This is a genomic window from Pantoea allii (assembly GCF_002307475.1).
Classification (GTDB): Bacteria; Pseudomonadota; Gammaproteobacteria; order Enterobacterales; family Enterobacteriaceae; genus Pantoea; species Pantoea allii.
Genome location: NZ_NTMH01000026.1, coordinates 1 through 44,231 on the forward strand (window position 1 = coordinate 1; position 44,231 = coordinate 44,231).

36 protein-coding genes and 2 pseudogenes are annotated in these 44,231 nt (G+C 55.6%); 26 read left to right on the top strand and 12 right to left on the bottom strand.

The window, feature by feature from the left end; genetic code table 11:
* The 5 genes from tnpA (CMR03_RS08750) to CMR03_RS08775 form a co-directional block, all read left to right on the top strand.
* The coding region (tnpA, locus tag CMR03_RS08750) for an IS66-like element accessory protein TnpA (RefSeq protein WP_141248558.1) at positions 1-463 on the top strand (463 nt) is incomplete at its 5' end.
* Entirely contained in the window at positions 460-807 is a 348-nt protein-coding gene (tnpB, locus tag CMR03_RS08755; protein ID WP_063881273.1) for an IS66 family insertion sequence element accessory protein TnpB, read from the top strand. The genes tnpA (CMR03_RS08750) and tnpB (CMR03_RS08755), both read left to right, overlap by 4 nt.
* Positions 808-826: 19 nt before the next feature.
* Complete coding sequence (gene tnpC, locus CMR03_RS08760; RefSeq protein ID WP_096011320.1) at positions 827-2,407, top strand: IS66 family transposase; 1,581 nt, start codon at positions 827-829, stop codon at positions 2,405-2,407.
* A 191-nt stretch (positions 2,408-2,598) separates the two neighbouring features.
* Positions 2,599-2,907, top strand: a complete 309-nt coding sequence (locus tag CMR03_RS08765; RefSeq protein ID WP_096011321.1) for an NIPSNAP family protein — start codon at positions 2,599-2,601, stop codon at positions 2,905-2,907.
* A 781-nt stretch (positions 2,908-3,688) separates the two neighbouring features.
* Positions 3,689-3,952, top strand: coding sequence for a hypothetical protein (locus CMR03_RS08775; protein ID WP_096011322.1), 264 nt, complete (start codon positions 3,689-3,691; stop codon positions 3,950-3,952).
* A 783-nt stretch (positions 3,953-4,735) separates the two neighbouring features.
* Here the strand turns inward: CMR03_RS08775 and CMR03_RS08785 are convergent.
* The gene (locus tag CMR03_RS08785) at positions 4,736-6,673 is read right to left on the bottom strand and encodes a methyl-accepting chemotaxis protein (RefSeq protein ID WP_096011323.1); all 1,938 of its coding nucleotides are present in this window, start codon (positions 6,671-6,673) and stop codon (positions 4,736-4,738) included.
* A gap of 777 nt (positions 6,674-7,450) precedes the next feature.
* Between CMR03_RS08785 and CMR03_RS08795 the strand changes: the two genes are divergently transcribed.
* The 4 genes from CMR03_RS08795 (at position 7,451) to CMR03_RS08810 (ending at position 13,341) form a co-directional block, all read left to right on the top strand.
* Positions 7,451-7,684: a hypothetical protein gene (locus tag CMR03_RS08795; protein ID WP_096011325.1), complete on the top strand. Its 234-nt coding sequence runs from the start codon at positions 7,451-7,453 to the stop codon at positions 7,682-7,684.
* 78 nt (positions 7,685-7,762) lie between these two features.
* Positions 7,763-8,803: a hypothetical protein gene (locus CMR03_RS08800; protein WP_022622972.1), complete on the top strand. Its 1,041-nt coding sequence runs from the start codon at positions 7,763-7,765 to the stop codon at positions 8,801-8,803.
* Positions 8,804-9,520: 717 nt separating this feature from the next.
* The gene (locus CMR03_RS08805; protein WP_096011326.1) at positions 9,521-10,597 is read left to right on the top strand and encodes an acyltransferase family protein; all 1,077 of its coding nucleotides are present in this window, start codon (positions 9,521-9,523) and stop codon (positions 10,595-10,597) included.
* A 116-nt stretch (positions 10,598-10,713) separates the two neighbouring features.
* Positions 10,714-13,341, top strand: a complete 2,628-nt coding sequence (locus tag CMR03_RS08810) for an autotransporter outer membrane beta-barrel domain-containing protein (protein WP_244181358.1) — start codon at positions 10,714-10,716, stop codon at positions 13,339-13,341.
* A 4-nt stretch (positions 13,342-13,345) separates the two neighbouring features.
* Here the strand turns inward: CMR03_RS08810 and tnpC (CMR03_RS08815) are convergent, their stop codons facing one another.
* From tnpC (CMR03_RS08815) to CMR03_RS08855, 8 genes and pseudogenes are all read right to left on the bottom strand, one after another.
* On the bottom strand, positions 13,346-14,923 hold the full coding sequence (gene tnpC, locus CMR03_RS08815) for an IS66 family transposase (protein WP_096011327.1): 1,578 nt from the start codon (positions 14,921-14,923) through the stop codon (positions 13,346-13,348).
* Between the two features lie 19 nt (positions 14,924-14,942).
* The gene (tnpB, locus tag CMR03_RS08820; protein ID WP_058702782.1) at positions 14,943-15,290 is read right to left on the bottom strand and encodes an IS66 family insertion sequence element accessory protein TnpB; all 348 of its coding nucleotides are present in this window, start codon (positions 15,288-15,290) and stop codon (positions 14,943-14,945) included.
* Positions 15,287-15,901, bottom strand: coding sequence for an IS66-like element accessory protein TnpA (gene tnpA, locus CMR03_RS08825; protein WP_244181359.1), 615 nt, complete (start codon positions 15,899-15,901; stop codon positions 15,287-15,289). Before tnpA (CMR03_RS08825) ends, tnpB (CMR03_RS08820) begins: the two co-directional genes overlap by 4 nt.
* Before the next feature lie 463 nt (positions 15,902-16,364).
* Positions 16,365-17,367, bottom strand: a pseudogene (locus CMR03_RS08830) (IS30 family transposase); the annotation flags it as partial.
* Positions 17,368-17,848: 481 nt separating this feature from the next.
* Complete coding sequence (locus CMR03_RS08840) at positions 17,849-18,373, bottom strand: hypothetical protein (RefSeq protein WP_096011329.1); 525 nt, start codon at positions 18,371-18,373, stop codon at positions 17,849-17,851.
* A 50-nt stretch (positions 18,374-18,423) separates the two neighbouring features.
* On the bottom strand, positions 18,424-18,870 hold the full coding sequence (afaD, locus tag CMR03_RS08845; protein WP_096011330.1) for an AfaD family invasin: 447 nt from the start codon (positions 18,868-18,870) through the stop codon (positions 18,424-18,426).
* Positions 18,863-21,337 (bottom strand): fimbria/pilus outer membrane usher protein, encoded by a 2,475-nt coding sequence (locus CMR03_RS08850; RefSeq protein WP_096011331.1) that lies wholly within the window; start codon positions 21,335-21,337, stop codon positions 18,863-18,865. Before CMR03_RS08850 ends, afaD begins: the two co-directional genes overlap by 8 nt.
* A 36-nt stretch (positions 21,338-21,373) precedes the next feature.
* Complete coding sequence (locus tag CMR03_RS08855) at positions 21,374-22,108, bottom strand: fimbria/pilus periplasmic chaperone (RefSeq protein WP_096011332.1); 735 nt, start codon at positions 22,106-22,108, stop codon at positions 21,374-21,376.
* A 440-nt stretch (positions 22,109-22,548) separates the two neighbouring features.
* Here CMR03_RS08855 and CMR03_RS08860 point away from each other — a divergent pair, with 440 nt between their 5' ends.
* Complete coding sequence (locus CMR03_RS08860) at positions 22,549-23,547, top strand: LysR family transcriptional regulator (RefSeq protein WP_208625014.1); 999 nt, start codon at positions 22,549-22,551, stop codon at positions 23,545-23,547.
* A gap of 270 nt (positions 23,548-23,817) precedes the next feature.
* Here CMR03_RS08860 and CMR03_RS08865 read toward each other — a convergent pair whose 3' ends face one another.
* The gene (locus CMR03_RS08865) at positions 23,818-26,355 is read right to left on the bottom strand and encodes an autotransporter outer membrane beta-barrel domain-containing protein (protein WP_096011334.1); all 2,538 of its coding nucleotides are present in this window, start codon (positions 26,353-26,355) and stop codon (positions 23,818-23,820) included.
* A gap of 103 nt (positions 26,356-26,458) precedes the next feature.
* Positions 26,459-26,857: a hypothetical protein gene (locus CMR03_RS08870; protein WP_128604198.1), complete on the bottom strand. Its 399-nt coding sequence runs from the start codon at positions 26,855-26,857 to the stop codon at positions 26,459-26,461.
* 614 nt (positions 26,858-27,471) lie between these two features.
* Here CMR03_RS08870 and CMR03_RS08880 point away from each other — a divergent pair.
* The 4 genes from CMR03_RS08880 (at position 27,472) to CMR03_RS08895 (ending at position 33,487) form a co-directional block, all read left to right on the top strand.
* Complete coding sequence (locus CMR03_RS08880) at positions 27,472-28,407, top strand: IS110 family RNA-guided transposase (protein WP_096011337.1); 936 nt, start codon at positions 27,472-27,474, stop codon at positions 28,405-28,407.
* A gap of 317 nt (positions 28,408-28,724) precedes the next feature.
* Positions 28,725-30,443, top strand: coding sequence for an ATP-dependent nuclease (locus tag CMR03_RS08885; protein ID WP_096011338.1), 1,719 nt, complete (start codon positions 28,725-28,727; stop codon positions 30,441-30,443).
* 2 nt (positions 30,444-30,445) lie between these two features.
* Entirely contained in the window at positions 30,446-32,074 is a 1,629-nt protein-coding gene (locus CMR03_RS08890) for a UvrD-helicase domain-containing protein (protein WP_096011339.1), read from the top strand.
* Positions 32,075-32,278: 204 nt separating this feature from the next.
* A complete protein-coding gene (locus tag CMR03_RS08895; RefSeq protein WP_096011340.1) occupies positions 32,279-33,487 on the top strand; it encodes a type II restriction endonuclease in 1,209 nt (402 codons plus the stop codon).
* Positions 33,488-33,538: 51 nt separating this feature from the next.
* On the opposite strand, the gene CMR03_RS08900 is transcribed toward CMR03_RS08895, so the two are convergent.
* A complete protein-coding gene (locus CMR03_RS08900; RefSeq protein WP_096011341.1) occupies positions 33,539-34,954 on the bottom strand; it encodes a DNA cytosine methyltransferase in 1,416 nt (471 codons plus the stop codon).
* Positions 34,955-35,305: 351 nt separating this feature from the next.
* Here CMR03_RS08900 and CMR03_RS25510 point away from each other — a divergent pair.
* The 12 genes and pseudogenes from CMR03_RS25510 (at position 35,306) to CMR03_RS08960 (ending at position 43,833) form a co-directional block, all read left to right on the top strand.
* Positions 35,306-35,752 (top strand): annotated as a pseudogene (locus tag CMR03_RS25510) (antirestriction protein).
* 42 nt (positions 35,753-35,794) lie between these two features.
* Positions 35,795-36,232 carry a DUF1380 family protein gene (locus CMR03_RS08910; RefSeq protein WP_096011342.1) on the top strand — a complete coding sequence of 146 codons (438 nt, stop codon included), beginning with the start codon at positions 35,795-35,797 and terminating at the stop codon, positions 36,230-36,232.
* 42 nt (positions 36,233-36,274) lie between these two features.
* Positions 36,275-36,670, top strand: a complete 396-nt coding sequence (locus CMR03_RS08915; RefSeq protein ID WP_096011343.1) for a DUF1380 family protein — start codon at positions 36,275-36,277, stop codon at positions 36,668-36,670.
* A gap of 781 nt (positions 36,671-37,451) precedes the next feature.
* Positions 37,452-37,685: a DUF905 domain-containing protein gene (locus CMR03_RS08920; RefSeq protein WP_164484299.1), complete on the top strand. Its 234-nt coding sequence runs from the start codon at positions 37,452-37,454 to the stop codon at positions 37,683-37,685.
* A 73-nt stretch (positions 37,686-37,758) separates the two neighbouring features.
* A complete protein-coding gene (locus CMR03_RS08925; protein WP_096011345.1) occupies positions 37,759-39,822 on the top strand; it encodes a ParB/RepB/Spo0J family partition protein in 2,064 nt (687 codons plus the stop codon).
* A gap of 38 nt (positions 39,823-39,860) precedes the next feature.
* Positions 39,861-40,298 carry a conjugation system SOS inhibitor PsiB gene (gene psiB / locus CMR03_RS08930; protein WP_158087009.1) on the top strand — a complete coding sequence of 146 codons (438 nt, stop codon included), beginning with the start codon at positions 39,861-39,863 and terminating at the stop codon, positions 40,296-40,298.
* Positions 40,295-40,966 (top strand): plasmid SOS inhibition protein A, encoded by a 672-nt coding sequence (locus CMR03_RS08935; RefSeq protein ID WP_096011347.1) that lies wholly within the window; start codon positions 40,295-40,297, stop codon positions 40,964-40,966. The genes psiB and CMR03_RS08935 overlap by 4 nt, the downstream gene beginning before the upstream one ends.
* Entirely contained in the window at positions 40,963-41,190 is a 228-nt protein-coding gene (locus CMR03_RS08940) for a hypothetical protein (protein WP_039343807.1), read from the top strand. Before CMR03_RS08935 ends, CMR03_RS08940 begins: the two co-directional genes overlap by 4 nt.
* Before the next feature lie 655 nt (positions 41,191-41,845).
* On the top strand, positions 41,846-42,241 hold the full coding sequence (locus tag CMR03_RS08945; RefSeq protein WP_096011348.1) for a hypothetical protein: 396 nt from the start codon (positions 41,846-41,848) through the stop codon (positions 42,239-42,241).
* A 133-nt stretch (positions 42,242-42,374) separates the two neighbouring features.
* Entirely contained in the window at positions 42,375-42,707 is a 333-nt protein-coding gene (locus CMR03_RS08950) for a hypothetical protein (protein ID WP_096011352.1), read from the top strand.
* Positions 42,704-42,949, top strand: a complete 246-nt coding sequence (locus CMR03_RS25855) for a hypothetical protein (protein WP_371872304.1) — start codon at positions 42,704-42,706, stop codon at positions 42,947-42,949. The genes CMR03_RS08950 and CMR03_RS25855 overlap by 4 nt, the downstream gene beginning before the upstream one ends.
* Before the next feature lie 47 nt (positions 42,950-42,996).
* The gene (locus tag CMR03_RS08960; protein ID WP_096011349.1) at positions 42,997-43,833 is read left to right on the top strand and encodes an N-6 DNA methylase; all 837 of its coding nucleotides are present in this window, start codon (positions 42,997-42,999) and stop codon (positions 43,831-43,833) included.
* The last annotated feature ends 398 nt before the right edge of the window (positions 43,834-44,231 follow it).

Below are 44,231 nucleotides of genomic sequence, written 5' to 3' on the forward strand. Positions count from 1 at the left end.
TTTTCGCCGTACGGGTATTAACTGGCCGCTGCCCGAAGACTACACGCCGGAACGGCTTGATGAGGAGCTTTACGCTTTCAATCTGGAAACGAATCTGCCCGTAAAAAAGCGGCGCCCGGACTGGCCGCTGGAGTTCAAAATCCGCATGGCGGAGCTGAGCCTGCAGCCGGACGCCTGTGTGGCACAGCTGGCCCGGGAGCACGGGGTCAACGATAACCTGGTGTTTAACTGGCGCAACCTGCACCGTCAGGGCCTACTGGACCCCGCCACGCGCGCCGGGATGATCCCCGTCATGGTTGAGCCTTTTCCCGTTCCGGTCAGGCAGAGCAGTGGGGTTCCGGATTCGCCCCCCGTTATCAGCTGTAAGCTGACGCTGCCCGGCGGCACCCTGAGCCTGACCGGCCCCGTGACACCGGACTTGCTGCGGGCGCTGGTCAGTGAGCTCCGTGAGAGTGAGGTATGATTAGCTTTCCGTCAGGCGCGCGCATCTGGCTGGTTGCCGGCGTGACAGACATGCGCTGCAGCTTCAACGGGCTGGCGGCGAAGGTGCAGAACACGCTGCGGGCAGACCCGTTTGGTGGCCATCTGTTTATCTTCAGGGGCAGGCGCGGCGATATGGTGAAAATCCTCTGGGCCGATGCGGACGGCCTGTGCCTGTTCACCAAGCGCCTGGAGCGGGGGCGCTTTGTCTGGCCGGTGAACCGGGACGGCAGGGTGCACCTCACGCAGGCCCAGCTGGCGATGCTGCTGGAAGGTATCAACTGGAAGCATCCGCAGCGGATAAATCCTCCTGGCCTGCGCATCTGAACCGGCGTAATGTGAATGCATGGAACGCTCACTCTCTGCAGAAAACGCCCGGCTCAGGGCGCTGCTGGACACGCAGCAGCGAAGCCTTGAGCAGATGGCCGAATACAACCACCTCCTGTCACAGCGGGTGGCGGCCTACGCCAGCGAAATCAGCCGCCTGAAGGCGCTGGTTGCGAAACTGCAGCGCATGCAGTTCGGCAAAAGCTCCGAAAAGCTGCGTGAGAAAACGGCACGTCAGGTGCGCGAGACTGAGGATCGCATCAGCGCCCTGCAGGAGGAAATGGCGGAGGTCCTGGGTGAGCAGCATGACCCGGCACTCCCGCAGCCGCTGCGCCAGACTTCCGCCCGCAAACCTTTACCGGCCTCGCTTCCCCGTGAAACCCGCACGCTGACTCCGGAAGAAACCACCTGTCCGGCGTGCGGCGGAGAGCTCAGCGCGCTGGGCTGCGACGTGTCGGAACAGCTGGAGCTCATCAGCAGTGCCTTCAGGGTTATCGAAACGCAGCGGCCGAAGCTGGCCTGCCGCAGGTGCGACCACATCGTTCAGGCCCCCATGCCGTCAAAACCCATAGAGCGCAGCTACGCCGGCCCCGGCCTGCTGGCGCGCATTGTCACGGCGAAGTTCGCCGAACACACGCCTCACTACCGACAGTCGGAGATATACAGCCGCCAGGGCGTGGAGCTGAGCCGTGCCACGCTGGGGCGCTGGTCCGGCTCGGTCAGCGAACTGCTGGAGCCGCTGTATGACCTGCTGCGCCAGTACGTACTGATGCCGGGTAAGGTGCACACCGACGATATCCCGGTCCCGGTACAGGAGCCTGGCAGCGGCAAAACGCGCACTGCCCGTCTGTGGGTGTACGTGCGGGATGACCGCAACGCCGGGTCGCATCTGCCGCCGGCGACATGGTTTGCATACTCACCGGACCGGAAAAGTATCCATCCACAACAGCATCTTGCCGGGTACAGCGGCATCCTGCAGGCGGATGCGTACAGTGGCTATAATGCGCTGTACGAAGACGGCCGTATCACCGAAGCGGCCTGTATGGCGCATGCCCGGCGAAAAATCCACGACGTCCATGCCCGCACGCCGACCGGCATCACCACCGAAGCGCTCCGGCGCATCGGTGAGCTGTATGCCATCGAGGCGGAAATAAGGGGCAGCCCGGCAGAGGAACGGCAGGCAGCCAGAGAAGCCAGAAGCATTCCGCTGATGCAGTCGCTGTACGACTGGGTGCAACAACAGATGACAATACTGTCGCGCCACTCCGACACGGCAAAGGCATTCACGTACCTGCTGAAGCAGTGGGACGCGCTGAACCTTTACTGCCGTAACGGATGGGCGGAAATGGACAATAATATCGCGGAAAACGCATTGCGGGGCGTTGCCCTGGGCCGGAAGAACTGGCTGTTTGCCGGTTCAGACAGGGGCGGAGAACGTGCTGCTGTTCTGTACTCACTGATCGGAACCTGCCGGCTGAACGACGTGGATTCCGAAGCGTGGCTGCGCTACGTGCTCAGCCACATTCAGGACTGGCCAGTGAACCGGCTGCGCGATCTGCTGCCGTGGAAGGCCGATTTTACCTCCGCTGTTTTGACCTGACCCGGTTATGGCACAGAGCTGAATTTAATCTGACAGGCTGCTCTGTGCCAGAAGCGGACATAACTAACATAGCGGTGTGTTAATCAACAGAGTACAGGCCAATGTTGTGATAAAACATAGTGATCTTTGCCAGTTTTATAGTGGTCAGTAATCTTATCCCTAATCACCTTTTACCTTAAGGTATCACTCATATGGTCACCTGTTTTCTAAAGTACGTCATAGATCCCTACAAGCTGAATGAGTTTGAGTCTTATGCGAGGGCATGGATTCCTATTGTGAATCGCATGGGGGGAAGTCATCACGGTTATTACCTGCCTCATGAGGGAGCTAATAATCTGGCCTATGCTCTTTTTAGTTTTCCCAGCCTTGCGGCATATGAAGCATATCGTGAAGAAATGGACAGAGACCCTGAATGCCTTTCTGTCTTTGAAACTGAACAGGTCAATCGAAGCATCATAAGTTATGAACGAAGTTTCATGCGGCCAGTAACTCAGGGGTAGCAAACTGTGATATGGAGCGGCATGAATGCACTTTAAGGTTCAAAAAGAGTGTCTGTAGGATCAAGCGAGGATAAGCAAAATGCTTGTGGGAAAGCTCAGGTTGCCTGAATGCAGCCATTACGGCGACAGGCGCAACGATCGCGAGTGGCCTGAGCGGCTTATCCACCTAAAGTTTCGCGAAATTACCTGGTCAGATGTGATGGTTGATCTTTTAGAGACCATCACGTTGCTGTTAAGCGAGAAAACTGTATCACCTATTGTCAGTAGCGATTTCCGGCTCACCGAAATAGCGCGAGACTAAGCCATGCTTCTCAACAGGACTTCTTAAGCTGACGGCAGCCGTCCCGCATTACGTTCCTCATGCTGGCTGTGTTCTGATGAAGGACAGTGGACTCTGTTTTTTCATCAGAAAACGTCAGCAGCATGTGGTGCCTAAGTTCATGACCGGGTTGTTATGTTTAATGTGGCAGAACATCCCTATCGCTATCATTTTAACGTCCGCTTTTCGCTCATAGCGGACCTCCAGCTCAGTCAGCATGTCCGCTCTGTGCCAGAAGCGGGAGTATCTAACAGCACTTAGTGTTGATAACGGGGAGCAGGTCAGGAGCCAGCAGAACTGTAAATCTCATTCCTTAAACATTTCAGGATAATTCTGTTTTTATATATTCAACCGGACCTCTCGCTATAATCAAAAAACAGACAAAACAGGCTACAGCCATGAAGCACCAGCATCATTTTCCGCAATGCGGATCTTTTACAGCCAGGTAGTAAGGAGAATAATATGTTGAGAGATATCGAGAAGGTTACGAATACTGTCACTGGCGAAGCCCTGCTGTCACTTATCAGGGAGGATGCACCAGTCAGCAACGAATCACTGGCAACACGCCTGCAACATTTTCTACAGGCTGAAGAAGACGCCCACAGGCGTCAGGCAATACTTGCTGCAGTGAGTATGTTAAATACCTTTACAGGTAATCATGATTCACCCGATAACATTACTCAGAGTAAAAAGAAGGTTTTCTTCCTGTCAGCCACGAAACACTGATCACATAACAGCGTAAACCGCCTTAAGGCGGTTTACGAATACGCAGTTAAATGCCCCCTACATTTATAATCAGCTATCGTCTTTAGATTCAGCAAAACTATTGCATAATAACGTTTCAACGCTTTCCTTATGCAACATAAAAGTGGTCTGCTATCTGTAAATTATTACGCGGCTTCATTAGCAGATTCTTCATGTACTGTTGAATAGCTTCGAACGTCCGTTCCTCGCTCAGAGCAGACCTCCAGCACCAGGAGGATGTCCGCTCCGTGCCAAAAGCGGACGTTGCTTGCATCATGGAATGTTAGTTTACCGAGAGCAGGCCAGCGCCTCTATGCAGCTAACCCCGCCTCTAATGATTTGCTGCATATCGCCATTTTTAAATTTGAAGTCTGATTGATGAAACTGCGTAGTAAGAGATTTGACTGAATGGCCGGATGGCGCGAGTGCAGAACAGCGCCCCAGGGGGAAGGTGTAACGCGCCGTCCGGCACGAGAGGAATTATGAAGGCCATCCGCAATAGAAACAACTATAAATAGGAACGCGTTGCAGGTTGCATTACGGATGTTATGAGCGTAGCTCATATGGGCAATTGGGGGGTAATGCCAAATATTTCAACAGGCGTTTAATTAGTCCACCGAGCCTTTAATTGCAGCAGTATAACTTTATCATGGTTTTAAATGAGATAAGCCATCCCTCAAGATGGCTTATCAAATGCAAATACAGACGCAGTTTTGTAAAAATGTTGCCGCATTAAATGGCACACAACTAAAGTATATGAACCAATTATACAGCGTTTGTGCGGAATACGCTGACAGCATCCCTCAGGCTTGAGGCCCGGCTTGCAAGTTCATCAGCAGATGATGCAGACTCTTCAACCAGTACGGCATTCTGCTGCGTAACCTGATCCATCTGTGTCACCGCAATATTTATCTGAGATATGCCCGCACTTTGTTCTTCAGAAGAAGATGAAATCTCTCTGACTAATTGAGATGTTTGCTCAATAGCTTCCACGCTTTGCTTAACTTTTTCACCGGCATCCAGGGCCATCGAAATTCCCTGTTCGGCATGCTCAACTGACTGCTCAATCAGTCCTTTGATCTCCTTCGCCGCTCCAGCCGATCGCTGTGCGAGTGCCCTGACTTCAGATGCAACAACAGCAAAGCCCTTGCCGTGCTCACCTGCCCGGGCAGCTTCAACGGCTGCGTTTAAAGCAAGAATATTAGTCTGAAACGCTATCCCGTCAATAACGGAGATGATTTCTTTAATCTGCCCCGCACTGTTGCTTATTTTTTCCATTGAAGCCAGCACTGACTCCATCGCCTCACCGCCTCTTAAGGCCGCACTGGTAGCGGAGTTGGCCATTTCAGCAGCATGGCGCGTGTTATCTGCATTATTGCCGATAATTGACGATAACTGCTCCATACTGGCCGCAGTCTCAGCTAAAGAGGCTGCCTGTTGTTCAGTTCGCGCAGAAAGATCACCATTTCCGCGGGCAATTTCTTCAGATGAGGTAGCGATAGTGACAGCGTTGCTTTTGATGTTTTCAACCGTAAGTGTAAGTCGCTGACTCATTTGCAGTAATGCCTTGAGCAGTCCGGCAGTTTCATTACGTCCTGTCACCGTAAATGTTGACGTAAGGTCACCACCTGCGACTTCAAGCGCCAGCTTTGATGCTGCACTGACAGGTCTGGTAACGGAGCGAATGATAACCAGAGCGAAAATTACTGCCAACAGGACGATAAAAACAAGAACGGTCAGTAGTGCATATTGTGCATACCGGTGTTCCTTAATCTGCGCATTCAGTATTTCACTCAGCTCATTACCTCCACCAATGGCGTAGTCGCTGAATTTGTTAATAGCGTGCGTAAAGAGCGCTGCATAGTCCTTCGGGTTTTGATTCGTCATGCTCCGGTTAATAAAAATCGCCTCAGCGGTTTTGAGAGCACTGTTTGCCTCCTGAACGGCTGCATCTGCATCTGCACTGAACTTTTGCTTAAGTGTGTTATCAGATAAAAATAGTTTTTCAGAGTCCTGAACAAATAAATTCAGGTTATACGAACCATTACTGATTAAAGACTCCATACGGACAGAGTCTGCTTCACTTATGCTTTCATTTCGGGCAAGAAGGGAAGTGCCGAATGCACGTATTTTCCCAAGGCTTTCGGTCAGTTCAGGCAATGATGAAAAATTACTCGTAATTAAACGGTACGTGTTGATATCTGAATCGAGAGAAAGGCCGTAAAAATCCAGCACATCACGGTTCGCGTTCAAAAGGTTGCGGATGAGGAGGGCATGCGCATCAAGACTGGCTGTCAGAGTCAGTTGTGAAGAATCGATTCTCTGCTGTAGCTGGCTCCACTGTGTGCGCACATCATTAATTTTGCTGATTATGGCAGCGCTGCCTTCTGTCTTGGCCATATCTTTAGTAACAACGTCAGTAATGTTTTCAATTTCATCTCTGACCTGAACGCGGGACGGTGTTGCTGGATTTTTAGTTGCAATGGCAAGGGCGGTTTCTGCACGATGGCGCTGTATCAAATTGAGTAGGGCTAAAATCTTATTTTCTAAGGGTACACCTGTTACCTCCCTTTGCTTGTCCTGAATGTATTTATTACCTTCGGAAACAAAAAGCATGGTAGGAACTGAGAACAGAACAAGGGAAAACAGGCCCAGAATGGCAAATTTGGCGGTAAGACTTATATTGTTAAGAATCTTATTCATTTATAATTCCTGTTGAATTAATTCGTTATAGTGACAATTACAAAGGATACATTTGCAAAGCACCTTAACTTTTTTATCGGTTATTCCTTCATTAACTTTATACCACATTGTTGATTTACTGCTTTACGGAATAAACTTTTAGTAACGCTAAACAAAGCACTTAAGCTAAATAATCATTTTTTCTCGGGATGAAGTTCTGTTCGCAGCGGCATTAGTCATTGCTGGATTTTAATTTGAGAATTTTTACTGAGATTTGAATGAGTCGGCTGAACTAAATGCTGATCGCGCACATGTATTATGAACATGTCGCCGAAGGACGTTGTCTCGGGGAGGTAAGGTGAAGCAAAACTATCTGACCTGGCAGGCGCTTTGATCGCTGCGAGTGACCTGCTCCCCGTTGATTCACTCATAACGCTGTTAGCAATGTCCGCTTCTCGCTCAAAGCAGCCCCTCTCTAATTGATTGTGCTAAATCAACAAAACCTATCAGCTAAAGTCTGAGCTGATGCACCTTCATGCGAGTGTCAACACGGTCAATATGCGACGCTTACGGATATGCACGCCGGTTGTGGACAATTAGGAATGCGGATGTTGCTGCGCGCCGCTTTATTCCGCCTTGCGGCGGGGGTGGGGAGAAAACCCGGTCCGTGCGGTCTGCGGCCGATGCCGTGCCTTCACTATAGCCCGATCGCCTTGTGGTAAAGCGCGCCTCTTCGTCGGGCTGTCATTCAGGCACGGCACAGGCCGTATCTGTCATCCACTTAAGCAAGGAGTCTGTATGCAGGAAATGAATCAAGCCCGTTTCGCCGAAGGGGACGCACGTATGAACTTTTTACCCATGCTGTTTTCCAGCGATTTTCTGCGCTCGGAAGTCAATGTTTATCACTATGCCGAACGCTTTCTGGAAGGCTATAAAGGTAAGCGTCTCACCTGCACCGTCTTGCGCTTTATCGGTTCGGCCCACTTCACTCTGACAGCACAGGTGATGCTTGTTTCGTCTAATCGGCTTTGAGTGCCTCATATTTTTACTAAGATTAATCTGGGCGTGGATTAATCCCGTCTTTTTAATAGCTTTTAAATGGAGATTACAATGGAACTTGTAAAAGAAGCGGAACTGAACAGAAGCGTCTCGTGGGGCAGCATCATTGCGGGCGTGGTAACGGTAATGGCAGTGTCCCTGCTGCTGACCACGCTTGGGTCAAGCCTTGGTTTTTCAATGCTTTCACCTCAGTCTGACGATGTCATTAACGGTGCTGACAAGGCTGTTATTATCTGGTCAGTTATCTCGATAGTGCTGAGTCTGGCCTGCGGCGGTTTTGTGGCCGGCAGGCTGGCGGGCGCGGATGGAACCATCCATGGATTTCTCTCATGGGCCACATCCCTGCTTGTTGCTTCCGTGCTGGGCTTCGCCGCCGCTGGCGGCATTCTGCACATGGCGGGAAGCGCCGTTGGCGCAGCAGCATCTGCTACGGGTTCTGCTGTGAGTGGACTGGGCAGTGCCGCAGGAAAAGCATCGGGCGCAACAGCCGATATCGCTCAGAATGTTGCTGACAGGCTCGGACTGAACACGCAGCTCACAGCCCCGCAGGCGGACAAACAGGTACTTGATGCGCTGCGCAGGAGCAACATTAAAGAACTTCAGCCGGAATTTCTGCAGTCCCAGCTTCAGGCAGCGGGGAGTGATATTGCAGATTCGGTCAAAGATTTGGCTGTTAACCCGGGCAACAGTGACGCCATTATTGATACGCTGAGCGGTAAACTGAAGTCACGGGCAGATGCGGTCAGCAAAGGTGTCGACAGGAATGAGGTGAAAAAAGCGCTGGCAGAAAATACCCGTCTGTCACCGGAAGAGGCGGACAGGGCCGTCGATAACTTCATTCAGGCGCGTGACAAAACCGTTCAGGAGGTAAGCGACCGCATGGCCCGGCTCCAGAGTAATCTGAACGATGCGAAGGCGCAGTACGCGGAATTCAAAAAGCAGGCAAAAGAGAAAGCTGACGAAGCCGCCAGCGCGGCTGCAAAAATCGCTCTGTGGTCATTCATCGCTCTTCTGGCGGGGGCTGTTGTCAGTGCGCTGGCCGGTTTGTGGGGGGTGAATACTCACCCTGCCTACCGGAAAATCAGGGCCTGAAAGACACCGGATGGGCGTAATAACCCCAACCATCCGGAATGGAGGTTGTCTTTCTGATGTGTAGCTCATCTCTGGATTCAGCATAAATAAAAAGGGCTGCGGCTAAAGCCGCAGCCCTTTTGTCTGCTGAAAACTGCAACTGTCCCGGACGTGTCGGGTGCCTCCCGATAGGTCAGAAAAGCCAGAACCTGACCTGCCGTTTCTGCTCATTGCCAGGATGATTATGTTTGTATCTGACTTGGCCCCGCCGCTGAGGGGGATTCACGTCCGTTTGTTTACATCCATCAGATTTCCTGTAGAAAACTGAGCGGTGCCGGGTGCCTCCCGGTGAGTCAGGAAAAGCCACAACCTGACCCGCTTATTGGCCAAGGCTTTCAGCCTTTTTGTGGCTCAGCCCCGCCGCTTAGGGGGATTCACCGCCTGGTTAAAATAACACACCTCCCGCAAAATTCTGGCATTATCCTGTTTAACGCCGGCACTGAAAACCGGTGTCCAAAACAGTCTTTTCATAACGGTGGTAACCGTGACAGTCCGGGCTAAGTGCCGGTGAGGTGCCAGTACTGAACGTCAGTGTGAGTTTGTCAGGGGAGAGTCTGCCGTATGACCCGCTATGCCCTGCGCTCATTTTAGTTCCGGTCGGTATCTGGTCTGGTAAGGGGAATGATGATAAATTAAGTATTTCTTAATAATTTCCGTCCAGAGAGTGGGCTTTAAACCGTGAGAATTCTGACTATTCAGTACGTACGCGGACTGGCGGCCTTGCTTGTGGTCATTGCCCATAATTCTGCCTTTCTGGGGGAATACTGGGTAAACCACATTCCCGGCGCCCTGGGTGTCGATGTTTTTTTCATCGTCAGTGGTTTTATTATGACGTTCATCACCCGCCAGGTACCGGAGCGGGCCGATACATTTTTAATTAAGCGTTTTTTCCGCATATGGCCTCCCCTCTTTCTGATCTGGCTCGCCTCGCTTGTCTTTGTTTACCCTGAACGGACCATCGGCCAGATGTCATGTGTCCTTTATTTCTGTCTTCAGGATTACAGCAGTCAGGGGCCGACGTTTGGTTTCAGCCCGCTGGGGCCACCCTGGACGCTGTCCTATGAAGTCATGTTCTACGCCGTTTTTGCCCTTTCCATGCGTCTCAGTTATCGCTACCGCAGCTGTCTCTGCGCACTGATTTTTATGGCTGCCATTGTAGGATTTCAACTCTTTTATAACGGCAGTTTCAGCTTCTCCTCTCAGGTATCACCTGAAATGGTTGTCTCGGACTGGTGGCAGGGCTGGATTAAAATTGGCAGTAACACGATTGTTTTTGAATTCATTGCGGGTATGTTTCTGGCAGAACTGATGGTGAATAACAAAATCAGTGACTCCCGCGTTATTCGGGCAGTGGCGTGGGGTGCTCTCGCTTTAGCCATTACTTTTGTCACCATCACCGGGCCGCAGGTTTTCGGCATGAGCGGCGGCTTCTGGCCGGCGCTGGTAATTATGGCTTCGGTCATTGCGCTGAGCTGCCATATAAAAACCGTAAACATTCGCGCGCTGTCATTTCTGGGTGATATTTCTTACTCACTGTACCTGGTTCATTACCCGGTGATGCTTTTTATCAAAAACGCTTTACCTTCATCGGCGATGCAAAACGGTAACCCGGCAGTATTTATACTGTCAGTCGTCATAAGCACGGGAATAGCGTCAGTGATGTTCAGGCTGGTTGAAATACCCTCGGTACAGTTAGGGAAAAAAATCACCAGGAGCCTCTTGCTAAAAAGAGCCTCCGAAAGCAGCCAGTCTTAAAGGGAAAAGTCATTTGAGCCGGAATCTTTAAAGCATCAGATATATGTATTGATGAAACCAGACTTCGCTTATTTCACGCCAGTATTTATGAAGTTTTTTCCTGAACGGGGTTCAAAATGATTCATGAAAAAAAGCACGTATTGTGGACCGTCAGCCTGATGAGTTTAAATTTACTTTCATTTTCATCAGTGGCAGCCAGTGTCTGTGACTCGGTTGCCGATGACGATTCACAGACCGTCACCAGTCAGGAAACCGAAGAATGTACGGTTTCGCCGTCACTGGGTTTTTTCTCGGTGGCTCAGGGAGCTTCTGTTGATGTTACCCGTGAGGGCGTGGGTGGCGTCGCGGTCTATATTCCGGACAACAATCTGGAAGTGTTTGGTAATGGTGGCACCATCACTTCTGCTTACACGGGTATACGCATAGCCAGTAACGGGCCTGGGGTGTCAAACGAAACTCACATTGATGACTTTATTAATGACGGACTTATATCCGTGACCGGAGGGACAGGTATTGCCGCCGTTTATAACGTTTCAGGGTTTATTGGGGATTTTACAAACAGCGGCACACTGCAGAATGATTCCCTGATCACCAATATGGCCCTCAACAGCGATCTGACCGGAAACGACAATTACACCACCGCCCTTTATAACCTTTCATCAATTGACGCGGTTTTTAATAACGGGAAAATCAAAGCTGCGACAGGTATTACTAACCTTACAACGAGTGGAATAACCAACCGGATAGGTAAAATTGACAATACGGGCACCATTACGGGCTCCGTCGGCAATGGTATTCTCAACGAAGGAACGATTGGCAGTATCCTCAATGAGTCTGGTGGAATCATTCAGGGGGCAGACACGGGTATAAGCAATGCCGGTAACATCTCTCAGATTGTAAACAGCGGCACAATCAGAGGGGGAAACTGGTCTGTATACAATTCAGGCAACATTAGCGGCGGTATTCACAACTCAGGATTGCTTGATGGCTCTGTTTACCTTGGCAACTCAGCTATTTATATCAGTGGGACCAGAGCGGTTATTAACGGCGCATTAACCGGTCAGGCGGGCTCTGCAGTGTTCGTGGGGGATGGAAACTCGTCCGCAGCGTTCACCGCCACGAATAACGCAAGCGTGGACAAGATTACCGTCACGTCCGGCAGTTCACTGACGCTCTCACCATCTGCCCGCTGGTCCGCCGCTAACGGCACGGTAAATAACGGCACCCTGACCCTGGAAAGCGGCAGTATCGTTGACGGTGCCCTGTCACAGAACGGCACACTGCTCTTCAGTACGGAAAAAAACGCCTCCTCAGTCATTAATGCCAGCCTGACCAACCGCGGAAGCCTCGTGCTGAATCCCACCCCGGCCAGCGCGGGCAACACCCTGACGGTTAACGGTGATTATACCGGACTGCCCGGCAGCTCGGTATCGCTCGGCAGCGTGCTGGGCGGCGATGACTCCCTGACTGACCGCCTCGTGGTGACCGGCAACACAAGCGGTGCCAGCACGCTTTTCGTGACCAACGAGAACGGCGGCGGCGCGCAGACGCTGGACGGCATCCAGCTCATCAGCGTGGGCGGGCGCTCTGACGCCGTGTTCTCGCTGGGTAACCGCGTGGTGGCCGGTGCCTACGACTACAGGCTGCGCAAAGGAAACGTTTCGGGTACCGACACGGCGGGCTGGTACCTGACCAGCACTGCCTTCGCATCAGTCCCTGACCCCACACCTTCTCCCGGGCCTTCACCTGAGCCAGTCCGCATGTATCGCCCCGAGGCGTCGGCCTACACGGCTAACCTTCAGGCGGCGAATACCCTGTTTGACCTGTCAATGCGGGACCGCAGCGGGGAAACGCGCTACAGCGACCCGGTAACGGGGGAGGCCCGTACGACCAGCCTGTGGATGCGTAATCTGGGCAGCCACGGGCGCGCGTCCATGGCGGACGGCCAGAACCGCACGCAGACTGACCGTTATGTACTGCAACTGGGCGGGGATATTATTCAGGGCTCCACAAACGGCACGGACGCGCTTCACGCCGGCCTTATGGGCGGCTACGGCCGGGCGGACAGCGGCTCACACAACGGCCTGACCGGCCGGGACGCAAAGGGCAGCGTGAGCGGATACAGTGCAGGGGTGTACGGCACGTGGTACCAGAACGCAGAGGCCAAAACCGGCGCATGGGCCGAGACGTGGGCGCAGTACAACTGGTTCCGCAACGAGGTCTCAGGGGATATGCTGCCTGTGGAGCGCTACAACAGTCAGGGAATAAAGGCGTCGCTGGAGGGCGGCTATGCCTGGCTGGCGGGACGCTGGCAGAGCCGCAGCGGAACGGAGAACCGCCTGTTCCTTGAACCGCACGCGCAGGCCGTCTGGTCCGGCATCCGGGCGGATGACCACACCGAGGCGGGCGGCACCCGCGTGCAGGGGACGGGAAACGACGGCGTCACCACCCGTCTCGGATTGAGAACTTACCTGAACGGGAAAAGCCGGGCGGACCGGCGGACCGTGCGCGAGTTCCAGCCGTTCGTGGAGGTGAACTGGCTGCACAACACACAGGTGTACGGTGTGCGCATGAATGAAGAAACGGATGATGTGCGGGGTAGCCGGAACGTGGCCGAGCTGAAAACGGGTGTGGAGGGGCGTCTGTCGAGGAGCCTGTCGGGCGCCCTGGTGTTCACGCAGCAGGCCGGAGGCGGTGGCTACCGCGACAGTCAGGGCTCGCTGCAGGTAAGCTACCGGTTCTGAGATATCATCCCGTCGCGGGCGGCAGGTCAGCTTTCCAGGGCAGCAGATCGCGCAGCCGGTTCACCGGCCAGTCCTGGATGTGGCCGATGACGTAACGCAGCCACGCCTCCGGCTCCACGCCGTTCAGCCGGCAGGTGCCGATCAGCGAGTACAGAACCGCTGCCCGCTCCCCACCTGCGTCTGAACCGGCGAACAGCCAGTTCTTCCGGCCCAGGGCGACGCACCGCAGCGCGTTTTCCGCGATGTTGTTGTCGATTTCCGCCCAGCCATTGCTGCAGTACAGGTTCAGCGCCTCCCACTGTTTCAGCATGTAGGCGAACGCCTTTGCCGTATCCGAGTGGCGCGAGAGCACCGTCATCTGCGCCTGTATCCAGTCGTACAGCGACTGCATCAGCGGCACGGTCTGCGCTTTCCGGACCGCCAGCCGTTCCTCTGCCGGGCTTCCGCGTATCTCCGCCTCGATGGCATACAGTTCGCCGATGCGCCTGAGCGCTTCGGTGGTGATACCGGTCGGCGTGCGGGCATGAACGTCGTGGATTTTCCGCCGGGCGTGGGCCATGCAGGCCGCTTCCGTGATGCGGTCGTCTTTGTACAGGGCGTTGTAGCCCCCGTAGGCATCCGCCTGCAGGATGCCGCTGTACCTGGCGAGATGCTGCTGTGGATGAACGCCCTTACGGTCCGGCGAGTAAGCGAACCAGACCGCCGCCGGCAGCTGCGAACCGGCGTTGCGGTCATCCCGTACGTACACCCACAGCCGGGCAGTCCGGGTTTTGCCGCTGCCCGGCTCCTGAACCGGCACCGGGATATCGTCGGTGTGCACCTTACCCGGCATCAGCACGTACTGACGCAGCAGCTTATACAGTGGCTCCAGCAGTTCGCTCACCGCGCCGGACCAGCGCCCCAGCGTGGCACGACTCAGCTCCACGCCCTGACGGCGGTATATCTCCGACTGACGATAGTGAGGCGTGTGCTCCGCGAACTTCGCCGTGACGATGCGCGCCAGCAGCCCGGGGCCCGCGTAGCTGCGCTCTATGGGTTTTGACGGCATGGGGGCCTGAACGATGTGGTCGCACCTGCGGCAGGCCAGCTTCGGCCGCTGCGTCTCGATGACCTTAAAGGCGCTGCTGATGAGCTCCAGCTGTTCCGACACGTCGCAGCCCAGCGCGCTGAGCTCGCCGCCGCAGGCCGGACAGGCGGTTTCTGTCGGTGGCAGCATGCGGATTTCACGGTGAAGCGAGGCAGGCAACGGTTTGCGGGCGGAAGACTGGCGCAGCGGCGGCGGAAGTACCGGGTCATGCTGTTCACCCAGGACCTCTGCCATCTCCTCCTGCAGGGCGCTGATGCGCTCCTCTGCCTGACGCACCTGACGCTGCGTTTTCTCCCGCAGCTTTTCGGAGCTTTTGCCGAACTGCATCCGCTGCAGCTTCGCGACCAGCGCTTTCAGCCGACTGATTTCGCTGGCGTACGCCGCCACCCGTTGTGACAGGAGGCGGTTGTTTTCGGCCATCTGCTCAAGGCTTCGCTTCTGTGTGTCCAGCAGCGCCCTGAGGCGGGCATTTTCTGCAGAAAGTGAGCGTTCCATGCGCTCACATTACGCCGGTTCAGATGCGCAGGCCAGGAGGATTTATCCGCTGCGGATGCTTCCAGTTAATGCCTTCCAGCAGCATGGCCAGCTGGGCCTGCGTCAGGTGCACCCTGCCGTCCCGATTCACCGGCCAGACGAAACGCCCCCGCTCAAGGCGCTTCGTAAAAAGACAAAGACCATCGGGGTCTGCCCAGAGGACCTTAACCATATCGCCGCGCCGGCCCCGGAAGATGAACAGGTGGCCGCTGAAAGGGTCGGCACGTAGCGTGTTCTGCACCTTTGCGGCCAGACCGTTGAAGCTGCAGCGCATGTCCGTCACGCCGGCAACCAGCCAGATGCGTGCGCCTGCCGGAAAGCTAATCATACCTCACTCCCACGGATTGCACTGACCAGCGCCCGCAGCAGCTCCGGTGTCACGGGGCCGGTCAGGCTCAGGGTGCCGCCAGGCAGCGTCAGCTTACAGCTGATAACGGGGGGCGAATCCGGTGTGCCGCCGTTCTGCCTGGCCGGAACAGGAAAAGGCTCAACCGTGACGGGTATCATCCCGGCGCGCGTGGCAGGATCCAGCAGGCCCTGACGGTGCAGGTTGCGCCAGTTAAATACCAGATTGTCATTGACCCCATGCTCCCGGGTCAGCTTTGCCACGCAGGCGTCCGGCTGCAGGCTCAACTCTGCCATACGGATTTTGAACTCCAGCGGCCAGTCCGGACGCCGCTTTTTTACGGGCAGGTTCGTTTCCAGATTGAAGGCGTAGAGCTCCTCCTCAAGCCGTTCAGGCGTGTAGTCCTCGGGCAGCGGCCAGTTAATACCCGTACGGCGAAAACGCTTGAACATTTTATGCGTAGCGGAAGTGCTGACTTTCAGTTGCTCAGCGATTTCACGGTAGGTCAGGGCGTCGTTAAACCGCAGGCTGAGTGCAGTAATGATCCAGGGTCGACTGGTGTAAGGCGTGTTTCTGTCCACGGTAGTGTCCATGTTCGCGAAAGTGTCCATGGTAGGAAACACGGGAAGAAATGGAAGACGGTATAAACGTGACGCTTACGCATATCCCGGCCGGAACCCTGTGGATAACGTCATGCCGGCAGCGAAAGCCACCACACGGGAGAGGATGGTTAATAAACGACCGCCATCAGCGCCCGCACCTTACTCACGTTCTCCGCCAGGCCGGTCACACGCAGCCTGTTTGCACACCAGTTCGGCATGATTTGCTCCTCAGTCAGTGGTTGCTCGGCCTCACCTGCGCCGTGCCGCCACAACAGCCGGGCGAAAAGCGGAGCAGTCAGGGGCGGACGCGCAAGCCGCACGCGCCGCCGGAGCGGACTGAATGTCCCGCGCACGGCGGGGAACGGGTGAGCAGTTGTGTTTAATGTCAATCAAGGAGAGTGTTTGAATACGTGAAGAGATTACAGGTGATGAGTCTCCGCTATGAGCTGTGAGTTCAACCGATGGATGCAACACACTTATTAAACCGCTCTGCGGGTGATTCGTAGTCTGGCGTTTTTCTCGGCCTCTCGTTGAGCTGTCTGGCAACACTGTTTAGTCTTTGTTGGCTGTGAACCGATAAGTCAGTTCCTTTTGGAAAATACTGTCTGAGTAATCTGTTTGTATTTTCATTTGAGCCGCGTTGCCAGGGGGATTGAGGATCGCAGAAATAAATCTGTATGTCTGTCTCTATAGTAAACCGGGTGTGGCTGGTCATTTCAGCGCCTCGATCCCATGTTAGTGTTTTATAAAGCTCAACAGGTAACTCCCGTGCTTGTCTGATGAGTGCAGATATAACAGTTATGGTCTTGTTGTCCCTGACTTTGGCCAGCATAACAAAACGGGAATGACGCTCTACGAGGGTGACGATATAGGAGTTTTTCGAGCCCTGGATCAGATCACCTTCCCAGTGACTAGGTATGGCACTGTCTGCGACTTCCGGTGGCCTTTCGCTGACAGGTATCGCATTCGGGATTTTCCCTAATCCTTTCCCTTTAAGCGATGATGTTCTGGATCTACGCACGACTCTTCCGCTTCTGAGGCATTGCTGCAGCTCTTTTTTTAATGCTCCCCGGGTTTGTATAAAAAGCGTTTTATAAATCGTTTCATGTGACACATGCATTTACTGATTATCCGGATAACAGCGTTTCAGCCAACCGGCGATTTGCTCCGGCGACCAGTCCTGATGCATCTTTTCTGCAATGATTTTACACAACGTGGGGCTTTCAATTAGCTTACAAGGTTTTGGTCTCAGTGCACTTTCCCACGCATCAGTATCCGCTTTTGCTGCCCGGTATTGTTTTGCACCTCCGTGCCTCTTAATCTCGCGGCTAATCGTTGGGGGGGGCTCTTGATAATTTGTCAGCGATGTCCCTGATGCTGATTTTTGCTGCCAGCGATCTGGATATTTACTCTCTTTCATCAAGAGAAAGAGCTTACGGATGCCGCTTTCGGACGGGGAACACTATCACCGGCTTTCCCGGGCAGCAGATCGCGCAGCCTGTCCCGCGGATTCATGACCGGCTTACGTGACGGGCCGCGCTTTAATTTTTTCAGCTTCAGTCACAGGGGGCCAGCAGCTTGCCCGTGGCTTGTCCTGAAGGCTGCACCCGCCCACGTTTCAGCCTCGCGCAGGTCCGCAAACCAGGCGCTGCCGTCGTCGTGGCGGCCCAGGCACTCCCTGAGCTTAAGCCGGATGTAGCACAGCTCCGCGGGACCGGCTGTGTCGCCGCAGATGCAGAGTATAAATGCCCGCAGCATGCTGCATTCGGTGAAGCCGTACCGCTCCAGCCGGGCTGCCAGGTCCTTAGTGTTGAACGGGCGTACGGTCCGTCCGGTATTCGTGTCTTTCCTCATCAGCGTCTCTGTTTTCTCCCGTTACGCCGGCAGAGTCCGCGCGGTGGCGCCCCTGCCGGCCGTTAAAAAGGTCAGGCTGATGCGTTAAGGATTATAGATGGCGCCCGTCGCGCTGATGACGTAGCTGCCCGCTTTGGGTAGTGTTAATGATGATACAGCGTTAACGGTATAATCAAAATTACTGACAGATTGCTTACTGAAAATGTAATCCCCGTCTGACGTTTCGATATAATCAGTGTCATTTGATGTGGGATATACACGATATTCCAGTTTGTAGTCATGGTCGTTTGTATGGCCTGTCGCATACGTTACAAAACTCTTATTACCAGGTGCGGCATCTTTTATGGCAAGTTGTGCCGTTACCCCGGTCTCTTTGATTTTCAGGTTACCGTTTGCAAGCAGACCAGAGGCCAGTGTTGGTTTGTCTGCACCCCCTTTAAGTCCTTCCACAGGTGTCAGGGTGTTTTCCAGCGTTATCGGCTGGTTCAGCGTCACGGTGGCGGTGGTGGCGGTCTTGTTGTCGATGGTGCCGGTAGTCACCAGGCTAGCCATGGCCATCTGGCTGAAACAGCCGGTGACGACAAGGGCGGTCAGTAAACGCATTTTCATAGTGTTTTCCTCTTTGGTTTTGTATTTCCGTGCCGGCAGGATTGCCGGCCTCAGTCTGTTGTGGCCGCGCTCAGCGCCACGGCCCACGTGTCGGCGGCGGCGTTCTGGTCGCCGTCGGCCTCAATGCGGAACGCAACGCTGCGCTCCGCGTTAACCGTTATCATTCCGCCTTCCGGCGGCGGCCCCGGCTGCCATCCCTCTCCGCTCAGGCGCACCCGCAGGGTGTTACCGGCATGCCGCTGCCCGGTCAGTTCGCAGCGGGCTGAGCTGCCACCCGCGGCACGTGCGGCGCACCACAGCCGGAAGCCGCCATGCGGCGCGTTGCTGCTGACGCGACCCCGCATCAGCAGCGTGCCGTCCCTGACCGGCCCGGCATGCAGGCCGGGGGTGGCGGTCAGCTGAAGCACAGGGCCGGCCTGAGCGGCTCCCGCTGCGGTCAGCAGCAGTCCCGTCAGGGCAAAATGCCAGCGCCGGGCGCTGGCGGTTACGTTATTCATGTTCTTCTCCTTGTTCTGCAACCCGGCGACAAACCGCGCTGAAGGTGTAAAGGCTGGCCGGTCCCTTTTCTCCGGGCAGCCGGTAGTCCGCCTGACAGCGCTCGCTGCCCGCGCGGACCATCAGGCGGCCCGCGGGCGGCAGGCCGGTAAGAAAGGCCTGCCCGCTGCCGTCAGCAAGGCCCGCGCTGCCAGCCTGTCCTGCCACGCTCACCTGCGCCCCGAACGGCACGGGTGTGCCGTTCGGGTGCTGAAGCGTGACCAGCGCCCGGGCACCGGTCCGCGTCCGGAAGGCCGCCATCACGATTGCACCGGCCGCCGGCACCACTCTCACGTCGGTCTGCGGCACGTCTGCATCGTCCGGCAGAGTGGTGGGGTCCAGGCTCACCGTGTTGTCCTGATAGTCCGCCAGCCCGGACACGGCGGTGTAGCCTCGCCAGTCTGTACTGACTCCCGGCCACCCGCCCACGGCCACATCAGCGGCACCAGGAGCACTCACAAGCGCCACCGTGTCCGACAGCGGCTGGCTGAACGTCACTCCGTGCCGGTGAGCAATCATGCCGCCCGCCACGCTGACATCTGCCTGCCGGTCCGACGCGCCGTAGCTGTAGCCGGCAGCCGCCGTCCCGTAGGTTCCGGCCCACCCCGCGTGCAGGCTGCCACTCGCCGGGCCTGACCCGCTGCCGGGGCGGTAGCTTTCCCGCACACTCCAGTCCAGCTGGTCTTTCACCGCCCGGCCACTCAGCGCCACTTCCTGTGCCTGTGCGCCCTGATGAGGGGCTGTCAGGCTCCAGCTGGCGCTGGTGCTCTGGCCGAGCGGTACGCTCAGCCACACGCTCAGCAGGCTGTCCCGGCAGCCGGTCCCGGTACGGCTCTGCTGCCAGCTGAGCGAAACGGACGCACCGTACAGCGACGCGCTCCAGCTGGCACCGTAACCGTAGTCTGGTCGGCTGCCGCCCCGCCAGTCCGTGCGGGTGACGTTCAGACCCAGTCCGCCCGCCGCGCCCAGCGTCTGGCTTACCTGCAGCATGCTGCGACCGCGCACGGACCGCTGTGCATATCCCACAGGGCTGTAACCGTCGCGTCGCCAGCGGTCCAGGGTGTCAGTCATTGACCGGTACCCGGGTGAGGTGTACTGCACGCTTGACAGGACAATCCCCGTCGTATCACCCAGTTGGCTGTTGTAGCGCACCCGCCAGGCAGTGCCGGCACTTGTCCCGTCGTGCGGGGTACGGGCACGAGCCGTAGTGGCGTCAGCCGAGACGGCGCCCCAGCGCCCCAGCGAGCTGCCGAGTCCCAGCGATGCCCCGCTGTAGTCTGCTGCCCCCTGCAGTCCGCCATAGAGAGTCAGCCCCCGGGGCAGCCCATACATCAGGGTGGCCTGCACCAACGGTGCCGGCGCAACCCCCGCCTCCGTCGGGCGATAGCGGCCTGCGGCCACGCTGTACCTGAGGTATCCTTCGTGCAACGCCACGGCTGGCGTCTGCCACGGAACCGTAAAGAACTGGTTGTGTCCGTCCGCCTCATACACCGTGACCTGCAGGTCGTCTCCGCCCTGTCCCGCAGGCAAATCCTCAATACTGAAAGGCCCGGGCGCGACCTGTAGCATCTTCAGCAGATAGCCGTGCTGGCGTATCTCAATCCTGGCCCGTGTGCGCGCCACGCCCCTCACCACCGGCGTGTAGCCGCGCTCGTTCGCCGGTATCATGGTCTCGTCGGTGGCAAGCATCGCGCCGCTGAACGGCACGCCGTCAAGCACATCGGCGGAGGTGGTGCGCTCACCGAGCGTCAGGCGGCTCTTGATTTTCACGAACCCGCGCTCTGCCCAGGCGTAGGAACGCTGCCAGCGTTCACCGTTCTTCCAGCTCAGACTGCTGCGCACGCGCCACGGGCCGGCATTGATGCCAGGCTGTATCTGTGCCCATGAGGTCTCCGCCGGACCGCCGGGCTGGCCGTCCGTGCGTGAGGCGGCGGCGCTGTAGTTCATCCTGAAGGCGGTGATGCCGTTGTCCCACAGCGCCTCCGGTGCAAGACCGCCGTAGTGGGGACGCAGGGCGGCCTGCGGAATGTCCAGCCTGAGTTGCAGTGCCGCCACGTCCGCCTTCACCTGCGCCTGCGGTATGGCCGACAGGCGGGCGCACGCTTTTCCGCCTTCCGCCAGCGCAGGCCAGGCCGCCGTGTTGACGCCCCAGCGCAGCAACTGCGCCACGCTCAGACAGGGCTGCAGGCTGTCTCCCGATGGCGCTTTCACCAGTCGCAGCGTGATGTCCTGACTGTCAACCTGTTCGCCGTTAAGCAGAACGTCCATCCGGTACGTGCCCGGCTGCTGCAGACCCTCTTCGAACAACGACAGATCCGCGTTTTTCGCCGCGCCGCTCAGTAGCGAAGCGTCAAAGTGATACTGCTGCGCGGCGGCACCTGAGGTGAAGCACGCTACCGGCAGGGCCGCGATGAAAGCTGTACGACGCACACGTCCCCCCCGGCTTTTCACGTTAATTCGGATAAATCAGTCAACTGCGGCCTCGAACTGGCGGCTCTCACCACCAAGATCGTTAATGACGCTCCACTTTACGGCCCCGGCCGCGCCCGCTGGCAGCGGCAGCGTCACGCTCCCCTGAGGAGGGACATAAGTCAGATCACCGACCTCTTTCCCCCCCACGCTCACCGCCTTCAGGTTCATATAAAATGGCGTCGGGTTGCTGACCCTTAACACCTTACCCGTGCGCGCCCAGGTAAGTGCGCCCGCCACCTCTTCCGAGCTGCCCTTCAGGCCGGACGGCCTGAAAATCAGCTTGTCACACATGCTGACGGCCATGTTCACGGTCACTGACACGTTTGCTGCGTGACCGGACGCGTCGCCCGACGGCGGCAGCGCCTTCACACACAACCAGTACAGGCTCTCCCGCGTCTGCGGAAGACTGCCCCCGGTGCGGATAATGCGCAGCCGGCTCTGCTGGTTCGCTTCAATGCGGAACAGCGGCGGCGTGACCAGGAAGGGAGCCGGTGTTTTGCGATCCTCGCCGGTTACCGTGGACTGGACCAGCATGGGGCGGCTCTGTGGGTTTGATACCGAAAGCTGCGCGCCGGCCGCACCTTCCGGGTAGATGACCCGCGTGGTCCCGAGCGTCACACTAAAGGTGTTCGTGCTCGTTGCTGGCCGCATTTCCACCGCTGTTGCAGAGAAGCACTGGGTAAACAAGGCCCCGGCGAGCAGGGCTGTGGTGATGAGTGAGTTGTTCATGAGATGTTCCCGTTATATTCACGCCGTCAGGTAAAACGCAGGTTGACGTCTGCCTGAAAGGAATAAGCGCGGCGGCCTGTCAACTGAGGTCTTAATTCAGGGCGCGAATCATACTGTCGGGAGGGGGGAAGGAAAACCCGTCTGTAGTTAAGACATCGTTAACTTTCGGGAAAGGCACAAGCGCACAGAGCGGGAAGGGGGCGATACATCTTGCCCGTGGTCTGAGTACCTGTCAGCTGCACCGCAGGCAACCATTTTTAGCGCCCCCTTCCGCCTTTGATCTGTGCTTTCATAAGGTGGCAGCCGGTCTCTCACCACAGGCGTCGGGGCTTGAAAACAAAGAGTTCTTCTTTAAGCTATCCTGTTATTCCATAGGCCCCATGACAGACGTGATGAAAAACACATCAGTTCTGTTTCTTGTACATACTGATTAAGGAACCATGATGGATAAAGATAATAACCGTGGTATGCGGGACTGGCTTATCTTCATCCGCACGGCAGAAGCCGGAAGCATTTCAGAGGCTGCCCGGCAGTTGAATATAAGTACCGCTGCCGTCAGCAAGGCCGTCAGTCGCTTTGAGGAGTATCTGGGTGCGGTGTTGTTTAGCCGGACGTCACAGGGAATGAACCTGACCGAAGCGGGCCAGACAACGTTAAAACGTGCTCGGGAGATAACAGAGTCCTTTCATTCGCTGCTTGAGGACATTCGTAACCCGGACAATGAAATAAAGGGGCATATCCGTCTTACGGCACCCGCCATCGTGTGTGAGTTTCTGGCCAATGAATGGGTCTTCGATTATGCGCAGATGCATCCGAAGGTGAAGGTGTTTCTCGACGCACGTGAACGTAGCGATCTTAGCCGGGAATCTCCCGAGCTGGATGACCTGGTATTACGCAGCGGCAGAATTGAAAGTGAAGACCTGGTGCACAGAAAACTGTCTCCCCTGAAGCTTGTGCTGTGTGCCAGTCCCCGTTATCTTGAGCAGCATCCGGCCATTTCTCATCCGCGCGATCTGGAAAATCATCAGCTTCTGGGGATGCACCACCACGGCCTTGCCGGTCCGATCCTGTTTTTCAGTGGCGAAGAGTCCTATGCGCTGGAGCGTGATGCTGATACAGGCATCTCTTCAAACAATCTGTTCGCTATGTTGAATCTTGCGATTCAGGGGCGCGGGATCAGCGTCGCCACGCCCGGTTGGCTGGCTTCCGGTTATTTAGGGCGTGGACAACTTGAAATCATTCTGCCGGAATGGAATATCCCTGACCTCCCGGTATGGCTTATCTGGCGGCAGCGCCCCCGACAGACCCGAATTTTCACCGATTTTTGCAATTATATCGAGAAACGCTGGAATACGCGGCCTCAGCTTCTTACTGATAACCATGCGGCGCCTCAGCTGCAACCCGATTTTCTTGCCCGGCACGACAGCGGAAAACCGTAACTGCACAGTGCGAAAGACGCTGTCGGATTTGCCCTTAAATAGCCGCCGGCTGACGTAGCGCTGATATCCGTGCCGGGGCCCGGTGCCGGTATGAAGCCGGATATAGTTGATAAGCATGACTACGAAAGTAAGGGGCTTATGTAGGCCATGTATTGACGTTTAAATTGCGGTGAGATCGACCTTCCATTGCAGCAATCGCGCAGCCTGCTCACCGGCTGAGTGACCTGCTGCCCTGGAAAGCTGACCTGCCGCCCGCCACGGAATGAAGGCTCAGAACCGGTAGCTTACCTGCAGCGAGCCCTGGCTGTCGCGGAAGCCACCAACTCCGGCCTGCTGCGTGAACACCACGGCGCCCGTCAGGCTATGCGACAGGCGCCCCTCCACACCCGTTTTCAGCTCTGCAATGTTCCGGCTTCCCCGCACAGCATCCGTTTCTTCATTCATGCGCACGCCGTACACCTGTGTGTTGTGCAGCCAGTTCGCTTCCACGAACGGCTGGAACTCGCGCACGGTCCGCTGGTCCGCCTGGCTTTTCCCGTTCAGGTAAGTTCTCAATCCGAGGCGGGTGTTGACCCCGTCGTTTCCCGCCCCCTGTACGCGGGTGCCGCCCGCCTCGGTGTGGTCATCCGCCCGGATGCCGGACCAGACGGCCTGCGCGTGCGGCTCCAGGAATACCCGGTTTTCCATGCCGGCAGCACTCTGCCAGCTTTTCACCTGCCAGGTGTATCCTCCTTCCAGCGACGCTTTCAGCCCCCGGCTGTTGTAACGCTCCACAGGCAGCAGGTCACCTGATACCTCGTTGCGGAACCAGTTGTACTGCGCCCACGTTTCGGCCCATGCGCCGGTCTTTGCCTCTGAGTTCTGGTACCACGTGCCGTACACCCCGGCGCTGTATCCGCTTACGCTGCCTTTCGCATCCCGGCCGGTCAGGCCGTTGCGTACGCTGCTGTCCGCCCGGCCGTAGCCGCCCGTCAGGCCGGCGTGAAGCGCGTCCGTGCCGTTTGTGGAGCCCTGAATAACGTCCCCGCCCAGTTGCAGTACATAGCGGTCAGTCTGCGTGCCGTTCTGGCCGTCCGTCATGGACGCCTGGCCGTGACTGCCCAGATTACGCATCCACAGGCTGGTCGTACGGGCCTCACCCGTTACCGGGTCGGTATAGCGGGTTTCCCCGCTGCGGTCCCGCATCGACAGGTCAAACAGGGTATTCGCCGCCTGAAGGTTAGCCGTGTAGGCCGCCGCCTCGGGACGGTACATGCGGACAGGTTCAGGAGAAGGGGAAGGCCCGGGAGAAGGTGTGGGGGCAGGGATTGATGCGAAGGCAGTGCTGGTCAGGTACCAGCCCGCCGCGTCCGTGCCCGAGACGTTTCCTTTGCGCAGGCTGTAGTCGTAGGCACCCGCCACTACGCGGTTACCCAGCGAGAACACGGCATCAGAGCGCCCGCCCACGCTGATGAGCTGAATGCCGTCCAGCGTCTGCGCACCGCCGCCGTTCTCATTGGTCACGAAGAGGGTGCTGGCGCCGCTTGTGTTGCCCGTCACCACGAGGCGGTCAGTCAGGGAGTCATCGCCGCCCAGCACGCTGCCGAGCGACACCGAGCTGCCTGGCAGCCCGGTGTAGTCACCGTTGACGGTCAGGGTGTTGCCCGCGCTGGTCGGGGTCGGGTTCAGCACGAGGCTCCCTCTGTTTGTGAGGCTGCCGTTTATGACGGAGGAGGCCGTTTTTTCCGTGCTGAAAAGCAGCGTGCCGTTCTGAGACAGGGCGCCATTAAGAATGCTGCCGCTTTCCAGCGTCAGGGTGCCGTTGTTGACCGTGCCGTTAGCGGCGGCCCAGCGGGCCGATGGCGAGAGGGTCAGTGAACTGCCGGAGCTGACGGTAATGTTGTCCACGCTGACGTTATTCGTGGCGGTGAACGCTGCACTGTTATTTACACCGCCCACGGACACGGTGGAGCCGTCACCGGGTGTACCGCTGACGATACCACCAAGCACGGCCCGGTTGCCGGCCAGAATGAGGGTGGCGCCACCCAAGCCGACGTCATCCCTGATGGTGCCGGCATTAAGAATGCCGCCCGTAACCGTACCGGTGTTCGTGAAGCTCCCCAGCGTCCCGGTGTTGCGCACCGCGTACTGGCCGCCTGTGAGGGTTCCCCGGTTATCAATCGCCCCCACGCTGCCGTTATCCTCAATATCCAGCGCCACCTCACCGGCCCTGACGGTGCCTGTATTGGTGAACGCGCCTGAAATGGTGCCGTCAGTGGTGAAGGCAACGGTGTCCGACAGCGTGGTGGTGGTGTTGAGAACGCTGCCGACGGCGGCACCGTTAGCAATCCAGAGTGCGCGTCCGGTACCGGAGAGCGTACTGCCACCGGTGGTTTCCCAGCGATAAACGTTTGCACCGGGTTCAATGAGGTACAGAAAGTGGTTGTACCCCAAAATATTTCGGGCCGGAAGTGTGGCCTCATCATCGTCATTAATTCCGGGCTGAGAGACGGAGTACTGACCGCCCGGCACCCCGGTTATCGTCCCGCTGACCGCTAATCCGTTAAGGCCGAGCAGGTCCGCATCTGGCACAGAGGCACTTTCTGACGTAAACCCGGAAATCCTGGCAGTGTTATCAGAAATGATTGCCGCAAAAGTGTCCGTGTTGGATAAACGGCGAACTTCATTGATGGAGCTCTGATAAATGGGATCAGATTCGCTACTTCCATCATCAACACCTTTAAGAAAAGGAATGAAATCAGGCACCGTTGTTACCCCCGCCTGGGCAGCGAGGTTCAGGGCAAGCAATGAGTATAGATATCGTTTCACTTTTCTGTCCTTAGTGGCTTTGTTACTCTTCAAAATTCCCAAGGCAACGAGAGAAAGTATGTATTCGTCTGAATTGTGAGCAGAAAGTAGATATAAATGAGACTTATTGTGCCAGCCAGAAGCCGTCTGTCATGCCGAAAAACTGCCGCCCGGTAAGGTCAACAAAGGCAAAGTCTAAAGCTAAAGCTAGAGCGCCCCACGCCAATACCCGGATGACGCGAGCATCACTGATTTTGTCATTCACCATCAGTTCTGCCAGAAACATACCCGCAATGAATTCGAAAACAATCGTGTTACTGGCAATTTTAATCCAGCTCTGCCACAAGTGCGAGACAACCATTTCAGGCAACACCTGTGAGGAAAAACTGAAACTGCCGTTGTAAAAGAGCTGAAACCCCACCATAGCAGTCATAAAAATCAGCGCACAGCAACTGCTGCGGTAGCGATAACTGAGACACATGGAAAGGGCAAAAACGGCGTAGAACATGACTTCATAGGACATCGTCGAGGGAGGCCCTGCGGGCTGAAACCAAACGTCGGCACCTGACTGCTGTAATCCTGAAGACCGAAATAAAGGACACATGACATCTGGCTGATTGTCCATTCAGGATACGGTCTATATGTGACGCTTACCCTTGAGCTTTACCGGCGCGCCGCCCTGATGCGCAGCCACCTGAATTAAGATGCCGGAGTGGTCATTTTATGACCACTCCTTTTCCGTTCGCGGGTACTGCTGCCGCGGCGCTTTTATCCACAGGGTTCCGGCCGGTTTATTCACCGTGCTGTGGACAACCGGGAACAAGGAGGTTGCTGCGCGCCGCTTTGCTCCGCCTGTCGGCGGGGGAGGGAAGAAAACCCTGGCCGTGCGGTCTGCGGCCGGTGCCGTGCCTTCACTTTAGCCCGACCGCCTCGTGGTAAAGCGCGCCTCCTTGTATGTTTATTCCAAAATGTAGATGGCGTTATACTCATCTCGTTTTTCTGATGTTGCAGCACGATCGTCTCCATGGGCAGCAAGCCCGAGGGGGAGCAACCTAGCGCAGCATCTTTTTCAGCACTAGCCCGAACAATTGCCCGGAGCACAAAAGCCCGTATCGACAAGGCAGGGAGAACTGAAAAATGAACGACAAATCAACTATCGGTATTGACGTGTCAAAGCATACTTTAGATATCTATATTGATACTAGTAAACGACTCATGCATGTGGAGAACTCCGCTTCCGGCATTATGCAACTACTGAAGGAACTAGAAACCCTTAATGTATCTGGCGTTATTATGGAGGCTACCAGCAGGTATCATTCTCTGGCCGAATCAATGCTTATCGCAGCTCAACTGCCAGTAGCCATAATCAATCCGCGACAAATTAAAAATTTTGCACGGGCAATGGGGAAAGTGGCGAAAAGTGATCCTATTGATGCCAGAATAATCTGTGAATATGGCTGTTGTATGAAACCGGAATTCAGGCCCGTTAAAGATAAAGAACTTCAGGACTTGGCATTGTTACTAACACGTAGACGCCAACTCGTGCAGAACCGAGTAATGGAAGCTGTGAGGCTACAGGAAAAAAGTGGTGAATTTATAGAAAAGAGTATTAAAGAGCATATTGCTTGGCTTGATATTCAAATTGATTCACTTGATAAGGAAGTAAAAATCAAACTAAGTCAAAGTGTTGCGTTATCCTCGAAACGGAAAATACTTGAAAAAGTCAAAGGCATTGGTCCTGTAACCCAGGCTGCTATTCTGAGCTTACTTCCTGAACTCGGACATCTTACACGCAGGCAGATTTCGGCGCTGGTTGGCGTATGTCCCTATGACCGTGATAGCGGACAGCTTCGAGGTAAAAGAGCTATATGGGGCGGTAGGTCAGCCTTGCGTGCAACATTATATATGGCAATGCTTTCTGCGGTGCGGTATAACCCTCAGATTAAGAGTTTCTACACATCGCTTATTGCACGCGGAAAACCCAAAAAACTTGCTATTACAGCCTGCATCAGGAAGTTCATTACTATATTGAATGCTGTGTTCCGTGATCAAAAGGAGTGGATTTGTAACTGAAAAGTGTATTTTTGCTCCACGTAAAGTAGAAAAAAACCTTGGTTCAAAAAAGAATCAGGTAAACTCTTTTTTTTGCGGGAAGCAAATATTGCTTAAAGTCAGTTTTAATAACAGTATCGCCTAGTCCGATTGATTATCGAGTTCCTGTAGGGACTAAAACGGATTTAAATATTCAGATAAATTTCCAAAAAAATGTTATTTTAATTAGAACAGTTAGTTATACAGATTAATACTTGTCAAAAGTATAGTTTCCCGAATCGCATGGTCTTGTTATTGGCAGGGCTACTTAACAATTTTCTGGGCACTCATTACCTCTTATGAAAATCGACTACGTCTATCTGCATCAATACCGAAATTTCGCTGACGCTCATATCAATTTAGCCAAGAACAGCTTGGTGATAGGAAGCAACGATGTTGGGAAAACCAATATGGTTCATGCGTTGAGGCTGTTGCTCGATAAAAGCTTGTCAGAGGCTGATATCGAGCCGACTACACGTGATTTCCATTGTGGACAAAATGGCGTCCAGTCCGATTTCTTTATGATAAGAGTTGCCTTCTCCGAAGTTACTCAAGACGCCGTTCTTTCCCAGCTCAAGGGGTTAGTCAGTGATACGGGCCACTTTTTCTTAGAGTTTCGGGCCTCCAGAGCGAACCATAGCTATGATATCGCTGCAGGACACGCTCTCTCATCAATGGAAGTTATACCTAGTCGCCATTACCTCAAGCACCTCAATCTCAAGTACATCCATTCACAGAGGGACCTTTTGCGGTACATACGATCAGAGAAACGCCATCTTTTGCGCCTTGCGCAGGAGTCAAGAAACGATGATCAAGTGAATGCCGATGCGCTACAGTTACAGACGCTTACTGGTTTATTGGAGTCAGTAAACGCTGGCGTGAAGAATCTGAATTACGTTGCAGAGGCAACCAGGGACCTAAACAATGAATTACAGGCTCTGTCACACCATCATATGGGATATAACGTTTCACTAGATACTGGAGCAATAGGTATCGAGCAGTTTATCGAGCAGTTGGAACTGGGGGCTAGCACCAATGGCTCTCGTGTGATGCTCGGGGGTGACGGCCGAAATAATCAAATCCTTTTGGCGTTGTGGAAAGCTAAGAGTGTGCTAGAGCACGATCAAGACAACGAGGTTGTGATCTATTGTGTTGAAGAGCCTGAAGCACATCTGCATCCTCATCAACAACGCAAACTGGCAAGCTACCTCATTAACTCGTTACCCGGACAGACCATAGTAACTACACATTCTCCGCAAATTGCTGCAAGTTATCATCCCAATTCGATTGTTCGTTTATTGCGTAATAACGGAGTATCTCGAGCGGCAAGTCAGGGCTGCTCTGAATGCATTGATGTTGCATGGACAGGGCTTGGTTATAGAATAAGTATTCTTCCTGCAGAGGCTTTTTTTTCTTCAGCGGTCATGTTAGTTGAGGGGCCTTCGGAAATGTTGTTCTATGCTGCACTCGCCCGCGCTCATGGTTACGACCTTGATCATAGTAATGTGTCAATGTTATCTGTGGATGGTGTTGCGTTCGAGGTTTACAAGAGTGTCTTAAACGCTTTGGAAATTCCATGGGCGCTTCGAACCGACAATGACATATCAGATATCAAGATCGGCCGCCGTGAACAGCAACAGACACTCCGTAATCTCGCAGGAATAAACCGCGCTCTATCGTTAGCTGGTATGCAATCTCGGCCACACTGTTTACCACCATATGATCATGCTGCATCGTTATCCGATGGCACCTGGCAAGAAGTAAGCAGTGCTGTCGCCCCTTATGGCATCTTCATTTCACAAATAGATCTGGAAAATGACATTGCCGCCGAACTGCCGACACTGTTGAATGGATTCAAAGGTCATGACTTAACTCAAGCGATCACCTACTTACAAGGAAAAAAAGCAGTTCGAATGCAGGAGTTTGTTGAGTATTGCGGCACCCAACTTAGGGTAAACATTGATGGGCATCTGCTTAAGCCGTTGCGTTATTGTATGCAAGCTGCAGCGGAGTTTTAATTATGGCTACTTTCACACCAAGTGAAGAACAAAAAAAAGCCATTAATTATAATAGCGATATGGTCATTATTGCCCGTCCTGGTAGCGGGAAAACCAGTGTTCTGTCGTGCAAGGTTCGCAATATGGTGTCTGAGTTGCGCACCTACCAAGGCATCATCGCCATTTCTTTCACGAATAAAGCGAGCGCGGAGTTGGAGCGTCGCTGTAAAGTGGATGCCTTCGACACAAAGGCTTCTTTCTTCGGCACTATAGATGATTTCTGTCTTCGAGAAATCATCTATCCGTTCGCTAGGCAACTTCTGTCTTTAGCCGCAGATGTTAAAACTGCCAAGATAAAGGAACTGCCGGACTCGCTTACCACTATGCTGCCGGTAACGCCGCTTGAGAAAGGTAGCATTACTAACACAGTTTCGTTTCTGCCGTTCATAAAGGCGTCTTTGGCCCAGGGTTTCGTTCCTTTAGAAGCAGTAGGTATGCTGGCTTATTACGTGCTGGAACATTCAATTGCCTGCAAAAAATATCTTAAAGCAAGATACAAAGCGATATGTGTTGATGAATATCAGGACAGTGGGTACTTTCAGCATCAACTATTTCAAACCTTAAAGGAACTTGGTTTGACGGCAGTTGCAGTCGGCGATAGTGACCAATCTATCTATGCATTTGCCAAAAAAGATCCTAAGTATCTATTGGCGCTTACGCACCCAAGTAGCGGCTTCGAACATTTCTCCATCACGACTAATTTCCGCTGTCATCCTTCAATTAATAACTTTGCACTTCGTCTGCTCAACCCAAACCATCCAGTCACGCCGACGAACGACATGCGAGTATTTATTAAGACGATTAATGGTGACCAACGTGCCATAAGTCAATGGTTAGAAAGCGCAATACCTCATCTCATGGAATACTTTAAAATTCCATCAGCGGCAAGAGTAGCTGTTCTGTGTCGACATCAGCATTCGGCAAGAATAATTGCTAATAATCTGAGTTTTTCTCACCAACTTTTAGAAGATAACCCTTTCGAGATAGCCCCAACGATTGAAGCAAATCTTTTTACTGATTTGCTAAAACTGCGTTACGATCCAAAAATGACTGCCGAATCATTGATTGAGCGAGCTTGTAAATTCAACCTAACCTCCAATGAGCGCCGTAAGCTTCGTAGGACAATTTTAAGTTGCCGAACGTGCTTAGATTCCGATCTTACGGTGAAGGTGTTCGCTGCAGCCTCAGATTTAGTGGGACAGCAACTTGCACCAGTAGCTGTGACAGAGCTTGAGGGTATTTGCGCGGATGCCAGCAAGCTTCGCTGGTTCCAACGACCCGGCGATAATGCTGTACAGATTATGACCCTGCACAAAGCGAAAGGGTTAGAATTTGATCTGGTCTTCCATGCCGATCTTTACGATCACGTTCTTCCTTCGCGTATCTATCCACCGGGAACGTATGGACAGGTTATCTTTGAAAACGAAATTCAATGTTTAAATCTGCATTACGTTGGAGTTACCCGTGCTGTTAAAGCTTGTGTGCTGATGACATCTAACTACCGTATCAATGGGCAAAGTAATGTTAAGAATGGTGAACCATCACAGTTCATTGGCAGAAACGGTGCGATTGCTTTACCCATTAATTGGTAGAGCTCGCTGGCTCTGTAAGTTGTTAGTGAGAGGGTTATAAGCCGCCTTGTCCGGGAAACCGGCATAGTCCAGAAGGACAAGGCCACTTTTTTCTAACTGCTTAAGTTCAGTTGGAGACTGAATAATTGTAAAAGCCTCAGTGGCTGCTTCAGTTTAACTGTGAAAAAATGGCTAGCAGAATTTCAGGGCAACAGAGGAATGTTTATGTCGGTTTTTCATGACTGGCTACTTAAGATCGCGGGCGGGAATTACTTCTTTTATATAAAACGTCTTTCTGCCAATGACACCGGCGCAACAGGGGGCCATCAGGTAGGGCTTTATATCCCTTCCGGTATCGTTGAAAAGCTGTTTCCGTCTATAAACAACACCCTTGACCTCAACCCTTCGGTCTTCCTCACTGCTCACGTATCATCTCATGACTGTCCGGACAGTGAGGCTCGGGCAATTTATTACAACAACCGTTATTTTGGAAAAACCCGGAATGAGAAAAGGATTACACGCTGGGGAAGGGGCAGCCCACTTCAGGACCCTGAAAATACAGGGGCCTTGACGCTTCTGGCCTTCAGGCTTGATGAACAAGGTGGGAACAGTACGGCTGTAGACATCTGGGTTTGCGTCAGTCCAGACGAAGAGGACGTTATTGAGACCGCCATCGGTGAAGTGATCCCCGGCACGCTAATATCCGGGCCTGCCGACCAAATTCTGGGTGGCCTGTCGCTGCAGCAAGCGCCAGTTAATTATAAATACATTATCCCGGAAGGCTGGCAGCAGCGCTTTCCCTCTGGGAATGAAATTATTGAGTATGCAGCCGGCCACTATGTTAAGCATTCACTTGATCCGGATGAGCAGCTTATTGACCGCCGGCGTGTCGAATACGACATATTTCTGCTTGTTGAAGAACTCCACGTTCTGGACATCATCCGTAAAGGGTTTGGCTCTGTGGATGAATTCATTGCGTTGGCCAACTCAGTCAGTAATCGTCGTAAATCCCGAGCCGGAAAATCACTGGAACTTCATCTGGAGCATCTTTTCATTGAGCACGGACTGAGACATTTCGCTACGCAGGCAGTCACGGAGGGCAATAAAAAGCCCGACTTTCTGTTCCCCTCCGCCGAGGCTTACCACGACGCGGAGTTTCCTGCAGACAATCTGCGCATGCTGGCCGTCAAAACCACCTGTAAAGACCGCTGGCGCCAGATACTGAATGAAGCTAACAGAATTTCTCCGGTTCACCTGTTTACGCTTCAGGAGGGTGTATCACAGGCACAGTACAGAGAAATGCAGGCGGAAGGGGTTAGGCTGGTCGTGCCGTCGTCCTTACATAAAAAATACCCGGAGGCGGTAAGGGCTGAATTAATGACGCTGGGCGCCTTTATAGCCGAGCTCATAGGGCTTTACGCCGATCTTCCTTGAATAATCTCCCGGCATACCCTGCCGGGAGATTATTCAAATGTTCGCCGCCTTCTAAGCATCGGCAGAAACGGCTTTCAGGATGTAAGGCTCCAGCAGTCTAGCAACCGCTTCAAACACAGGGACCACTACGGAGTTACCGAATTGTCGGTAAGACTGTGTGTCCGACACCGGAATACGAAAAGGTCTGCCGTCGGGCTTCTCGAAGCCCATAAGGCGCGCGCACTCACGCGGTGTCAGCCTACGTGGCCGATGCGCCTGATTTTCTTCGTTCGCGAAATCTGTTTCACCCATAGCCATATCCCAGCCACGATCAATCAGAATTTCAGATCCGTCTTTGTGATAGCGGGCAGAAAGCGTACGGGCAACGCTTTCCCTGTTTTCAGGGTTTACAAGGCCAAAACCGAAGCCGTTCCCCTTAGCCGCGTGCTTTTTGGCGTAGTTGTAAAGGTACTCCCAGAGCTTCGGTGTCAGGATGTATTTGCTGTCTACCACTGGCTCCAATAGCTCGCCAAATGACGGCCGCTGTTCCGGATAAAAACGACTGACATCTTGCAGGGTAAAACCCGGATGAATATTCAGATCGCGGCGGAAACCAACCAGCACAATACGTTCACGGTGCTGAGGCAGGAAATGTTTTCCGTCGATAACTTTAGGATCATTTTTGCCTATGTTATTAGCATCCGAAACTTCATAGCCTAACTCGTCGAGAGTCTCCATGATGACCTTAAAGGTTTTTCCTTTATCATGGCTCTTCAAATTTTTGACGTTTTCTAATACAAAAATGGCCGGCTTTTTTGCCTTTATAATCCGCGCCACGTCAAAGAAAAGTGTTCCCTGAGCCTCACATTCAAAACCATGGGCACGACCTAGCGAGTTTTTCTTACTGACGCCAGCAAGGCTGAATGGCTGGCACGGGAAACCTGCCAGAAGTACATCATGATCCGGTACATGCTCGTCAATATAGGCATAGGCATCAGTTTCTGTTACTTCAGGTTTGTCACTGAGAGTAACTTCGCGAATATCAAGATTAAACTTGTGTGCTTCCTCATCATTAAACCAGTTGGCTTTATAAGTGCGCACCGCTTCTTTATTCCATTCGCTGGTAAAAACGCACTGACCACCAATGGCCTCAAATCCTTTTCTTATACCGCCAATACCAGCAAAAAGGTCAATGAACCTGAATTTATAATCCGGATGATGTGCGGGCGGTTCAGGCAGCATTTTCCGCAGAAGCGCTTCTTCAGCTGACGTCAAGGATTTTGGCGTGCATTTGCCATTAATCCATCGGTTAAGAGTTTCGCGGCTCCACTCGTTTTTGCCGACTTTCCTTAGTAACTCGGCTACGTACTTCTGGTCATAGATTTCAAGTACCTGCTCGATCAATTTTTTATCATTCTCCTGCCGCAGCTTGTCTTCACGTTCTGCTTTCTCAAGCAGATCCTGCGCCAGTAATTCAAATTCAGACATAATGCCTCCAAGGGTCTTATGGGTGAAACTTTATCACTCATCTGACCCAGATGGAAATTTTTTATCTGGATATTTAAACAGTGCCTGCCGTGGCTATTTATGTCGTAGCTCTTAGGCACTTTTATTGTTTGACATCGAACACAACTGCTCCCCCGTTCGCACTCCCTCCGCCGCGCTTACTTCCGTCGCGCTTCCGCTCAGTATTCGCGTCAGCGCCGTGCGTAATCACGTCTCCGCTCGCTTGCGCTGCGGCCTCGTCGTCGCGCTTGACCACTCCGGCTTTTCGTCGGGCTGTCATTCAGGCACGGCACAGGCCGGAACTTTAATCCCCTTTGACTGCGGAGATGTCTGATGAACACACAATTCCACGTTTACCCGCCAGCGTCTGTCCTGGCGGATGCTGAAAGGCTGCATTTTCTTCCTGCGCTGTTTGGCCACGACTTCATGCGTGCAGAAAACAACGTCTACCTCTACGCCGATCGATAACTGGCCAACTATGACGGAGCGGTGTGGGACTTTGTAAGGGTGCCAGGCGTGCCCCACGGCGGCGGCTACATGAAGCCCGCCGGAGAAGAACGCTGGCAGTTTTCCAGCCCCCACGTCTGGACTGACCTTGAAATCAGTTCGGACGCGGCGGGGATCATCATCACGGCGCTGGTACTGAATCACCGCAGCTGGCTCTACGACCGCCACGACGACGAGGAGCTGTGCGCGCACTTCTGCCGTCGCTACCGCCAGCTGACCGCATTTGCACAAATCCATCCCGAAGCCGCCGCGATTTTCTGCGCCCTTGACTGAAACCAACGGGGCGGCGGGGCCGCCCCTCACAGGAGAAAAATTATGTACGGAACCGTTAACGAAGTCTGTGAGCAACTGCGCCAGCGCTACAAATCCGACGAACTCATGACGCTGATTGTCTGGACGAAAGAGGACGTGATCGACGTCCTTGACGATGAAAGCGTGTCGGCTGACGCTGCCGATGAAATTCTCTGCCGCATCGCCAGCGTGGACGCGCAGCATGTATATGGCGTGAGCCAGGACACGTTACAGGCGATTGCCGACATGATGCGTGACGAGAAGGAGCAGGCCCGCGAGGTGACGTTGCCCGCCACCGCCGCAGAAACCGTGGTGAGTCTGGCGTGGGAATTCATGCGGCTTCACGATGCGCAGAGCGGGGAAGAAGGTGCAGCCGCGCGTCTGTATCCGGCTCAGGCCGAAGCGCTTCGTCGTGTCGGGGCCGCGCTTGAGCAGCAGCGCAGTGAAACCGTCAGCATCTGATAATGCGGGGCGGCAGGGCCGCCCCTTTACGGAGGAAAAATCATGTACGGAACCGTAAGCCAGTTGTGTCACCGCCTCAAAACCGAGTTTCAGGGCGAGGAAAAAATCACGCTGATCATCTGGCGTAAAGAGGACGTGGTGAAGGTACTCAGCGAGGAGCACATCACGGAGGAAACCGCCGCCGAAATCGTGTGCGACCTCTCGACATGGGACAGGGATGCACAACACGAGGCGGGCGTGGGGGCCGAAACTCTTCGTGTGATTGCCTGCGGCATCCGCTACGCGGCCACACGGCGTAACCGGCCGGTGACTGTCACCGCGTCCGATCTGGCTGTTCTGGCCGAGGCCGTTGAGCGCTTACTGAATACGGGGGGCGATGACGATCCCAGCGCCATTGAAGAAGCGCTCAGACGGGCTTACCACGCCTTAAATCAGTAACGGCGGCAAGCAGGGCAGGGAGGCCCGCTGCCGGTTTTTGGCGGGCGAAACCCCCTTCGCCTGCGGCGGCGAAACGGCAGGGCGCGCCTGACGGCGCGGCCGCCGTACCGCCTCTGACAAGAGTATTCTTAAGCGTGGCTTTTACCGCCATTTTTTCAGTGTTTTCTGTCGTGATGCGCGAGCGCCTCAGCGGGTTCTGACCGTGTCACACGAAAAAAATGCTGCTACGCCGGGCGTCCTGTCGGCTGTCATGCTTCGCACAGAGCCGGCGCGCCGTCTCTGCCCGGCCCCGTTCCGGGGCAGCGGGTTTCCATCCTGACGCAACACCTCTCGCTTGCAGCAGCCGTTCCGGCTGCGCCGCTCAGTCGCGCCGTATACGTCGCTCCGTGCATCCCGCCACAACACACGGCGGGATGTAAGGGGCAACGCCGTTTCGCAACCGCGCTCAACGCCATTGCGGCGGGTTCCTGCTTTCCTCAGGGGTTGTGTTCGCCCGTCTGAGTCCTTTCGCCGGGGCTGAGACAAGCACAAACCGCCTGGCTGTCCAGGGACGGCTGAAGCCTCTCGCCGGAAAATTTTTTGATGTGGCTAAAAATTTTTCCGCTCGCGCCCGGACACCTGCACCGGCCCGTGCTCGTTACGCCCTTTGCGGCGAACGGCTCTCAAACGGGTGAAGGATACAACCTGGGGACAAAGCAGCAGTTCCCCGCAAAACGTCAGGACCGCGGCCCCGGCAACTCAACGGGTGACGGTTTTTAAGGGCAAAAAAGAGGAGATTTCAGTGGAACAGTCAGCAGTGGTGCGCTTACCGGATGACACCTTTACGCGTGAGGAAGCCAACGCAGTCGCCGCGCAGTACACCAACGTCGCTATTGAGGACGATCAGGTAACGCACTTCCGCCTGGTCGTGCGTAAAGACGGGCAGGTGGTCTGGCGCGCGTGGAATTTTGAGGCAAATGCGGGTTACTGGCTCAACCGTTATATCGGTGAGTACGGCATCCGCAAAACGCAGTAAGCAGTGAAAGGTGCCCTGCCGGAGCACGGACTCCGCAGGGCGTGACAGTCATTAAACGAATGAGGTATCAACGATGTCAGTAACAGATGTTAAAGCAAAAGCAGTCAAAAACACCAGAGCCAAAAAAGTAACCGCTGATGAACAGGCGGCGGTCAGCGCGGCGCTGGAAGCCGCACCACTGGAGCACGCGCCCCTGTCGGCGTTTGTGGTGTCGCCGCTCAATGCGCGTACCATCCCGTATTCTGCTGAGAGCGTGGAGAGCCTGGCGACCACCATTAAGTCGGTCGGCCTGTTGCAGAATCTGGTCGCCCACGCGCTCCCTGACGGGCAACTGGCGGTGGCCGCAGGCGGCAGACGCCTCACCGCCCTGAACCTCCTGTGCTCACAGCAGGTTCTGACGCCCGATCATCCGGTGCCGTTCAAGCGCGTGACCGAAGACATGGCAGCGCTCGTCTCTTACGTCGAAAACGCCCAGCGCAGCGACATGCACGCGGCAGAGCAGATAGCCAGCTTCGGGACGATGGCGGCGCAGGGGAAAACCGTCGAGCAGATTGGCGCGGAGGCGGGTTACAGTACCCGCCACGTCCAGCGCATGCTCAAACTCGCGAACCTCGCGCCGTCACTCCTTAAGCTGCTGGCAGACGATCACCTGACCGTTGAACAGTGTCAGGTGCTCTGCCTGGAGGACGATCAGGAACGTCAGGTGAGCGTCTACGAGTCGGTGAAAGCGGGCTGGCCTGAACTGCCGCTCGCCATGCTGAAAAAGCAGATCACCGACAAAGAAATTTCCGTCACAGATGATCGTTTCCTGTTCGTGGGCCGTGAGGCCTACGAGAACGCAGGCGGCGTGGTACGTGAAGACCTGTTCAGCCAGCAGGACGGCGAAGGAACGGCAGACACCGTTCTGCTGGAAAAACTGACCGTGCAGAAGCTGGAGGCGATGGCGCAGGAAATTCAGGCGCAGGAGGGCTGGAAGTGGAGCATGGGCCGGATGAGATCGCTGTGGCCGCACGGGGATGGTATGGAATACCGCCTGACGGACGCGCCGGAGCCGGTTTACATCAGTGACGAAGAACAGCGCCTGACCGCGCTGTATGAGAAAGGCAACGAGTGCGCGGAGGCCGGCGACGATGACGGCTACAGCGATGCCGAGAGGGAGTGGGAAGCCATTGAAAAAGCCGCGCAGATCCGCGCGTGGACGCCGGAGTTTCGCGCAACGTCAGGCGTTGTGGTGGGCTTTGACGGTTACGGCGATCTCTGCGTACAGCGCGGCGTGATCCGCCTGTCGGATATCGAGACGGTGGAACCGGAAGAAAGCCGCGACACGGAGCAGCCACAGGAGCCGCAGGAGAGCACCGCCGAAACATCCGTTGCCAGTCGCTTTGAGTATCAGTCACCGCCGGATGAGGCCGAGGGGATCAGCCTGCCGCTGCTCACGAAAATGTCCTCCGAGCGCACCCTTGCCGTGCAGGCCGCGCTGATGCAGCAGCAGAAAAAAGCCATTGCCCTGCTGACCTGGCAACTCTGCCGGAGCGTGTTCACTGCCGGTTATTTCCGCAGCAGACCGTTCCGGATCAGCCTGACCGAGTCACATTCCACCCTGACGGGGAATGCCCCTTCCGGCAAGGACGGGGCCGCCTTTCTGGCGCTCACGGTGGAGCGCAAAAGGCTGGAAGCGCTGTTACCGAAGGGCTGGGGTGAAGACCTCACCGCGTTTTTCTCGCTGAACGGCGAAACGCTCATGGCCCTGTTGACCTTCTGTGTCGCCTGCTCGGTGGACGGCGTCCAGACCCGCGAATGCGGCCACACCTCGCGCAGTAACCTGATTGAACTGGAGGCCGCGCTGGGCTTCAACCTGCGCGACTGGTGGAACCCGACAAAAGCCGGATTGTTCGCTGACCTGAAACACGCCCAGATTATCGATGCCCTGAACGAGGCCGGACTCACGGGTGCGGCGCGGGATGCAGAGAAGATGAAGAAGGGCGACGCCGCCGAACTGGCTGAAAACAGAATGCGCGACACGCGCTGGGTGCCTGCCTGGATGAAGGGGCCGGAGCCGGAAAAGGCCACTGACGACGCCGCTGCCAGCGGGGCTGACAGCGACACGGACAACACCGATCCCGCTCACGCGGCCTGACAGGGAGCGCGGCCCTTCGGGGCCGCATGGAGAACATCATGAAAAATACCGGAATGAACAATCTCAGCATGCTGGCGTCAATGCATCCCTGTGAGTTTGAAGAGTGGCGTGAACGGGGCGAGGGCGAAAGGCATGTGCTGACCAGCGCCGTGCTTTCCCTCCTGACCGTGCCGCAGGGCTGGACGGTCAACGGCGAGTACCGGGCTGAATTCGGCGGCCTGTTCCCGGTGCAGTTGCGCTTCGCGCCGCCCGGTGAGGCGTTCTGCCTGTGCGTGTGCAGCCCCGGCGAAGTCGCCGGAGAGTGGCTTGTGCTGATCGCGTCGGCGGATGGCGGCTGCGTGCGCGACGTCCTCCGGCTGACGCCGTTCGACCCGCCGCGCATCAGCGCCCTGGTCGCCGCTGCGGCGCAGGCCTGTCTGCTGGAGTACAGCGTCAACGGCCTGGCTGATTACCTGGTACAGGAGGGCAACGCATGATCCCGAAAAACCGTTCACTGGTGCCGCTGTGCGAGGCGCGGCGCGCGATGCTTCAGGCTGTTGAGTACGTGGAGTGCAGGCGCGAACGTCAGACGCTTCGCGCTGACTTCCCTTATGCGCAGGCGTTCTTCCGCTTCCTGAAGGGCAGCAAGCGCATCACCCTGCGTGAACTGCGCTTCTTCGATCCCGTTCTGCGCGAGGAAGAATTACGCGGCCGCAAACGCGAGTGGCTGCGGGCCGTTGACTGGCTCATCGAAAGCGGGGGCTGCGCCACGCACCCGCTGCCGTCGGACGCGGCCCGCCTGCTCTTTCCGGAAGTCATCTTTCAGTGCGGCGAGCGGCGGCACAGAAAGGCAGAGATGCGCGACGAAAAATACAGCCGCCAGTTTCGCCGCAGGGAGGCGCTGAAGGCGCGGGCGGTTCAGGCGCTGACGGCGCAGGCTGAAATTGAGCTCGCCTTCCAGACGCCTGCCACGGTCGCCAGCTGGGCGTCAAAGTGGTCAGACACAGAGGTGAGCGAGAGCGAACTGGTCAGCCAGTTTTACCGCTGGGCCGATCGCTTTCCCTCGATGGCCGGTTTCCGGTCAGAGGAGGCGGGCGAAGCGGTGCGGGTGCTCGAGCGCTGGATGGTGCCGAACAAGCTCACGCAGGTCAGGGGGGGAGCATGAGCAGAGGCGATTACGTCACCGAACTGAAAACGGCCCGAAGCCAGCGCCGCAAACTTGCCACCATTCGCGCGAAAATAACCGAAATGGTGTCTGAATGGGACGGCCTTTCCGGGCCGCTGGAGACGGGGACGGAGCAGCTTCTTAATGCGCTGGACGAGCACATTAAAGCGCTTGATGAGGACATTGAGTACTGGCGCAGCGGCGGTGATTCGGGCGATGAATGACAGGGACGGGCAGGCTGTTGCCGGAAGGCACAGCAATTGATTGCTGACCCCGCTCAGCCGGGTGGGGTTGTTCAGTGGCTGTGTTAAGGCGGTTTTTTCCGGCCATTTACTTTGTATTTTCATCCTTATCACTGTTCGCCTCGGTTTTTTCTCTCCGTCCATTCTCAAAGCAAACCCCTCTGAAGCATGGCCCCCTCCGGCTCCTGCCCTGGCGGGCAGTCGTCAGCCCCACTCCGTCAGGCGGCGATAAAGCAGCCGCCCGTCTCCGCCGAAACGCAAAGGGCCGCGTTTCGGGCCTCCCGGCTAGGGTCTGATGGCTGAGGTCAAGGGCTGCAACCGGCTGTCGCCGGTGGGTTCACCGGGCGCGGGCGCCCTGTAAGGCCGTCACGCCGTTCCGTCGTGCCGCAGGTGTTCATGCTCATTTCATCCCCGTGCGGCTGTCCTGTTCCGGTTGTTCTGCGCGGAGGGCTGACAGTACCACCGTCAGCTCAGACAAACAGGGGTGAAATGCACTCAGCCAAAAACTTTTCGCATACCCCCGCAAAAACTTTTTGTCTTCGCCCCTGGTTGTCCTCCCTTTGCCGTTGGCACTTTGCCCTTCGCCGCGCCGTACCAACCGAAACAGGGTTTCAGCAACCAGGAGAGGAGAACCAGCATGAACACACACAACGTCAAGGTCAAAACCGCCGCAACCGAAACCACCGAAACGCGGGTTTTACGGACAAACGTCAACGGCCTTCCGTCCGGTGTCGCGCAGACGCTGGCGTTTCTGGGCCATCTGGCAGAGGACGGCATGGAAGAGAGCGAACGTGCGGAACTGCTGCTCGGTTCGCTGTTAAACCTCGCGGAAGCCCTGCGCGATGCCGTTCCGGACTGGTCAGCCCGTCGCCCACGGCTGCCGTTTCCGCTGGTTCGGGCGTGGCTGGCAGCGCGTGACGTTGCCCTGTCGCAGTTCGGTGAAATCGGGCAGGGCGCATGGGAATACGCCCTGAACGACCTGCGCACGGAACTGGACGCGGGCTTTCACTTCTGGCGCGACAACATCTGGTGATTTTTATGCGCCGCACAGGCGGCGTTAACCCCCAACCACTGACAGGGAGAACTCCATGAACCTGATTATCCGTGACGTCCTGACGGGCCTTGATGCCGACAGGCTGAAATGCCGGAATCACCAGGAGGCGGCGTTGATCGCCTCACTGTACGACGGCAGGCGAGACACCGCCGATGAGGAGCGGCTTTACTGGCAGGGCCGCGAGAAAGCCGCGCTGAAAGCGCCCGTGGAAATTGACGTTCACCGCTTTCACGACGCGCTGGGCGTGGCGTATCCGCTGAACTGGTCATGCAGTGAAGACGGGGAGTGTGAAACGTTCATGCTGGCCGAGTTTTACTGCGGACAGGTGACCGACATTTACGCACGTACCGGCGCACGTTACTTCCGGCTGCGGGATTACAGCAGCCTTGACCACGCGCAGATCATGACGCGCGTTAAGGAGGCCTTTGACCTGAGTCAGAAATGAAAAAAGCAGGCCTGAGCCTGCTCTGTCCACGCCGGATGTGTACCCCGCAAAAAGTCGCATCCGGCATCGTAAAACCAACATGGAGAGATAAACCCATGCAATTCGACCCGCAAATCGTGTCACACGCGCAGGCATTTGTAAATGCCCGCCGTAACGGGAAACGCGCCCGCGTTCCGGCTATGCAGGTGAGGCAGTGGCCGTTTTTTATTGCCCTGGTCAACGCTGGCCTCGGCCTCGCGTGATGTAAATCCGGCCGCCCCCTGCGGGGCGGCCGTTTAAGGAGTGGTTTATGTCACAGTTAGATTTTGCCGATTTTTTTAACCAGGCTGAAGACCCTGCGCCCGTGCCGGTTGCCGTTCCCCTGGCGGCTGCGGCTGCGGCCCGCGAGCCGTCACCCGCACACCGCATGATGAGCATCGAGACGGCGCGTAAACAGTTCGTGAGCGTGTTCAGGCACACGGCCCGTCACCTGCGCCGCTGGGACGTTTTCAGCGACTTTATCACGCTGGCGGCGAGTGAACTCGACCTTGCCACGATCCGCGCACCGGAAAGCATGGCGCGCTGCCGCAAAATCTGTGAGCGCTACAGGCCGGATGACATCAGCGATCTTCACCGGCTTTTCGGCCTGATGGTGAGCGCCCTGGAAGCGAAGTTTCATGACTTTCTGGGGGCCATTTTCATGGAGCTGGAGCTGGGCGACGGCAGGCAGGGCCAGTATTTCACGCCGTACTCCGTGCAGTCGCTGATGGCGCGCATGCTCATGCCAGGCGCAGAGGATGCGGTGAGGCGTGAGGGCTTTTTTACGCTGTCAGAGCCGACCTGCGGCGCGGGTGGCATGGTGGTTGCGGTGGCCGAATGCATGCTTGAGGCAGGGCTGAACCCCTCGGAGCAGATGTTTGCCAGTTGTATTGATATTGATCCGGTGGCGGCAGATATGGCGTTTATTCAGCTTTCGCTGCTGGGTATTCCCGCCGAAGTCATCACCGGCAACACGCTGACGTTGAAGTTGAACCGCGTGCGTTACACACCGGTCTATTACGCCAATGACTTCGGGGAACGTCTGAAAACGCAACGCAGAATTAACGCGATGATGGATTTCATGCGCTCCCTGTCAGATGCTGACTGACGGGCCGGTAAACGCGGGCGGGGTTCATCCCTGCCTGCACCGCCGCATAACCCCCGCGCCCCTGCGGGGCAGGGAAGAGGCGGTGCTGACGCACCGCGCATCCCCCGTCGCGTTCTGTACCGCCTCCCACTGATGACCGTTATCACCCTGTTGTTTATATGCCGGTGCCGCTTATGGTGGCCAGTGTGTGGTTGCTGCCTTTACTGAATTAACGTCAACAGCAACAGCCGGAACATGGCCCCCTTCGGCTCCTGCCCTGGCGGGCAGTCGTCAGCCCCACTCCGACAGGCGGCGGAAAAGCAGCCGCCCGTCTCCGCCGAACCGCAAAGGGCCGCGTTTCGGGCCTCCCGGCTAAGGTCTGATGGCTGAGGTCAAGGGCTGCAACCGGCTGTCGCCGG

What these genes read in the sequence shown, in the direction of transcription:
- tnpB (WP_063881273.1), top strand. Translation starts at nt 460, where the DNA reads ATGATTAGCTTTCCGTCAGGCGCGCGCATCTGGCTGGTTGCCGGCGTG.
- tnpC (WP_096011320.1), top strand. Translation starts at nt 827, where the DNA reads ATGGAACGCTCACTCTCTGCAGAAAACGCCCGGCTCAGGGCGCTGCTG.
- CMR03_RS08765 (WP_096011321.1), top strand. Translation starts at nt 2,599, where the DNA reads ATGGTCACCTGTTTTCTAAAGTACGTCATAGATCCCTACAAGCTGAAT.
- CMR03_RS08775 (WP_096011322.1), top strand. Translation starts at nt 3,689, where the DNA reads ATGTTGAGAGATATCGAGAAGGTTACGAATACTGTCACTGGCGAAGCC.
- CMR03_RS08785 (WP_096011323.1), bottom strand. Translation starts at nt 6,673, where the DNA reads ATGAATAAGATTCTTAACAATATAAGTCTTACCGCCAAATTTGCCATT.
- CMR03_RS08795 (WP_096011325.1), top strand. Translation starts at nt 7,451, where the DNA reads ATGCAGGAAATGAATCAAGCCCGTTTCGCCGAAGGGGACGCACGTATG.
- CMR03_RS08800 (WP_022622972.1), top strand. Translation starts at nt 7,763, where the DNA reads ATGGAACTTGTAAAAGAAGCGGAACTGAACAGAAGCGTCTCGTGGGGC.
- CMR03_RS08810 (WP_244181358.1), top strand. Translation starts at nt 10,714, where the DNA reads ATGATTCATGAAAAAAAGCACGTATTGTGGACCGTCAGCCTGATGAGT.
- tnpC (WP_096011327.1), bottom strand. Translation starts at nt 14,923, where the DNA reads ATGGAACGCTCACTTTCTGCAGAAAATGCCCGCCTCAGGGCGCTGCTG.
- tnpB (WP_058702782.1), bottom strand. Translation starts at nt 15,290, where the DNA reads ATGATTAGCTTTCCGGCAGGCGCACGCATCTGGCTGGTTGCCGGCGTG.
- tnpA (WP_244181359.1), bottom strand. Translation starts at nt 15,901, where the DNA reads ATGGACACTACCGTGGACAGAAACACGCCTTACACCAGTCGACCCTGG.
- CMR03_RS08840 (WP_096011329.1), bottom strand. Translation starts at nt 18,373, where the DNA reads ATGAAAATGCGTTTACTGACCGCCCTTGTCGTCACCGGCTGTTTCAGC.
- afaD (WP_096011330.1), bottom strand. Translation starts at nt 18,870, where the DNA reads ATGAATAACGTAACCGCCAGCGCCCGGCGCTGGCATTTTGCCCTGACG.
- CMR03_RS08855 (WP_096011332.1), bottom strand. Translation starts at nt 22,108, where the DNA reads ATGAACAACTCACTCATCACCACAGCCCTGCTCGCCGGGGCCTTGTTT.
- CMR03_RS08860 (WP_208625014.1), top strand. Translation starts at nt 22,549, where the DNA reads ATGATGGATAAAGATAATAACCGTGGTATGCGGGACTGGCTTATCTTC.
- CMR03_RS08870 (WP_128604198.1), bottom strand. Translation starts at nt 26,857, where the DNA reads ATGTCCTATGAAGTCATGTTCTACGCCGTTTTTGCCCTTTCCATGTGT.
- CMR03_RS08880 (WP_096011337.1), top strand. Translation starts at nt 27,472, where the DNA reads ATGAACGACAAATCAACTATCGGTATTGACGTGTCAAAGCATACTTTA.
- CMR03_RS08885 (WP_096011338.1), top strand. Translation starts at nt 28,725, where the DNA reads ATGAAAATCGACTACGTCTATCTGCATCAATACCGAAATTTCGCTGAC.
- CMR03_RS08890 (WP_096011339.1), top strand. Translation starts at nt 30,446, where the DNA reads ATGGCTACTTTCACACCAAGTGAAGAACAAAAAAAAGCCATTAATTAT.
- CMR03_RS08895 (WP_096011340.1), top strand. Translation starts at nt 32,279, where the DNA reads ATGTCGGTTTTTCATGACTGGCTACTTAAGATCGCGGGCGGGAATTAC.
- CMR03_RS08900 (WP_096011341.1), bottom strand. Translation starts at nt 34,954, where the DNA reads ATGTCTGAATTTGAATTACTGGCGCAGGATCTGCTTGAGAAAGCAGAA.
- CMR03_RS08910 (WP_096011342.1), top strand. Translation starts at nt 35,795, where the DNA reads ATGTACGGAACCGTTAACGAAGTCTGTGAGCAACTGCGCCAGCGCTAC.
- CMR03_RS08915 (WP_096011343.1), top strand. Translation starts at nt 36,275, where the DNA reads ATGTACGGAACCGTAAGCCAGTTGTGTCACCGCCTCAAAACCGAGTTT.
- CMR03_RS08925 (WP_096011345.1), top strand. Translation starts at nt 37,759, where the DNA reads ATGTCAGTAACAGATGTTAAAGCAAAAGCAGTCAAAAACACCAGAGCC.
- psiB (WP_158087009.1), top strand. Translation starts at nt 39,861, where the DNA reads ATGAAAAATACCGGAATGAACAATCTCAGCATGCTGGCGTCAATGCAT.
- CMR03_RS08935 (WP_096011347.1), top strand. Translation starts at nt 40,295, where the DNA reads ATGATCCCGAAAAACCGTTCACTGGTGCCGCTGTGCGAGGCGCGGCGC.
- CMR03_RS08940 (WP_039343807.1), top strand. Translation starts at nt 40,963, where the DNA reads ATGAGCAGAGGCGATTACGTCACCGAACTGAAAACGGCCCGAAGCCAG.
- CMR03_RS08945 (WP_096011348.1), top strand. Translation starts at nt 41,846, where the DNA reads ATGAACACACACAACGTCAAGGTCAAAACCGCCGCAACCGAAACCACC.
- CMR03_RS25855 (WP_371872304.1), top strand. Translation starts at nt 42,704, where the DNA reads ATGAAAAAAGCAGGCCTGAGCCTGCTCTGTCCACGCCGGATGTGTACC.
- CMR03_RS08960 (WP_096011349.1), top strand. Translation starts at nt 42,997, where the DNA reads ATGTCACAGTTAGATTTTGCCGATTTTTTTAACCAGGCTGAAGACCCT.